This window comes from Clostridium amylolyticum (genome assembly GCF_900142075.1).
Taxonomy (GTDB): domain Bacteria; phylum Bacillota; class Clostridia; order Clostridiales; family Clostridiaceae; genus Clostridium_AA; species Clostridium_AA amylolyticum.
On record NZ_FQZO01000001.1, the window covers coordinates 865,072 to 922,742 of the forward strand.

The window sequence follows — 57,671 nt, forward strand, 5'->3', positions numbered from 1 at the left end:
TTATAGTAGATTCATTAAATCCTGCCATTACAGCCTCCACACAATGGTTTGAAAGAACTTTAGATGATTCAGCTAACAAGAGAATAGCTGTTTCTGAGGCTTTCTTAGCGCTGGATGGAGTATTAAACTTATATATTAATATTTCTAAAAATCTTGTAGTATACGAAAAGGTGATTTCTACTCACGTAAACAATGAACTTCCATTTATGGCTACAGAAAATATCCTAATGGAATGTGTAATGCGAGGAGGAGACAGACAAGATCTACACGAAAGAATAAGAGAACATTCTATGGCTGCGGCAAAACAGGTTAAAACTTTAGGACTACCTAATGACCTCATAGAAAGAATAATAAAAGATAACTCCTTTAATATGAATAAAGATGAGATTGAAAGTATTTTAAATCCAAATAATTTTATAGGACGCGCTCCTAATCAAGTAATAGACTTTATTGAAAACATAGTAAATCCAATAATAAATAGTAATAAAGACTTAATAGGTATTAATTCAGAAGTTTTAGTATAAGATGAAAACACCCAGTTAAAAGCTGGGTGTTTTTGTTTTCCACAATTTACCTGTGGATATCCATAAAATTTGTTAAACATTATGACTTTTACAATAAATAACATTTAACTAACATTATAAACATTAAGGAATTTAAATAATTATTCAAGTTATATGTATAGCAAAAATATTTACAAAATACTATAATTAGATTTATTTAAACATAAATGTTAATGTTAAGTGCTTTTTGTCAAAAATATTGATTTTAAAATCACTTAAATGTAGAATACTATGATTATAATATTTTTAAAAAGATAAAATTTGCATAAATCCATAACTGTAGTATAATAAAAGAGAAGGAGAGAGTGAAAATGATGAATTTCTCTATTTTTTAACGCATAAATAACGTCGCTAAATATACATTTAGCGACGTTAGAGCTAAAATTTCATTTACTCTTAGCAAATTTTAGTTTATTATATAGGCATACCACCCTATTAATAATTAAGGAGGTTTATGTTTAAAATGAAATATTCCATTAAGTCTATACAAATAAATACATTACCTGATGCCATGAATGAATTCCTTAATTATTTATCTACCATTAAAGGAAAATCGCCAAATACAGTGAGGGCTTATAAAATTGATCTTACTATGTTTTTTAGGTTTATAAAATTGTATAAAGGTGCCATAAAGGATGATATAGATTTTGAAAAAATTCCTATAGATGATATAGATAATGTATTCATTAGAAAGATTAAATTATCAGATTTATATGCTTTTATCGCTTTTTCAGAGGAATATAGAAACAATGGCAACTACGCCAAAGCCAGAAAAGTAGCTACTTTAAAGTCTTTTTTTAAGTACCTACACGGCAAGGCAAAGATTATAGATGAAAACCCCGCTGCAGAGCTGGAATCTCCTAAAATAGATAAAAGAAACCCCGTGTACCTCACCCTGGATGAAAGTAAAAAGCTTTTACTTTCCATGGATGCCTCAGACAAAAATTATTATAGAGATCATTGTATTTTAACTTTATTTTTAAACTGCGGCATGCGATTGTCCGAGCTGTGCAGCATAGACATAAATAAAATTAAAGGCGATACCCTAAGCATCATAGGTAAAGGAAATAAAGAAAGAACCATATACCTAAACTCAGCCTGTCTTAGGGCTATAGATGAATATTTAAGAGTAAGAGATGCATCAAAGGTACCCGATAATGAAAAAAACGCTTTATTTATAAGCTCTAAAAACAGAAGAATAAATAAACGTTCCGTGGAAAGATTAGTGAAAAAACACATTTACATAGCCGGCTTAGATGAAAGCAAATATACCCCTCACAAATTAAGACATACCGCCGCAACTCTAATGTACAAGCATGGTAACGTAGATATAAGAAGCCTGCAAATGATCCTAGGCCACGAAAATATATCCACCACACAAATATACACTCACGTAGACGATGAACGGCTAAGAGAAGCAGTGAACTCCAATCCACTCAGTGGATTGGAGTAATTGAGAATTTAAAATTTAGAATTGAGAATGAAGGAAGAAACTCACAGAGTTTCAAAGAATATTATATCATTATAAAAAGAAGCTCCCTAGGGAGCTTCTTTTTATGTATTAGTTTTAAATTTTTCTGACTCTTTTTCAGGAAAATTATCCTTCATTCTACATTTTAAATTCTAAATTTTAAATTATTTTTGTGCATTCTAAATTCTACATTTTAAATTAAACTCTACATTCTCAATTCTCAATTTTCTTTAGTCTGTATAGTCCTGGGAATTCTTCTACGAAGTATTCTTCTAGATTTTCTTCATCTTCTAAAAGATCACTTAGGCCATCAATGTCCTCTATGAGCTCCCAAGGTGTTTCTTCTTCATCTTCTTCATAAGTATTGTTTAACTCATCATCGAGAATTTCTATATCTTCTAATTCATCCACGTCTTTTAAATCTTGGAATATGTTATGATCCTTTTTATTCATACTATCCCTCCTATAATAACGGCATCTGCCTGTAGAACTTTTTATATTATATCAGAGATAAAATAAAAAATCAACAAAATGAGAACATAAGTTTGATTCTGGAAAAATAGTATGCTATAATGAAAATAATAGTGAGGTGAAGCATATATGACTGATGTCAAACCAGATAAACAGAAAGAAGTTTATGAATTTTTAAAGCAATATACTGAATCTAAGGGATATCCTCCCTCTGTAAGAGAAATATGTGAAGCAGTAGAGCTAAGATCCACTTCTACAGTTCACGGACACTTAAAACGTTTAGAGAAAAAAGGATTAATTAAAAGAGATCCTACAAAACCTAGAGCACTGGAAATAGCAGAGTTTTCTTCTATAAGAAAAGAGCTTATAGATATACCTATTGTAGGTAATGTTACAGCAGGTATGCCTATTCTTGCTACTGAAAATATTGAGGACTTCTTTTCCCTTCCAATGAATTATATAAAGCATGATAGAGATTTATTTATCTTAAGGGTTAAAGGCCAAAGCATGATAGACGCAGGAATATTAGATGGTGACTATGCTATCATCGAAAAAGATGCCACTGCAGAAAATGGAGAAATAGTTGTAGCTTTAATTGAAGATGAAGCTACTATTAAAACCTTCTATAAAGAAAATGATCACATTAGACTTCAACCAGAAAATAAAACCATGGATCCCATTATAGTTAAAGAGTGCACTATACTTGGAAAACTTGTAGGGGTATACAGAAGTTATTAAAATCCAAGGGATTTTAATAACTTGAGAATTTAGAATTTAAAACGAAGGTAGAAACTCGCAGAGTTTCTTCGAATTTGATAATAAAAAGAAGCTTCTAAAAGAAGCTTCTTTTTATATATTAATTTAAATTTTTCTGATTCTTTTCATCAGAAAAATATCCTTCATTCTACATTCTAAATTCTAAATTTTAAATTAAATTAACAATTTAGAATTATAAATTATTAATTGCCTTTATCAGCCCTATCTTAACGTGTTCAAAGGTTAGTCCACCTTGGAGGTATGCAATGTAGGGTTCTCTAATGGGGGCATCACAGGATAGTTCTATGGAGGCACCTTGTACAAAGGCTCCTGCTGCCATGATTACTTGATCTTTGTAGCCTGGCATGTCCCAAGGTTCACATTCCACAAAGGAATCGATAGGTGATCCTTTTTGGATGCCTTTGCAAAAATTAATGAGCTTTTCTTTATCATTAAATTTAATAGCTTGTATAATATCGCTTCTCTTATCATTATAAGCAGGAAGTACTTCAAAGCCTAAAAGTTCCATAACTCTTGAGCAAAGTATGGCTCCTTTCACTGCTTCCATGGTTATATGAGGAGCTAAGAATAATCCTTGATATAATTGTCTCATAACACCAAAAGTTGAACCGCACTCCCCTCCTATTCCAGGAACGGTTAACCTATAGGCGGCATTATCTACATATTGTTTTTTACCAGCGATATACCCTCCTGTAGGAGCTATGCCTCCCCCTATATTCTTTATTAAGGATCCAGCTACTAAATCAACGCCTACATCTGTAGGTTCTAGGGTATCTACAAATTCACCATAGCAGTTATCAACAAAAGTAATAACCTCAGGGCTTATACTTTTAACTAGCTCATTTATTTCTTTAATATCAGAAATTTGTAGTGCTTTTCTCCAGCCATATCCAGTAGATCTTTGTATATGCACAAGCTTTATGCTTTTATCTTCTTCTAATGCCTTCCTAACTTTTTCAAAATCAACTTCACCCTTGGAAGTAAGGTCTATCTGCTTATATTTTACTCCAAAGTTTTTTAATGAACCAATATCTTCACCATCTGTAATTCCTATGACATTATCTAAGGTATCATAAGGCTTGCCACAAACTGCTAGCATAGTATCCCCTGGTCTTAAATTACCGAATAAAGCAGCTGTTATAGCATGAGTACCATTTACAAAATGAGGTCTAACTAAAGCGCTTTCAGTATTAAAAATACGAGCATAAACCGCATCTAAAGTGTCTCTTCCTATATCACCATATCCATACCCTGAAGAATTGGTAAAATGTGATTCACTAATCCTCTCCTGTTGAAATGCATTTATTACTTTCAATTGATTAAACTCTTTTATACTATCTAATTCCTGGCATTGCATTTTAATATCTTCTAAAGCTTTGTCAAATAAATTAAATATATTATCATTAAGTTTATATTCTTTCATTAATAAATCTTTTGTTATGTCTAACATAGTTTCCCTCCACAAAGACAAAAATTTAGGCAAATCCACTTAGATTTGCCTAATAATTTAATTGTTGTCATTCATATCTTCATTTGCATTATTATTAAATAAAATTGGCTTTACAGGTGTTATAGTTGATATGGCATGTTTATATATTAACATCTGTTTCCCATCACAGTCTAAAACTACTGTAAAACTGTCAAATCCTTTTACATTACCTCTTAGTTGAAATCCATTAGTTAAATATATAGTAACAGGTATTCTATTCTTTCTTGCACCATTCAAAAAAATATCTTGTAAATTATTAGCAGTCTTGTTCATAAATAAACCTCCATATCAAAATATAATTTTTTAAATATATTATAACCCTAGTGGTTATCAATGTCACTTAAAATCTTATTTACTATTGCTTCTTCATTAGCATAAGCATCCTTGTGGATAAAGTTTGCTCTAGGGTCTTTTCTAAACCAAGTTAGCTGCCTTTTGGCATAGTTACGACTACCCTTTTTAATCATCTCCACCGCTTGTGGCAAAGTTATATCCTTAGTTAAGTATTGCAGCACTTCTTTATAACCTATGCCCTTCATAGATTGCATATTTTTATCACATCCATAATCCATAAGCCATTTAACTTCATCCACCAAGCCATTTTCTATCATTATATCCACTCTTTCATTAATTCTATCATATAACTTATCTCTTTGCATATTAAGTACATAATAAAATATATCATATTCAGAAGTATAAATATCCTCTTCCTTAAAAGAACTAAAAGGCTTACCTGATAATTTATATACTTCCAAAGCTCTAATTACTCTTTTTAAATTATTGGGATGAATATTATTATAGCTCTCTAAATCAATATCTTTAAGCATAGAATGAATGTAATTATTCCCCTGCTCTTTTGCCAATCCTTCTAAATAAATTCTATAATCTGCGTCCTTGGCGCTTTCTGTAAAGGTAAGATTACAAATTAATGAATCTATATATAGACCAGTGCCTCCTACTAAAACAGGTATCTTATCCTTTGAATGCATCTCTTTTATTATACCTTGAGCCCTTACCTTATAATCTGAAACACTAAATTCCTCTTTAGGATCTACTATATCTATTAAATGATGCTTTATTAAATTACGTTCTTCCTTGGAAGCTTTAGCAGAACCTATATCCATGTATTTATATATCTGCATTGAATCTGCCGATATTATTTCAGTATTAAGCTTACTTGCTAATAAAAGTGAAGCATCTGTTTTCCCTACTGCGGTTGGCCCGGTAATAATTACAAGTTTTTTCTTCATTGTTTTAACTCCAGTTTACATAATATTTATGATGTTATTGAATTCTTTTAAATAATTTTTCAAGTTCATATAATGTTAGTTTAATTATGGTAGGTCTTCCATGAGGACAGTTAAAGGGTTCATCACAATATCTCAAATCCTCCAATAGGGATTTCATCTCCTCCATGGTTAACTCCTCATTAGCTTTAACCGCAGAACGGCACGCCATCCTGGCAATGGTATCATATTTATATTCTTCTGTTTTACCAGATCCTAAGTTTTTTAAATTATCCAGGATGCTTAAAAATAAATTCCTAGTCTTAGATTTACCTATAACATAAGGTACTTCTTTGATAACTATAGTATTATCTCCAAATTCCTCCACATTAAATCCTGCTGTCTTAAATATTTCTAAGTTTTCCATAAAATAAGAGTAGTCATCTATATTAAGTTCTATTACTTCCGGAATTAGTAATGGTTGTATAACCACCTTGTGATTTTTAATTTCCCTAGTATATTTCTCAAACATTATCTTTTCATGAGCTGCATGTTGATCTACAAGATAAAGGTTTTTGCTTTGTTCACCAATGATATAAGTTTTATCAAATTGACCGATGATTTTAATATCTGGAAACTTTGCCGCTTCCTTAGTATTATCATGCTGCTTATCAATTATATACTCCAAAGCTTTATTTGTGTCCTTGGAAAGATCTACAGGTATATCTACTATACTCTTTTCTCTAATATTATGAGCTATATCATAAACACTATCATCCTTTTGTAAAGGATAATCTAACGGATTAGTCGCCTCTCTTATAGTATGGTTTTGAAGATTGTTAAAATTAAAGGTTAACTCTTCAGTGGTGTCTGTTTGCTCATAACCTGCTTCTTCCGGCAACATAAAGCTTTCTTTTACAGATTCTTTTATTGCAGCATGTACGCTATCAAATATGAATTTAAAAATAAATCTTTCATCTTTAAATTTTATTTCAGATTTTGAAGGATGAATATTTACATCTATAAGTTCTGGATATATATCAATATATATTACGAAGAATGGGAACTTATTTATGGTAGCAAAGGATTTAAAGGCATTTTCCACCGCTGCAGTAACTAGCCTGCTTTTAATGAATCTTTTATTAACAAATATAGATTGATTATTTCTAGAACCTCTGCTTATTTCAGAATTTCCTATATATCCATATACGGATAATTCATCTCCATACCTTTGAAATTTTATAAGATTATCACAGGTATTTTTTCCATAGACTTTTCTTATTACATCGATTATATTACCATTTCCATAGCTATTAAACTGAAGTTTCTCGTTATTAGTAAAAGAAAAAGCAATATCAGCATGAGATAAAGCAATTCGATTTATTATATCTCCTATTAATGCTGTTTCTCTAGCCATGGATTTTAAAAACTTTTTTCTTGCAGGAACATTGTAAAATAAATCTCTAACCTCTATCAAGGTCCCTTCATTCATAGCTTCTTCTTTAAAGCCATTATTAATGCCTCCATGAAAAGAAATCTCCTTGCCGCTTAACATATATCCTTCTGCTTAGAAGCTAAGCTTATTTTAGACACAGATGCTATACTTGGCAAAGCTTCCCCTCTAAACCCCATGGTTAATATTTTAAAAAGATCCTCTATATTACTTATTTTGCTGGTAGCATGGGGTAAAAATGCTTTTTCTATATCCTCTGGGTGTATACCTATTCCATCATCAATTACCCTTATAAGGCTTTGTCCCCCATTTTCTATTTCTATATCTATATGTTTTGCACCAGCATCAATACTATTTTCAATAAGTTCCTTTACTACAGAAGCTGGTCTTTCCACCACTTCACCTGCAGCTATTTTATTAGATATTTCACTATCTAATAAATTAATCCTATCCATATACATCACCACCTAAAGTAAAGATTTGGAATCTTTATTAAGTTTATATAATATATTAATAGCTTCCATAGGAGTAAGGTTAATTATGTCTATATTAGATATATCTTTTATAAAGCTATCTTTTTCCATATCCATTAATCCTAATTGTACACCTTCATTATGTACAGCTTTCTTAGAAGCCTTAGCTCTATTATTCTCCACTTTGCCATTATTAATCTCCCTGGTACTATTACCATTTATATCTTCTTTAGATGAAGCTTCTAAGTTAGCTAATATTTCCTTTGCTCTTATTATAACCTCTTCAGGAAGTCCAGCCAGTTTAGCAACTTCTATTCCATAAGACTGATCTGCCCCTCCCCTAATAATTTTTCTTAAAAACACTATGTTATTGTTAACTTCTTTAACAGCAACAGAAAAGTTTTTAATTCCCTCCATCTTATCTTCTAACTTAGTTAATTCATGATAATGCGTTGCAAATAATGTTTTACACTTTAAATCACTTTTTGAGCATATATATTCTATTACTGACCAGGCTATGCTAAGTCCATCGTAGGTACTGGTTCCCCTACCCACTTCGTCTAATAAAACCAAACTGTTTTGTGTAGCATATCTTAGTATATTAGATACTTCAGACATTTCTACCATAAAGGTACTTTTACCCCCTGCCAAATCATCGGAGGCTCCAATCCTGGTAAATATTTTATCATTAATGCATAAATTAGCTTTTTTAGCAGGTACAAAGCTACCTATTTGCGCCATAATGGATATTAAAGCTACCTGCCTCATGTAAGTAGATTTTCCCGCCATATTTGGTCCTGTAACCAGTAAAAGCTGATAATCTTTAGAGTTTAATAAGCAGTTATTGCTTATGAAGGTACCTTTGGGTATTACTTTTTCCACTACAGGGTGCCTGCCTTCATTGATTTCAATTATGTTCTCCTCATTTATAGAAGGCTTTGTGTACTTATTTTCCCTGGCTACTAAAGCCAAAGATAAAATACAATCTATTTCTGCAATGAGCTTAGAAGATTTTTTTATCTTAAATATCTCTTTTTCTATGGAATCCCTTATTTTAACAAAAGCTTCGTACTCCAATTGTACTAATTTTTCTTCAGCTCCTAGAATTTTGTTCTCCATTTCTTTAAGCTCTTCGGTTATAAATCTTTCTGCGTTGGCTAAGGTCTGCTTTCTAGTATATCTTCCTTCAGGTATTAACGCATAATTAGCCCTACTTATCTCTATATAATAACCAAACACCTTATTAAATCCAACTTTTAAGGACCTAATTCCAGTAATTTCTCGCTCTTTAATTTCTAAATTTGCAATCCACTCTTTACCATTAATTTTTGCTGCTCTTAGCTCATCTATTTCAGCATCATAACCAGTTTTAATTAAATTGCCCTCTTTCAAAGTTACTGAAGGCTCTTCCTGTATAGCATTTCCTATTAAAGTAGAAATGTGATTTAAATCCTCTAAACCATTATTAATATTTTTAAATAATGGAGAGGATAAATTAGATAATACCTCTTTAATATAAGGAATATTTACAATAGAATTTTTAAGGGATAAAAGCTCCCTAGCATTTACATTCTTTGCAGCAATTTTACCAGAGATCCTTTCTATATCATAAACTTTCTTTAATGTGCTCTGTAATTCCTCAGACAGCTTCAGATTATCTTTTAATTCTTCCACTGCATTAAGCCTAAGATCTATATGCTGCTTACTAAGAAGAGGCTGTTCTACCCATTTCCTCATGGTTCTGCTGCCCATAGAGGTAACTGTCTTATCTAATACCCATAATAAAGAACCCTTCTTACTCTTTTCTCTTATAGTTTCTGTAATCTCAAGATTTCTTCTAGAGTTAATATCCATAGCCATATATTGTTCTGTACTATATACTTGAGCATTATTTACATTGGACAATGAAGTTTTTTGAGTATCCAATATATAGTTAAGTATAGCCGTTATAGAGTAAAGCATGGTGGTATTTTCAAATTCTTTGGTAGATAATTGTTTAAGAACAATTTCAGAAGCCTTTTCAGTAAAGAAATCATGATGTTTTTTTGTTATGTAAATAGTAGATAAATTTGCAATTTCCTCGTATATCTTTGATGATATATTTTCATTTAATATGATTTCCGTAGGCATTACCTTATAAATCTCATCTATTATCTTTTGATAATCCATTATAAATTCTGTAGTATATAACTCTCCTGTAGATATATCTACATAACTAATGGAGGCTAAATCCTTATCTTTATCCGTATAAATGCTCATTATAAAGTTATTTTTATCCTCATGAAGAAAATTTCCTTCATTAAAGGTACCTGGAGTAACCACCTTTATTACATCTCTTTTAACAATGCCCTTAGCTAAAGCTGGATCTTCAACCTGTTCACATATTGCAACCTTATACCCTTTGCTTATAAGCCTTACTAAGTAAGAATTAGCAGCATGATAGGGTATTCCACACATAGGGGCTCTATCTTCCAGACCACAGTCTCTTCCTGTTAATACAAGCTCTAGCTCTCTGGAAGCAACTTCTGCATCTTCAAAGAACATTTCATAAAAATCTCCAAGTCTAAAGAACAATATGCAATCTTTATAATTTTCTTTAATCTCAAAATATTGCTGCATCATAGGTGTTAAAGCCATTATCGCACCCCCTTATAATAAATTTAAAAAGCTCTTATTTAAAGAGCTTTTTAACTACTTTATTTCTTCACCATTAAGAGAAAAGGATTGAGCTTTGGTTATCTTCACATTTACAAGACTTCCAATGCTTTCTTTATCCCCTGCAAAGTTTACAAGCTTTCCTGTTCTTGTTCTTCCCATAAGCCTTGTACTGTCGTTTTTACTTTCTCCTTCTACTAGTACTTCTACCACTTTACCCTCATACTCTTTATTCTTCTTTGCAGAAGCTTCATTTATTACTTCAATAAGCCTATTAAACCTTTCATGCTTAACAGAATCATCTATTTGATCTTCCATCTTATCTGCAGGAGTATATTTTCTTCGAGAATATATAAAGGTATATGCTGAATCAAATTCAACTTCCTTTACTAAGCTTAAAGTTTCTTCAAAGTCCTCTTCAGTTTCTCCTGGGAAACCTACAATTATATCAGTAGAAATAGCCACATCAGGAATTTCTTTTTTAATTTTTCTAATTAAATTAAGATAATCTTCTCTGGTATATTTTCTATTCATTATTTTAAGGATTCTTGAAGATCCGCTTTGTACTGGTAAATGAATCTGCTCACAAATTTTAGTCCCTTCTTTTATGGCTTTTATTACATCTTCAGATAAGTCTTTAGGATGTGAAGTCATAAATCTTAGTCTTTCAAGGCCAGGTATCTTATCTATCCTCTTTAATAAATCAGCAAAAGTAATTTCAGGGTCTAAGCCTTTTCCGTAAGAATTAACATTCTGACCTAATAAAGTAATTTCTTTATACCCTTCATTTACAAGCTCAATTATTTCATTTTCTATATCTTCAGGCTTTCTACTGCGTTCTCTTCCTCTTACATATGGGACTACGCAATATGTACAAAAGTTATTACAGCCATACATTATAGTAACATAAGCTTTAGCATCGCTTTTTCGCTCTATAGGCATACCTTCTATAATTTCAGTTTCTTTATCCATTATTTCTTTAACTACAACATTTTCTTGCTTAACTCTATTTAAATACTCTGGGAACTTATATGCATTATGAGTCCCAAAAACTATGTCCACATAAGGGAATCTTCTAACAATATCTTCAGCCATACCTTTTTGCTGCATCATACAACCACATACCGCTATTACTAAGTCAGGATTTTTTTCTTTTAGCTTTCTTAGTGTTCCTAAGTTTCCAAACACTTTTAATTCTGCATTTTCCCTAACACAGCAAGTATTAAATATTATTATGGATGCTTCTTCTCTATTAAGAGTATCAGTATATCCAATATTTTTCAACATTCCTGCAAGCTTCTCAGAATCTTCTTCATTCATTTGACAACCCCAGGTTTCAATATAGTATTTTGGCATTTGTTCTTGAATCATTCATATACCCCTTTTTTTATATATTATCTATCTTTATAATTATATATAATTTAATAAATTTTTTAAAGTTATTTTTAAAACTTAATATTTCTGATACTATGTATATAAAAAGTAGTAAATAAAGTAAAAACATTATTCAAATATTGTTAATTTACTTATTATTCTGAAAATGGTTTCATGTTATTATATACTTAGAGGGACAGACATAATAAATATAAAAAAAATAATACAATGGGGGTAAACATATGAATTTTAATTATTCTGAAAGAATGCAAGGCATAAAGGCTTCCGAAATTAGAGAGCTTTTAAAACTTACAGAGCAACCTGATATTATTTCTTTTGCTGGTGGACTACCTGCTCCAGAATTGTTTCCATTAGATCATATAAAAGAAATTGCCTACAATGTTATACAGGACCAAGGTAAATCAGCATTGCAGTATAGTGCTACAGAAGGCTATCCTTTATTAAGGGAAATCATCTGTGAGCAGCGAATTAAAGGTAATTTAGATAACCCCTCTCCTAAGAACATATTAATAACCAGTGGATCTCAACAAGCACTTGAATTCTCAGGAAAATTATTTATAAACAAGGGCGACGTAATAATATGTGAAAGTCCAAGCTATTTAGGAGCTATAAATGCTTTTAAAGCATATCAGCCTACCTTTGTAGAGGTTCCTATGGACGAAGATGGTATAGTAATAGAAAAGCTAGAAGAGGTTTTAATAAAATATCCTAATGCTAAGTTTATATACACCATTCCTGACTATCAAAACCCTACAGGTATAACCTTATCTGTAGAAAGAAGAAAAAAGATGGTGGAATTAGCTGAAAAATATAACATACCTATCATTGAAGATAGTCCTTATGGAGAGCTTGCCTTAGAAGGCAGTGTTAACCCTTCCATAAAAAGCTTTGACAAAAATGGATATGTAATTCAGCTAGGTACCTTTTCAAAAACTTTCTGTCCAGGCTTTAGAATTGGATGGATTTATGCTCACGAAGATGTATTACAAAAATATATTATGATTAAACAAGGTGCCGACCTGCAGTGTAGTACCATAGATCAAAGAATAGTTGCACATTACATGGAAAAACATAGCTTAGATGATCATATAAATAAAATTATTGAAGTGTACAAAAAGAGAAGAAACACCATGATAGATAGCATGATTAAGTATTTTCCAAAGGAAATTAAGTTTACCCATTCTAAGGGTGGTTTATTTACTTGGGTAGAACTTAAAGAAAATATGAACTCTGCAGATATTTTACGCGAAGCATTAGAAGAAAAGGTTGCTTTCGTTCCTGGCGCATCCTTCTTCCCTAATGGTGGTAAACATAATTATTTTAGACTTAATTATTCAAACATGCCAGAGGATAAAATAATTATAGGTATAGAAAGATTAGGTAATGTATTAAAAAAATATTATTAATTTAAACAAAAACTAATAATTGGGGCAAATAAAATCACTCCTTATATGAAAAATTATATATAAGGAGTGATGATTATTATGTATGATAAAAAGAAAGAACAAACAAATAATACTTTAGTTTCAAAATCATCCATAATCATGGATAGACCATATTATGGTTATGATAAAAGTAATGGTATAATAAATGTTAAAACTTCAGGAGTTCCAACAGAAAATCTATTTTTTTAATTATATGAGGGGGATATTATTCATGAATTTATCAAAAAGAATAGAAAGTATGCAATTTTCACCTATTAGAAAATTAAATCAATATGCTGACGAGGCTAGAAGTAAAGGGCTTAAAGTAATTGGATTAAACATAGGCCAGCCAGATATTGAAACTCCTTCTGTATTCTTTGAATCCATTAAGAACTTTGATTCAAAGGTATTAGCTTATACCGATTCAAAGGGTATTCCTAGCCTTTTAGACAGCTTTATAAAGTACTACAATAACCTAGGATTCAATTTAAACAAAGACGAAATTCTAATAACCAACGGTGGTAGTGAAGCCTTGTTATTTGCCATGCTCACCATATGTGATCCCGGTGAGGAAATAATTATACCAGAACCTTTTTATACTAACTATAACAGCTTCAGTGATATTGCCTCTGTAAATGTTGTTCCTTTTAAAACTTTTGCAGAAGATGGTTTCAGACTTCCATCTAAAAGTGAAATAGAAAGTAAGATTAGCCCTAAAACTCGTGGAATTTTAATATCAAACCCTGGTAACCCTACTGGTGTAGTATATACTAGAGAAGAAATTAAAATGCTAGTGGAAATTGCTATGGAAAATGACTTATATCTTATTTCCGATGAAGTATATAGAGAGTTTGTTTATGATGATCTTACAGCTGTTTCTGCCTTAGAATTTACTGAAGCAGAGGATAGAATAATAATTATAGATAGTATTTCTAAGAGATATAGTGCTTGCGGGGCAAGGATAGGTGCCATGATTTCAAAAAATAAAACCTTGATGCATACTGCATTAAAACTAAGTCAATCCAGATTATGCTCTCCTACCATTGAGCAAGTTGCTGCAGCTGGCCTTATTAATACACCAAAAGATTATTTTTATGAAGTTAATAGAGAATATGCAAATAGAAGAGATATTCTATTTGATTGCTTAAAAACTCTTCCTGATATTATATGTCAAAAACCTACAGGAGCTTTCTATCTCATTGCAAAATTGCCCATAAAAGATTCAGATCATTTTGCAACTTGGCTTTTAAGGGAGTTTTCTATAGATAATAAGACCGTAATGATAGCACCTGCCTCAGGCTTTTATGCTACAGAAGGTTTAGGTGAGGATGAAGTTAGATTATCTTATTGTGTAAATCAGCAAGACTTAAAAGATGCAGCAAATATACTGATTAAAGGTCTTTTAGAATATAAAAAAATATATGTATAAAAAAATAGAGGTTTTACCTCTATTTTTTTGGCATATATTCATAACTAAATATATTACTATAAGTTCTAAAGCCTGCATTGCTATATAATTTAATAGCATCTATATTATCAGGATTTACCCTTAAATAAATATTATTAAATCCAATAATCTTTCCCTGTGAAAGAATGTAACTCAAAAATAAATTTCCATAACCTTTATGCCTATATTCTTGAATAATTCCAAAGTTAACTAATAAAGCAGAATCTTCATAATCATGCTTTATTAATTGTCCATATCCAATATACTTACCATCCACTAATATAAAGTATCCTGCACCTTCTATATAATAACTTTGAAACTCATCATCTATTATATCTTTTAAGCTTAATGGAATTCTCTTATCACTTTTAAAAATTTCATTCTGCAGTTTCCATCTTTTTCTTTCATCTATATTTTCTTGAAATATTCTATATTGTATATTTGAATTATCTTCAGTGTCCTCCATTAAATCTTCTGCTAATCTTTTCATTTCTATGGAGTGATTTTTTCTAATAAAGCCTAATTTTTCTAAGGCCATTTTATTTTCATGGTTTAAACGGCATTCATAATAAACCGTATGGTTACCATGTAAAAAATATAATATATGTTTTAGTTCAATACTCTCCTTAATATCCTCTAGATATAAGGATAATATCTTAAATAGTCTTTCATTGGTTCTTTCTATCCATATAAAGCCTATATATTCCTTATCATCCTTAAACAAAAATACTTTTTTCTTAAGCTTTAGTATGGTAAAAAAATCCAACTTTTTAAACTCACTGTAAAAATCTTCGTTTAACTCATTAAACTCCTTGGCTTTAAGAAGAAAATTATGAAGTTTTTCTTTATTATTTTTATTTACTTGTTCTATTACGACCATACATACCTCTTATAGTAAATTAATATACTGCTGAAACTCTATTAAAAAAGTTTCATATCTTTTCTTATATTTGTATATCTTTTTTATTTTTTTCATAAACCTTATTTCTGACCAGTTATTAGTTTTAACATATCTTTTTTTTCCTAACTTCCAAAATCTATGAGGAAATGCTATAGCAGCTAAAATTAACTTTAATTCTAACTTAGTTAATTTTTTTTCAGAGCTATATGCTTCTATTATACACCTTGCTTTTTCAAAATCCCATTTATAATTATGACTAAACATAAGTCTTTGTATTAATTTAGCTAAATCTATTATCTGAATATCTATAATAATGCTATCTAAATCGATTAAATAATAAACATCATCTTTTTTTATTATATTTTGATAATAAAAGCTATCATGACACAACCCTTTTTCTAAGGTGATAATTTTATTATAATCACAAGATCTAATTAAATCTAAGGCAAACTTTCCATAATTATATTGGTCTAAAATTTCCTGCTGGTATAATCTATCAAATTCTGATGTTAATATCTTATTTTTAATAATATACTGATATTTCTTTAGATCTCCTAATTTTTTCTCGTAGGTACTTATCCATCTATTAGAGTAATCTTTTATAAGCAGGCTTTTTGTATTTATTTTATTTGAATATATATGGAAGTCTGCAAGAAGCTTAACGCAGCTTTCAACTTCATCAAAAGTATTTAAATTGCTTTCTATACCATCAATCCAAGTGGTAACATAAAATATATAGCCAGCTTCTTTTACATATAACTTTTTATTTCTTGTTAAAATATACTTAGCAATCTTATCAAACCCTACCTTAAATAATTCCTCGGTAAGTATAAAGCCATTTTTTACTTTATATTCACCATGTTTCATACGTTTTAAACAAAATATACCTTCTTTTGCCGTTATCTTATAAGCACTTCGTTTTTTGTGAACACTTAATATACTTATTTCATAATTTTTTAACACTTTACCTAGGATTACTCTTTCAGTATCAATAATATTTTCGTCATAAATACATGTAAAGGAAATCACATAAATCCTCCTGATTACATTGCTTATAATATTTATATTTTTATTATTACTTAATATTACAAAAAAGAGAAGGTTTTAAAAAACCTCCCCTTAAAACTATTATAAATCTTTCATGCTTAGTGATATTCTCTTTTTCTCACTATCAACTTCAACGATATTTGCTTTTATAACCTCTCCTATATTTAAAACTTCGCTAGGATGATTAATCTTTTTATTACTGATTTTTGATATATGCATTAGAGCATCTACTCCTGGCTCTAGCTCTACAAATGCTCCAAAATCAGTAAATCTAACTATTTTACCCATAGTTATATTTCCAACCGGATATTTTTCCTCTATATTTAACCATGGATCTTCACTTAAAGCCTTAATACTAAGTGAAACTTTTTTATTTTCCTTATCCACATCTATTACTTTTACAGTTACTTCATCATTAGTTTTAAACATATTTTTTATCTTGGCTTTACCCCAGCTAAGTTCTGATATGTGTATTAAGCCTTCAATACCATCTAAATCCACAAAAGCACCATAATCTAATATGTTCTTAACCTTACCTGTAACTACGTCACCTGGGTTTAATCTTTCTAAAGCTGCTTGTTCTTCAATATTTTTTTGTTCTTGAAGTAATTCCCTTCTAGAACCTACTAGCTTTGTTTTATGTCTTTCTTCTTTGAACTCAATAATTTTAATTTGGAAGTTTTGTCCTACATACTTATCTAGATCATTAACCCTATATATTTCAACGTGAGATGCAGGAATAAATACCGGTACTTCCTTGTATCTAGATATTAATCCGCCTTTTATAGCTTCTTGTACATATACCTCTAAAGGCTCTCCATTATTATACTTTTCTTTTACTTCACCTAAAGACTTTTCTTTTACTATTTCAATGTTAGACAAAAGAACATAACCTTCTGAATTATTGATATTTAAAACTTTAGCTTCAATGGTATCTCCTAATGCATACATATCTCTAAAATCTTTGCTTTTTTCAGTAAATATTTCATTCTTAGGTATAAACCCATCGCTTTTATAGCCTGGTAAAGCTATATATAATCCTTCATTATTAATTGAGATTATCTTACCTTGAAGCTCTTTTCCTATAAATATCTTAGTTGAATTATTATTCATATAGTCTAATTGTTCATTATTATCCATTGCAGACATCTCCTTTTAATTTACTTATAACTTCATTTATAACATTATCTGGTGTAGAAGCTCCAGCTGTTATTCCTATATTCATATTGCTTATATCTATATCTTTATGAAAGAATTTGTTTAATTCTAAATGATTTTCAATATGAAAGGTTTTATGGCATTTGTTTTTACATATTTCATAAAGTTTATTTGTATTTGAAGAGGTTTTATCTCCCACTACAATCATTATATCTACTTGTCCTGCCAGCTCAGCTGCACTTTTTTGTCTTTCTTCAGTGGCGGAACATATGGTGTTGAATACAACAAATTCCTTACACTCCTCAGCGATGCTATTAATTGCTCTCTTAAAATTTTCCTGTCTTTCAGTGGTTTGACATACCACACATACTTTTCTAGCCAGCTTTGTCTTTACTTCCCCTTGATTTAAAATTATAGCAGAATTATTGCACCATCCATTAATGCCTATCACTTCAGGATGATTTTCATCTCCAATTATTACTATTTGATATCCATCTTCATAATACTTTTGCACTATATTATGGATATGTTTAACATAAGGACAAGAGGCATCTACTATATCTAAATGCCTTTCTTTTAAGAGGTCTATGGTAGCTTTTGAAACTCCATGAGAACGTATCACTATCACATCGTCTTTTTGAAGCATATTAATGTCTTCCATAGTAATAGAATGAATATCCTTACCCTCTAACTCAGATACTACATCTTTATTATGTATTAATGGACCTAAGGTATATATCTTTTTTGATTTTTCTTTTTGGCAGTTCAAAGCTTCATCCACCGCTCTTTTTACACCAAAACAAAAACCAGCTTTCTTGGCTAAAATGATATTAGGCATTATTTAAACTCCTTTATTGAAATTTATGTAGCTCTTTATCTATATGCATACATATAGCGTCTACTGCCTCACTTATAGTCATATAGGATGTATCAATCTCCACAGCGTCTATAGCTTTAATAAGAGGTGCTGTGCTCCTGTTAGTATCGGCATAATCCCTAGCTTTTATATCTTGTAATATGCTCTGGTAGTTAACTTCTATGCCTTTTGCCATAAGTTCTTTATGTCTACGTGATGCTCTTTCTTCTGAAGAGGCGGTTACAAAGAATTTGAAGGGTGCATCTTTTAGAACTACAGTACCTATATCCCTTCCATCCATGATAACATCGTATTTATGAGATATGGCTTGTTGCTGCATCACTAATTTTTCCCTTACCTCTGGTATAGAAGCAAAGCTTGAAACCTTTGCAGCTATATTAGGCATAGAAAGATAATCGTTAATGTCTTCACCGTTTAAGATTAACCTTTCTCCCTGAAAATACATCTCCATGCTATCAATTAAATTACAAATTTCTTGAACATCCTCTGGCTTTAAATCTTTTTCTAAGGCTTTTAAAGTTACAGCTCTATACATAGAACCAGTATTAATATACATAAGATTATATCTGTCCCCAACTAATTTGGCTATGGTGCTTTTCCCTGCACCAGCTGGTCCATCAATAGCCACAGTTAACTTCACTGTCTTCACCATCCCCTTGTTTGTAAAGTGATTCTTAGCTTCAGATGGAATTTTCTTAAAAGGAATGCTTACCCCAACTGAAGCTTAGAAGAACTTATCCAGGAGCTTAGCGCTCATTATCCTGCCACTTGAAGAAGTGGGAGATTAGGAGCGCTTAGCTATCGGATAAATCTCGTCTTAATTTTGATGCTTTTTCAAGATAAATATGTTTTAATTCATTTATTTCACCATTATATAATATCATAATTCTAATACATAATGGTAAGTATAATTCACTAATTACCCTCATTTCATTAAAATGCATAATAGCTTGTTTATTTAAACTAAATTCTTCTCTTATAAACTTACCAGGGTAGGCAGCAGTAATATCATCAGTGCAAGAAAATACTATTGATACGATGTTATCTTTATCTAAATTATTCTTATTACATATCTCATGAAAAAGTTTAATGCTAGCTTTCTTAATATCTTCTTCATGGTTTATGCCTATAGTAATTGCCCCTCTAATAGCCTCCATTAAATCTCACCTACTTTTTCCCCGGCAAGATAACCTGTGGAAAGGGCTATCTGAACGTTATATCCACCTGTAAAAGCATCCACATCTATAATTTCTCCACAAAAGGAAAGATTATTAACAAGCTTTGACTTCATGGTAGATGAATCTATTTCTTTCGTGCTTACACCACCTGCTGTAACTATAGCTTCCTCAATAGGCCTTAAGCCTCTAACATTTAAATTTAAATTTTGTAATATATAAAGAAGATTTTTCCTTTCTTCCTTAGTAATAGTATTCACTTTCTTATTTGCATCTATATTAGATAAATAAATTATAGTGTCTATTAATTTTTGAGGCAAAAGATCATCTAGGGAATTTTTAAAATCTTTATTTATGTATTTCTTAAAGTCTTTTTGTATCCTCATATCTAATTCCTGCTCATTTAAAGCTGGTTTTAGATTTATGGATAATATATATTTACCCTTTCCGCTAATATACCTGCTAGCACTTAATATAACCGGACCAGATATTCCAAAATGAGTAAATAACATTTCACCAAAATCCTTGAATACCAGTTTATTATCTCTATATAGCTTTACTTCAATGTTCTTTAAGGATAACCCTTGCAGTTTCTTTACCCATTCATCACTTATTTCTATAGGTACTAAAGAAGGTTTCGGTTCTATAATGGTATGACCTAAATCCTTAGCAAATTTATATCCATCTCCAGTAGAGCCTGTGGAAGGATAGGATTTACCCCCTGTAGCCATAATAAAGTAATCTCCTTTGATATTCTCCCCGCTGGAAAGCATTACTCCTGTGATTTTATTTTCTTTTTTAATTAATTTATCTACCTTACTTTTTAATAATATTTCCACTCCGGAAGATATAAGCTTTTTTTGAAGTGCATTGGTTATATCAGAGGATTTATCTGATTTTGGAAATACTCTATCCCCTCTTTCAATTTTAAGTTCTACTCCTAGAGAGTTAAACATATTTATTACGTCTTCATTAGTAAATGTATATAAGGCACTATATAAAAAACTGGGATTCCCTGGTATGTACTCGAATAACTCGCTAATGTCCTTTGCATTAGTGACATTGCAACGCCCTTTACCAGTGATAAATAACTTTTTACCTAATCTTTCATTGCCTTCCACTAGAATAACGCTATGATTTTCAGAAGCTTTTATAGCCGCCATCATTCCAGCAGGTCCTCCACCTATTACTATAACCTTTGCCAAGTTTTCATCTCCTTAAAATTATTGATTTTACCACATTAATATTATCTCTTTCCTTTATTTAATGTCAAATAAAAAAGGAAGCTTTTAGCTCCCTTTTCATTTATACTAATTTTAATAATTACCTTGAGCATACATGGCTTGTGCCACTTTAACAAAGCCTGCAATATTAGCACCTGCTACTAGGTTATAACCATAACCATAAGTTTTAGCTGTGTTAGCGGCAGTAGCATGAATATTAATCATAATCTGATGTAATTTCGCATCTACTTCTTCTTCTGACCAAGATAATCTCATACTATTTTGAGCCATTTCTAAAGCTGATACAGCAACTCCACCTGCATTAGCAGCCTTAGCTGGTCCAACTATTACATTATGTTGTTGTAAGTATTGAACTGCTTCATTAGTACAAGGCATATTAGCAGCTTCACATACATACTTAATATTGTTTTCTACTATCATCTTCGCATGTTCTAAATGTATATCATTTTGAGTAGCACAAGGCATTATAATGTCAACTTTAACTCCCCATGGTTTTTGTCCTGGATAGAATTCTACGCCATATTTATCAGCGTAATCTTGAACCTTATCTCTTCCTGAGTTTCTCATTTCTACTAAATAATCTATCTTTTCACCAGTTATACCATTTGGATCATAAATATATCCATCTGGGCCGGATAAGGTTACCACTTTACCGCCTAATTCAGCAATTTTTCTGCAAGCACCCCAAGCAACATTACCGAAACCTGAAACTGCAACGGTTTTTCCTTCAAAGCTATCATTTTCATGCTTCAATATCTCTTGACAGAAATATGCCACACCAAAACCTGTAGCTTCTGGTCTTATTAAGCTACCGCCATAAGTAATGCCTTTTCCAGTAAGAACTCCATTTTCAAAAGCTCCTCTGATTCTTCTATAATGGCCATATAAATAACCTATTTCTCTTGCTCCTACTCCTATATCCCCTGCAGGAACGTCCACATCTGGTCCTATATGTCTATAAAGCTCAGTCATAAAGCTTTGACAGAATCTCATCATTTCTCCATCGGATCTTCCTCTTGGGTCAAAGTCAGAACCACCTTTTCCTCCGCCTATAGGTAAACCTGTTAATGAGTTCTTTAATATCTGCTCAAAACCTAAAAACTTTATTATACCTATATAAACTGATGGATGGAATCTTAAACCGCCCTTGTAAGGTCCTATAGAACCATTAAATTGAACCCTAAAGCCTCTGTTAACCTTTACATTGCCTTCATCATCAGTCCAAGGCACTTTAAACATAATTTGTCTCTCAGGTTCGCAAAATCTTTCTAAGATGTTGCTTTTAATGTATTCTGGATGTTTGTCTAATACTGGTTCTAAGGATAATAGAACTTCTTCTACCGCTTGAATAAACTCTGGTTCATTGGCATTTCTTTTCTTTACATTTTCTAGTACACTTTGAATATAGTCCTTGGATGCTAATACTGAATTACTCATTGAATAACCCCCTAAATGAATGATATGATTCATTTTTTTATTAGTTTTGCACTAATTATTTCTTTCTTGAATATATATATTCGATATAAATCTAATTATTCCTTCTTAATTTTCTAAAATATTTTACTATTTTGAATATAAAAAAGAGATAAATTTTTCAATTTATCTCTTATCTTTCCTCTAGAGGTTTATAGGAGTATATTTGATATTCTTCCCAAATATCTTCTAGGCTGTTAAAGGTGGATGCTATTTTGTCTTTTTCCATCAATCCCACCGCAATTATCAAAGCATTAATTACGCTTAATGGTGCCACTAAGGAATCTACAAAAGATGCCATATTGCTTTGAGCAATAAGAGTGTGATCAGCCTTTCCAGCTAAGGGTGAAAGTAAACTATCGGTGATAGCTACTACAGAAGCATTTCTCTTATGGGCAAATTCCAATGCTTGTATGGTCTTTACAGCATATCTTGGAAAACCTATACCTATGACTAAATCCCCTTCACCCACGCTTATCATCTGCTCAAAAATATCACTGATACCGTATCCCACTACCTTTACATTATCTAATATAACATTCAAATAAAATCCTAAGAAATCTGCTAAGGCAGTAGAGCTTCTAAGTCCAATGATATATATACGCTTAGCTTTAAGTATTTCATTAACCACTTCTTCAAAGGTCTTTTGGTTTATCTTTTCAAGAGTGGCTCTTATATTCTCCATGTCAGCTTTAAGAACGCCTTTTAATGCATTTTCTTCACTAATATAATCATTGGATAGTTCTAATCTCTGCACTGTGGTTAGTTTATTTTTTATAAGTTCCTGCAGTGCTTTTTGAAGTTTAGGATAGCCGCTAAAACCAAGCTCATTGGCAAACCTAACCACTGTAGATTCGCTAACGCCTACACTAATACCAAGTTTTGCAGCTGTCATAAAAGCCGCTTTATCATAATGTTTTAGTATATATTCAGCAATTAATTTCTGTCCTTTACTTAATCGTGGGAATTTTAATTGTATGGTTCGCATTAAATCTTCATTGTTTTCCATTATATCTTTCTTTACCCCCAACAAAATGAAATATTTATTTCATTTTAACATTTACTGAAACGTATATCAATATATCTTTCATTTTATTGTTAAAAGATTCCTATTATTTTTTCTCTATTATAATAAGTCTAGGGGATACTTCCGATCTATTAATATATTTATGCAGCAGTACACCATAAGTATCCTTTGGCAAATTTTCTACAAACTTCATTATGAAATTTTCTTCTTTAAGACCTTCATCATGTCCTACATAAAGGGCAATAGAAATTATTCCACCTGGATTTAAAAGCTGTAATGATTTTTGTAGGCTTTCTAAAGAGGAGTGGGCTAAGGTGGTTATATTTTTATCTCCCCCTGGCCAATATCCCAAGTTATACATAACGCAATCTAATCCACCTGAAACATATTTATCTATATTAGCATGAGAATCACAAACCAAGTTAACATTAGAGCTATTATAGGTCTCTTTATACCTATCTATAGCCTGAGCTTGAATATCCATAGAAATAACCCTTTCAAAGGTACTGCTTAAAAAGATGGTATCATATCCATTTCCTAAGGTTGCATCCACCGCTAAGCCTTTATTTAAACAAAAATCTTTAATTATATAATGAGTTAATTTACTTATGTCTCCAACGTAGTTAAACATCTTAAGCTCCTTTACAGTTTAAATAGATAGTCTAATTCCTTTTCATTTAAGTATCTCCACTCACCTTTAAGAAGGTTGCCCAGCTTTATTTCTCCTAAGGATATCCTTTGTAATTCTATCACCTTGTGATTAAACTTTTCGCACATCCTTCTCACTTGTCTATTTTTACCTTCATGAATTTTTATTTCAACTAGAGATTCATTTTTATAGACTTTTAAAATTCTTATCTTTGAAGGAGCTGTTATATAATCTCCTATATCCACTCCTATTTGAAAGTTCTTCATTTCCTCTTCAGTAAATATTCCTTTCACCTTAGCTATGTAAGTTTTAACTATTTCCCTGCTAGGATGCATTATACTATTATAAATTTCTCCATCATTGGTTAAAAGCAATAATCCTGAGGTGTTATAGTCTAATCTTCCTATGGGAAATATCCTTTCCTTTACATCAATTAAATCTATAACCTTTTTCCTTTCCTTCTCATCCTTTACAGTGCTTATATATCCTTCTGGTTTATTTAACATTATATATACTTTCTGTTCTTCAGGCCTTACCACTTTATTATTTACTTTTACTATATCTATTTCAGTATTAATTTTAGCTCCTAAGGTATCCACTATTTCATTATTTACAGTTACTTTTCCTTCTTCTATTAAGGTTTCACTTTTTCGTCTAGAAGCTACTCCACACTGGGCTAAATACTTCTGTAGTCTCATTATCATAGCAATCACTCTTTCCTGTAGGTATATATTTTAGTGTAGCTTATATATAAAAAAAATCAACTAGTTTACATAATTTATATTTTGTTTATTTGCCTAATGTTTTTTATTATAATATACTTTTTGTAGTTAATAATTTAAAAATACAATTTAGGAGGCAAAACCTTGGATAAACTTTTATTTGGCATTTCCGGATTACCTAATGGAGATGGTTCTATAAAATATAATTATGCGTCAGGAATAGATTTTTTAAAACAAATAAATCTAGATGCTATGGAACTCCCTTTTGTAAGGAGTATTAATATTACAGAAAAAAATAAGGATGCTGTATTAAAATCAAAAAACTCAAATGATTTTTATTTATCTGCTCATGGCTCCTACTTTATAAATTTAAATGCAAAAGAAGCTGATAAAGTAGATAAGTCCCTAGAGAGAATAGAAAAAGGAGCACTAGCCCTAAGAAATGTAGAAGGAAGAAGCTTAATCTTTCATCCAGGCTACTATCTAGGTGACACTCATGAAAAAACATATTCTACTATTAAATCTAACTTAGAGAGATTAACTGATTATGGGGTTACTTACAGATTAGAGACTACAGGAAAGCCAACGCAGTTTGGAAGTTTAGAAGAAATAGTATCCTTATCAAAAGAGGTTAGTTTCTGTGAACCTTGTATAGATTTTTCACATATTCATGCAAGAAACAACGGTTCTTTAAAAGAGTACGATGATTTCGTTAGGATTTTAGAATACATAGGAGAACACCTAGGAGAAGCAGCCTTAAAGGACATGCATATCCATGTTTCAGGGATAAATTATGGCCCTAAAGGAGAAAAAAATCACCTTCCCTTTATGGAAAGCGACTTTAGATATGACGCTTTTATAAAAGCATTGATTTCTTATGATGTTAAGGGCTGCATCATCTGCGAAAGTCCTATTCTTGAAAAAGATGCCCTGCTTCTAAAGGAACTATATAAAAGCATGTAATTTTTTCCAGAGATTATATAACTTTTTATTAATCTCCATAATTCCTCCATAATTAAATTCTATAATAAAACCATAGCAAATAAAAGTTAAGAAAGGAGTTTTATTATGTATAGAGGAGGCTTTAATCCTGGAGGAATGATGGGAAGAGGGGGCAGAGTATTTAATTCAGCTCCTTGTCAAGGATTTAGTGGGAATTATCTAATATCTACAGGTATTACCTTAATAATAATCTTAGTATTGCTTTATGTGGGATACAGCATTTTTAAACATTACAGAGATAACTCTAATCCTGCTATAAAAATACTTAATGAGAAATTAGTTAATGGTGAAATCACTGAAGAAGAATATGCAAAGAAAAAATCACTTTTACTTAAAAAATAGCTAGGGGAATTATTTCCCTAGCTTTTTTACAATAATAAAATATAATTAAAGTAAATAGCATTTTTAGAATGGTGTGATATAAATTTATGAATAGTAATTATAAGATTTTAGTGGTGGATGATGAAAAAAATATAGTGGATGTGGTTAAGGCTTATCTAGAAAAAGATGGCTTTTTTGTAATTACTGCTTCAGAGGGAGATGAAGCTTTAAAGCTTTTCCATAGTGAAAATCCTCATCTTGTGGTCTTGGATCTTATGATACCTAAAATTTCTGGTGAAGAGGTCTGTAAGAGAATACGCAGTGTCTCTACAGTGCCTATTATAATGCTTACTGCTAAAATAGATGAGGAAAATAGAATTAACGGCATTTCTATAGGTGCCGACGATTATATACTTAAACCTTTTAGTGCCAGGGAATTAGTGGTAAGGGTTAGAGCTATTTTAAGAAGAGCTTATAATGATTTTACTCCCCTAGCGGATGTGTTGTATTTTAATCAAGGGAGATTATTTATAGATGTAAAAAAGATGATAGTGAAAAAAGATGATGTGATTATAAATTTAACTTCTAATGAGTTTAAAGTATTATTATCTTTAGTAAAAAATCCTGGAGATGTATTTTCACGAGAAAAGTTAATAGAATCTTCCTTTGGCATGGACTACGATGGTTTTGATAGAACTATAGATACTTACATAAAGAATTTGCGACAAAAGCTTGAGGACAATCCAAAAGATCCAAATTATATAGTGACTATATATGGAATGGGATATAAATTTATCCCCTAACTTTATTTTTTATATGAATTATTAATAAACCAAAGTATTTAATTTAAGTAGGTGTTAATTTGAAAATTTCCTTAAAAAGAAAACTTATCTTTTCCTTTATAGTGGTAATTTTATCTTCTACCATTATCTCCGGTATTATATCTAATTACTTTATAAATAAGAAATTCAATGACTACCTTATTAGTGAGCAAGATACTAAAATTCAAAATATTATTTCCATATTACAGGATTCTATTAAAGTTAATAACGATATCAGATACTTTAACAAGGATGAGATCACAAGATATGCTGAAAATCAAGAATTGTATATAGAAATCAAAGATTTAGCTAAAAACACCATCTACTCCTCTGGGAATTCTCATTTTACTAGGAGAGATAATATGCGCAGGATGATGAACTCTATGGGAAAAAATTCTCCTATGATGGATGCTAAAAAATATATAGAAAAGGAATACCCATTAAAATATAATAATTCTGTCATTGGTTATGCCACCATAGGATATTATTCTACTTCTTATTTCAGTTTGGCTTCCATCAATTTTTTATCCACTTTAAACAACTCTTTGATAATTTCAACCCTTATAGCTTTGCTTTTAGGTCTAGTGGTAAGTATTATTATTTCCAAGGAACTTTCTAAGCCCTTGGTTAATATTACTGCTGCCACCAATAAGATGAGGCAGGGAAATCTAGAAATTCGCTTAGAGGAAAAAGGTAATACCAGAGAGATCTCTGACTTATCTAAATCTGTTAACTATTTAGCAGATACCCTGAAAAACCAAGAGATGCTAAGGAAGAGACTTACCTCTGATATGGCTCACGAATTAAGGACTCCCCTCACCACCTTAAAAACCCATGTGGAAGCTTTTATGGATGGAGTATGGGAAGTAAATAGTGATAGGCTGCAGATATTCTACGAAGAAATTGAAAGATTAAATTCCATGGTGGATGATTTATATAAATTATCTAAGTTGGAAGAATTAAACGTTAATTTAAACCTATCTAAGCTTGATATATCACAAGAATTAAGAAAAATAGTAGAAACTTATACTCCTATTTATGAGAAAGACGGCCACTTGCTTTTAGCTGATATAGAGGATAATATAGACATCCTGGTGGACAAAGATAAGTTTAAACAGATAATTTATAACCTTTTATCTAATGCTTTAAAGTATCTTAATTCTCATGGAAAAGTAGAGTTATCTTTACATAGAGAAGACGAGAACCTTTCAATCATCATTAAAGATAATGGCATAGGTATATCCAAGGAAGATCTTCCCTTTATATTTGAACGATTTTTTAGAAGTGATGTATCTAGAAATAAAAGCACCGGAGGTTCCGGCATTGGACTAACCATTACAAAATCCTTTGTAGAAGCCCATGGAGGAAAAATTTCCGTTTCTAGCCTTTTAGGAGAAGGCACCTGTTTTAAAATTATTTTACCTATTAGAAATTAGGATATTTAATTTAATAATAAAGTGTATTGACATAATGTAAATTAAGTGATAGCATTATACAAAATAGTATATTAATTCAAATTAACTATGATAGGAAGAGTAAGTTCATATATTCCTTTTCAGCGAATTAGGGATGGTGGAAGCCTAATGGTAAGTATGTACTGAATGACCTCCTGGAGTTGTTTACCTGAAATTATATTAGGGTAAAACGGAGTTCCACCGTTAAAAGGAAATAAGCGAATCTATGATTTTGGATTAAGCAGGATGGTACCGTGGGATACTACTCTCACTCCTACAATGGAGTGAGATTTTTTTATATCTTTATGCCTTCTTAAAACAAAATTTTTAGATTAATTTGGGTGGTACCGCGGAAATCTTTCGTCCCTGAACTGTTTTATGTTCAGGGACTTTTTTATGGCCATAAAATTTCAATTTAAACCTTTCTTTGTATACCGGGTATGAAGAAAAAAAGCAATAATATAAAGGAGATGAATACATGGAACGTGTATTAGTAAAAGATTTAAGTAACACAATAGATGAAAAGGTTAAGCTGCAAGGATGGATTCAAAGAATAAGGAAACTAGGGAAAATAGCCTTTATTATTCTAAGAGATAGATCAGGCAGTGTTCAATGTGTAGTAAATACTAAAGAAATAGAAATAAAAGGCTTAAAGCTTGAAACCGTGGTAGAGGTCATAGGTAATGTGGCTAAAAGTGATAAAGTAGAGCTTCAGGTTACAAGTTTAAATATTATAAATGAAGTGAAGATAGACCTTCCTATAGAAATAAATAAAACAGAGTTAGAGGCCAACTTAGACACTATTTTAAATAATAGAGCCTTGAGCTTAAGACATGAAAAGACCAATGCTGTATTTAAAATTCAAGCCTGCCTTGCCCAAAGCTTTGGTGAATTCCTACAAGGAGAAGGCTTCACACAAGTGTTCACTCCAAAGATAGTGGCTGAAGGGGCTGAAGGTGGTACAGAATTATTTGAACTTAAGTACTTTGAACAAAAAGCCTATTTAGCTCAAAGCCCTCAATTTTATAAGCAGATGATGGTAGGTGCTGGTTACGAAAGAATATTTGAAATAGGACACGTATATAGAGCCGAGGAGCATAATACCAATAGACATTTAAATGAATATGTAAGCTTAGATTTAGAAATGGCTTTTATTGAAGATGAAAGAGATGTAATGGATTTGGAAACAAGGCTCTTAAAATATATGCTGGAAAGGCTGAAAATACGTTGCGAAAAAGAATTAAATCTTTTAGAAGCTGAACTTCCAGTAATAGATAAAGCGATAGTTTCTATTCCACTGCCTGAGGCAATTAAGATACTACAAGAAAAATACGGCAAAAAGGACTTAACTAATGATATTGACCCTGAAGGTGAAAGATTAATTTCAGTATATGTAAAAGAAAAATATAATAGCGATTTTCTCTTCTTAACTCATTATCCAGTAAAAAAAAGGCCAATGTACACTATGCCTGCTGAAAATAGGTTAACTCATAGTTTTGACCTTATTTTTAGAGGACTAGAAATCACCACTGGAGGCCAGAGAATCCATAATTATGAGATGCTTAAAAGCAATATGGAATTAAAGGGATTAAATCCTGATTCCTTTAAGGATTATTTAGAGACCTTTAAATATGGTATGCCTCCTCATGGAGGATTGGCCATAGGATTAGAGAGATTAACAGCTCAGCTTTTAGGCTTCAAAAATATCCGGGAAGCTACGTTGTTTCCAAGAGATAGGGATAGGTTAACCCCATAGGAATAAAAAAATATGAGCATTCACAGATGTATGTAAACAGATCTATGAATGCTCTCCACTATACTCTCACACCAATGTATAGATATTATTTTTTCTTTCAAGTATATTAAAAGCTATCATTTCTCTTCTAATGGTACAAAAATCATCATGGAAATCTGCAATGATTATGTTAACTTCTCTTTCGGGGTACATCTTTCCTGGCTGAAATGCCTTTGCTATTTCTTCTAATACAATTTTTCTTTTCTTTTGCTGCACAGGAATGGATTTAAGCTTGCCATATTCAAAAAAAGCATTTATCACGCTGTTTCTATACTGTTCTTCCCTCTCCTTTTGCTTATATTTTTCTGGCTCTTCTATATTAATTAAATCTCTTAAGGTTAATGAAAGCATATTATAATTTAAATGGTACACCACGTAATATTGTTCCTTAACAGAATAAACTAAATCTACTTCCTCCAGTTTCTTTAAATGAAAGGATATGGTAGAAGGCGCTAAATTTAATCTTTCTGATAATAATTCCACATACATAGGACTTTCCATTAAATTATTTATTATCAATAGCCTTGACTTATCTGCAAGACACTTAAATATTTTTATACAATCTTTTTTCACGCTAAGCCTCCTTGTAAAATTTATCATAGTATTCTATAAATAAATTCTTAATCTTCTCTGCTGCTTCTAGCTTTATTTGCTCTTTATAATATTCCTCCATCATATTAAATTCTTTATCCTTAGCCATTTTCTCTTTCCAAGGTGCTGGTATCTTATTAAAAAAAGCAAGATATGCTTTTGAAAGCTTATTAAGCTCTGCTTCTTCAGATTCGATATTTCTACATGAGTTATTATAGCTTATATTAAACATTTTGTAGAATATATCCCCCACATTTACCTTTATACTTTCTAATATGGACTCATCTATTGAACCTTCTTCTCTTAATCTAACAGAATTCTCTTTCCACAGATTTATTATTTCTGTAATTTCATTTAAATACGCCTCTTTTAATTGTTCACATAAAGTCATTTTCAAAGCCTCCTAAATTCTCATTATCCTTTTTAATAGTATTATAAAATTACAATAATATTTTTGAATCCTTCATCAGTACTTTATTATCGATTTCAATTTTCATTGGTGAAAATATAAAATCCATATGAAGCTTAGATGAATTTTTTCCTCCGAACATATCATTCATTCCTACCGCTACATGAGCAGTTCCTTTACACTTTTCATCCATTACTGTAGAACCAATGACTTCTTTAATATTGTCATTTAAGCCAATACCAAACTCCGCCAGTATATCGCTATCTCCTGGGAATTTCTTTATAAATTCCAACAATTCCTTTGATGAACAGTTTATCAGATTACCTGCTTTAAACTCTAATAGTACATTAATTAATTTTTCTCCTTCCAATGTAACCTGTGGAATTAATATTTCTCCCTCTGCACTATGTTCTATAGGAGCGATAAATACCTCTCCACAAGGAATATCTCCATTACCATCATCTTTGTGCCACTTTCTATTCTTTAAACTAAATGTAAGAATTCTATTGTCTCCACTGTAGATAGTAACTTTATTCTTACCATTTAACTTCTTTATAAGGTTTCTGCATTCTTCCTTTAGCTTTTTGAAATCAACGCTTAATGCATTGTACATAGATTTCTTATAAACTTCGTAGTCTATCCCCTCTTCTAAAGCATTTTCTTCCGTTGGTATTCTAACTTGAATAAATAACTCTTTTCCTTCAGCAATTGCTGTAAAAAGCTTTCTCATGTATGCACCATACAAAGGAAGTTTTTCTTTGGGAAAATTTTTATGGGGAGCTGGGCCGTACATAAATATATCAATTACACTATCCGCTAATTTAAATACCTCAAAATATTTATCTGGAAAATCTAAGTATTCTTGTGACACCTCTTCAAAATATGTTTTAATAAATTCTCTAGATTGCTGCCATCTAATAGGTACCGCTCCAGCCTTAGCAATCTCTAATGCGAACTTATCCAGTATATTTAAATCACTATTTTCTCCCCAAAAATTTAGTAGGACTATAGACCCTTTTTTAATTTCAAAGCCACTGACCATGTTTGGAATAACCTCTGTAAAATTCATTTTACCCCTCCTAAAATATACCCTATAAATTATTTATTGTTTTAAATAACACAAAATTAAATATATAAATTCATTTCTATATTTATCTAATCAAATTATAACAATAGTAACATTAATAGTCAATCTATTTCTATATATATAAAAACACTTTTATTTTACAATTCTTAATTAGTCAAAGTTTTATTACCTTTAATATCTTGAAAAATAGCATTAAAATATCCTAGTAAGGCAAGAAGATGCTTTACTAGGATTAATTTATTTCTTATACTAATTTAAATTATATATAAACTATTTAATTATTTTGATTTTTCGCTCCCCACTCGCATAACTCTTCCAAAACGGGTAATAAAGTCACCGCTTTGTCTGTAAGACTATACTCAACTTTAGGGGGAATTTGAGGATACTCTTTCCGCTTCACAAGACCATCCGCTTCCAATTCTTTTAGTTGTGAACTCAATACTTTAAAAGTAATATTTCCTATTTGTTTTTTCAGTTCATTAAAGCGAACCGTTTGATTTTCTGCTAAAAGGTAAATAATAACCATTTTCCACTTACCACCAATAACTGACATTGTATAACCAAAAGGTGTATCTTGAATATTTTTGACTTTACCTTTATATTCAGCCATCCCCATACTTACACTATCCTTTCGAATAGTACCTATCAAAAAAGTGCGTACTATTTTTTTATTTGAGCTTAGTATATACTAAGCTTAATTTAAAGTAAAGGAGTGATAATAATGTCTAATGCTAAAATCTACAGTCACGGTCTTCCATGGGATGGAGAACACGGTATCTCCCAGGGCTACTGTATTGACGGCATCATATACATTTCGGGTCAATTCTCCCATGATATGCAGGGCACTTTTGTTGGGGAGGGCGATATCGAGGCACAGACCAAGCAGACACTGGAGAATCTGGATCGCGTGCTGGCGGGATTTGGTGCTACAAGGTTGAACCTTGCTGAGGTAGAGATCTTTCTGACAAACCCACAAGAGCATTTTGAAAAGTGCATCAGCATCTTCAAGGAGTATATGGGCGACCATAGACCAGCCGGTACCCTAGTAGGTGTGTCTGGTATGGCGTTCCCTGACCAGCTCATTGAAATTCGTGCAATTGCACACATCTCCTAACTCGCTTACAGTACCCAAGGAGGTGCTCATCAGCCATCTAAAAAACACGATTACTATTAGCGCAAAGTAAAATAGTCTTCGTCAAGTATGAATAACATTATAAAATAGTCCCCATCTGATTGCTAGATGGGACTATTTTATAATAAGTTATACTATCTTTAAAGGATACGTTTTCGTAGGCTGATCTTCTATATTTAATGTGTGTTTAAGGAATTTATCCTTTATGTTAACTACTTACTTTAATCATTTTGCTATCATAAGCTTGCCAATAAACCTTTTACTTTCAATTTCTATTGTTTCGTATTCATAATTATGAATATAGTGCCGACTATCAAGTAAAACTTGTTGGCCTTCAGGTACTTTAGATATATAGTTTTTTAAATATTGTTGCCATTTATCTTCCTTAAAGCCTGTACCATTACCATTTGAAATAAAGAATAGCATTGGAACTTGTGGTATTCCCATATCATCAACTTTTTTTGCATTTTCTTGAATAGAATCTAGCTCATTGAGCATTGTTTTCGTAGCTGTTCTTCTATAGAATATTGTTCTATACACTTCTTTTTCATGTGCAGTTAGCGAACCGCTTTGAATAGCCGCTGAGCTATTGCAAATAGATGGAATAAATCTTGTTAACCCAATCTTAGCTGCAAATGCAGATAGGGCTATGATTGCTTTGTTTGGCATGGGATAGCTTTCATATGCCTCTGGAACTGCAGGGTCCAGCCCTACAATGCCCTTAACTTCATCTGGATATTTCTTTGCCCAATAGAGTGATTCTATTCCAGACATAGAATGAGGAAACAGTACATAGGGAGCTTTCTCCCCTGCTAAATTTATAGCTTGTCTTGTTTCTTCTAGAATAGTGTCTACATCTCTCTGAGCATCAACAACTTCACTAAAACCATATCCTAATTTTTCTACAACTACAATACGATAATCATCACTTAATCGAGAGTATAAACTCTTAAAATCCAGGGTTGGAGTGCTAGTTCCCCCTCCTGACATAAATACTAAAGTAGCTTTTCCCCTTCCTTCAGCATAAACATGCATACGGTGCCCATTGACTACAACTATTTTACCTAAAGGTTGAAATAATTTAGACTCTTGGTTCAACTTAATTTTATGATTAATAAAGCTAATTAAAAGAATTATTAATATTACACCTAAAAATATAACTACACCTTTGGACAACCTTCTTATAAACTTTATCATTATTTATTCCTTTCTATCTTCTATTAGTAAATCTTCAACGTCATTAATTTTAAGCCATATGAATAGAATATATCAATTTTTATTTTCTAAGGAATTAATCAATTCTTTTATATTTCTGTTTCCTTTTTCAGGTAGATCATATCGTGTATTAGAATCATTTCAAAAAATTAAAAAGTAAAAAATAAGCCCCTGCAACGGTAATAATAATAAGGATAGATAATAATCAATATTTATTTTTCACAATATCCCCCTCCCTTAGACAAATAATTTACCATTTTTATAAACATTATACCATGTATTGCCGTTAATAAAATTAATATATAAACTAATAGGATATTCACTTATACAAAATAATTTTACCCATTGACCTTCTACTGTGTCTATCATATAATAACAGTAGACAAGGAGGTGAGTTCTTGAATATTTTAATATCCACTCTTTCACAAACTCCCATATATGAGCAAATACAAAATCAAATAAAGGAATTAGTTTTAAGCGGAAAGTTAAAACCAGAAGAACAGCTGCCTTCTATTAGACTCATGGCAAAGGATTTAAAGGTAGGAATAATAACAGTAAAAAGGGCCTATCAGGAGTTAGAAAATGAGGGTATAATAGTAAATTTACAAGGTAAAGGATGTTTTGTGGCAAATATCGATAAAAAGAAAATAAAAGAAGTTCATATTGATATGCTTAAAGAAAGGTTTTTAGATATTAAAGAATTTACAGATTCTACTGGTATTAGTAAGGATGAAGTATTAGTAGTTTTAAATGAGATTTATGGAGGTACAGATTATGACAAATAAAGCTTTAGAAATTACAAATTTATCTTCTAACATTGGCAGCTTCTCCTTAAGAGATATTAATTTATCTATAGAAAAAGGAACTATCATGGGGCTTATAGGGAAAAATGGTGCTGGAAAAACCACTCTTATAAAGACCATATTAGAAAAATATGAAAGAAAAAATGGGCAAGTATTCTTTGATGGAATTTCAATGTATGGTAATGAAGAAATAGTTAAAGCTAAAATCGGGGTTGTCTATGATACTTTGATTTACTCTTTAGCTTATAAGCCCAATAAGATAGTAAGTATGCTATCTCCCTTTTACAAAGACTTTGACTTCAAAAAATATGATTATCTTATGGGTAGATTTGATTTAGATTCTAATAAAAAACTCATGGATTATTCAAAGGGAATGCAGATGAAATTTGGTTTAGTACTGGCTCTATGCCATAATCCTGATTTATTAATATTAGATGAACCCACCGCTGGACTTGACCCAGTAGCTAGAGCTGAACTTATGGATATTTTATTAGAATATATGCAAAATGAAGAAAAATCCATATTATTTTCCACTCATATTACCAGTGATCTAGAGAAGATAGCAGATTATATAACCTTCATGGATAATGGTAAAATTCTCATGTGTGCTGAAAAGGACAGCCTAATAGATAGCCATGTAATTGTACATATTGATAAAGAAACCATGACGGATAAAATAAAGTCTCAGCTTATGGGATTAAAAGAAACCTCTTTTGGTTATGAAGGATTAAGCTATACAAAGTATAATCTAGAAACTCTGCCAGGAATAAAAACCACAAGGCCTACCATTGAAGATATAATGCTTTATATGAGAGGAAAAAGATCATGAATAAAATAATAAATTATCAAAAGCTTTTAGGTGCCTCTTTTACTTTAGGAGAAACTTATGATGATTCTAAGCATCCCATTATAAAATACGTACTAGTGCTTTTTATTATTTCTCTTATAATTTCTCCAGGAGGACAAGCCGGACAGTTTATATTTATTATATTAGGGTATTGCTTAATCACTATTTACTATATAGTTAATTCTAGTAGAAAATTATATGAAATCCCACCAGTTTCAAGATTTTATATCCTTTTAAATATATATTTATTTACTCTAATAACTATATTCTCCTTTTCTTTTATACTGCTTATAGGTTATTTAACAACTTACTTTTCCTTTGACAGTATAAAGCTACTTAATAATTTTATCAGCTACTTCAAAGGTATAATATTATCACTATTTTTATTCTTAATAATATCTAGTGTTTATATTCCTACCTTTTTCATAAAGTCCTTAGGCATTAGAAGATTATTAATACTTTTTCAAACTATACTATTAAAAATATTACTCTTAATAGCTAATAACAAGTTTGCTAGTTATAATGTTCACCCATTTTTAAAGAGAATTGGTGATCTTTCAAGTTATTCCAGGATACTAATGATAATAATGCTTACGTTCATAATAATCACTCCTATTTCCATATTTATTTCCTATAAGTTATACAGAAAGAAGGAGATATTATGTTAAAAAAAGTCTTTGGCTATCAGAGGTTATTACTGAATTCAATTTTGTTTAATAGCAGTAAAATTAAAAACCAGCATAAGTTAATGATTTATTATTTCATATTTATTATTATGGCTTTCATGAATTATGTTTTATTTTTTGGAAAAGCAGCCAGTTTAAATACATTCTTTTATATAGCCCTACCAGTTACTACTGTATGCCTTATAAATAATATAATTAATAATGGGGAGAGGTTCTTTGAAAGCGTTCCTGTAAGCAGAAAATTTATTGTGTTTAACATGTTTTTGTTTTCTATAGTACTTACAGCAATATTATACCTACTCCTTAATATCTTTGGCATCGCGTTTGTATGGCTTCTGGTTGGGATAATGTATATGTTTTTTCCCTCCCATATAGATAAAACTCCCCCTGAAATTACAAATCAAATAATAAATACAACAAAATCTAATATTCTTATGCTTATAGTAGTTATATTGATATTATTTGTAGGTACCTCCATAGCTTTTATAAAAAGATGGAAAACTAGGGCAGGCTATTTTACACTATTTTCAGCTCTAGGCTATGGGTTATTATTTATATTAAAAATAAATATGCCCATATCTCCTACTACGCAGAAGATAGAGTTTTTTGAAAGCTTCTCCATTATGCCTTCAGCAAACACTATTCTACTAATCCTGGCTTTAGTGGCAGCTTTAGTATGGTATATTTCCATAGCTTTTGCATATAAAATCTACTGTAGAAAGAATTTTATATCAAATTATTAAAACCAAAATATTAAAGAGACTTATGCAACATAAGTCTCTTTATATATTATAGAAAGGTTATATATTTATTTCATGATCTTTGAATATTTCTTATAATAAAAGTATCCTAGCACCGCCCATATAATGGTTAATACCATAGATGGAGCACTTAGAATTGCAGGAGAACCGGGTATGAGCAATAACGCTATAAACAGAAGGCTCATAAAGGCCCCTACTGCTGAAGCATATCTGTCCAATCCTCTTGAATTCTTGAACCCTATGTAACATACATAAAAATATGCTACTGCCGCTAGTAAAGAAGACATATTCACTATATAAATAATAACTTCTCTACCAAACCAAGGTGCTATTAGACTAACTAATGCTACAAATTTCACACCATTTTCAAAGACCCCATTGTGGTTTTCTTTCTTATACTTTTCAGGAATAAGTCTGTAAGCAGATAAAGAACCAATGAGTTTACTGCTGCCTAGCATAAACCCGTTTATACCACCAGCTACTGCTCCTGCCAAAGATATTATAAGTAGAATGAAACCTAAATATCCCATATGGTCTAGCACTGCTGTACCTAAGGCCCATTCTTCTAACAAAGCTTTCTCTGGAGTATATACAAGACCTGTAGTGATATTTAATAAATTGTAAAAAATTACTCCAGCTAATATGGCTAATAAAGCCATCCTGGTAGCCTTGGGCGCTTCAAAGTTCAAATCTGTAGATACTTGAGGTATCACATCAAAGCCCACGAACAAGAAAGGAACTATGGCAAAGATCCTTGCCACTTCTGCAATATGAAATCTATAGTTTAAGATATAGGTATTCATTATCAAGCTATGATCTGTCTTCATGAACATGTAAGCAAATACTATTATGGCATTTACCACCATAAGTAAGATCATGATATTCTGCACCCTAGCACTGAGCTGAAGCCCTTTAATATTGATATAGGCAAATAACAAAATTATTAAACTAGCAATGAGAATCTCTGATAAATATACCGGATAACCAGCTACATTATATAGATATATAAAATCAATCCTTGATCCAAATAACTTTTTAAGTACCAATACAAAGGCTGTAGCATTTAGGGGAACCATGCTTATATAGCATAAAGTCAAGGACCATCCTACTATAAAACCATTGGTCTTACCCATATTATTATAGGTATAGGAGAACTCTCCTCCATCCTCTCTATGTTTCTCCATCATGATGTGGTAACCTTTTTGAATAAAAACAATAGCAAGACCACCAAGTATAAACCCGATGGCCGTGCTAATGATACCACTTTCATAAAGAAACTTTGAACCTGGCAGAGTAAAGGAACCCCAACCTATAATAGACCCTAGTGCTAAAGCTAATATGTCTATTTTGTTCAATCTTTTTCTCATAAAATCAACCTTTACTTAAAGTTATATTCTGTAACTATCTTTTCTCTTCCTGTTACTTGATCTTGATAATATTCATAACAGCTAATTCCTAAATAAGAACCAGATATGTTGATTACATTGTCATACCCCATGTTTTGAAGTGCCATTACTGCATTATAGCTTCTTTGGCTGGAACGACAGTGTAAGTATACAGGTCTATCCTTTGGAATTTCATCCAATCTTCCTCTAAACTGGCTTAATGGAATATTAACTGCATTTTTAAGATGTCCAGCTGCAAATTCATGCTCTTCTCTTACATCTATGATAAATGCATCGCTTTCCACTAATTCTCTTACCTTAGTTACTGGAACTTGTTTAAACTTACCATATAATAGGTTAAGTGCTACTAAGGCTGCATGATTTACTATATCTTTAGCTGTTCCAAATAAAGGAGCATAGCATAACTCTAATTCTTTAAGATCTTCTAAAGTACCGCCCATGGTAATCATGGTAGCAATAACATCTATTCTCTTATCTACGTTTCCTTTTCCTATAGCCTGGGCTCCCAGTATTCTACCTGTAGGGTATTCATATATTAGCTTGAAGTGCATTGGATTGCTCTCTGGCATTAATCCTACTTTATCTCCTGGAATGATATATACAAAGTCATAGGATATTCCTGCAGCTTTAGCAGTCTTTTCATTTAAACCAGTGGATGCTGCATTTAGATCAAATATTTGTACCACTGAAGATCCTATTACTCCATTATTGTTATGGTGAATTCCATACATGTTATCTGCTGCTGCTCTTGCTTGTCTTTGAGCAGGACCTGCTAAAGCTAATCTAGAAGGTTTTTGAGTTAATCTGTTATAAACCTCAATAGCATCTCCTACAGCATAGATGTCTTTATCGTTAGTCAAATAATTATGGTCTACCTTGATGGCTCCAGTTACACCAATTTCAAGGCCGCAATCTTTAGCAAGACCAGTTTCGGGGCTAACACCTATAGCCATTACTACAGCTTTAGCAGCTACTTTTTTACCGGACTGTAATTCTATGGAGTCTTCATTTATTTTCTTTACCCCATCGCTTAATATAAGGTTAACACCTTGGTCCATCATTTCCTTGTGTAGTATTTGAGCCATATCATAGTCAAAAGGATTCATTATTTGATCTAATGCTTCTACAAGGCTTACATTTTTACCTGCTAAACGTAGGTTTTCTGCTACCTCTACTCCTATGAATCCACCGCCAACTACAGCTATGTCCTCAATTTTATTCTCATCAATGTAGCTTTTTAGTTTTTTAATATCCACTACGTTTCTAACTGTAAATACGTTAGATCCTGTTATTCCTTCAATGCTTCTTGGAAGAATTGGGTTAGCACCTGGAGATAAAACGAGTTTATCATAGGACTCTTCAGATTCTTCTCCAGTAAGTACATTTTTAACTACAATTTTTTTCTCTTCTCTTTTTATCTTTACAACTTCACTGTTAACTCTAGCTTCAATTTTATACTGTTTTTTAAACTGCTCAGGACACATTAAAACTAAATCATCACCATTTTCCACCATACCGCTTAAATGAAAAGGTAAAGCACAGTTAGAGAAAGATACGTGAGGACCTTTCTCAAACATGATTATTTCTGCATCTTCATCTATTCTTCTAGCCCTTGCTGCCACTGAAGCTCCTCCAGCTACACCACCAATAATTAAAATTCTTTTACTCATAATAATACTCCTCCCTAATAATAAAATCTAGCAGTCAAAAAGACTGCTAAATTTTATATTTTTATTTTCTTATATTAATATTTATTATTTAAACCACTTTTTCGCAAAGGTATTCCCTACACTACCACCTATAACCATTACTACTAGGAATATCCAACCTGAAAGGGAAAGGTTTGCTATTGGTGTATATAATGCTCCAACGTTACATCCATTTGCAAATCTAGTACCAAATCCCATGGTAATTCCACCTAGAGCAAATAGTAATACTTCTCTTACTGTAATGTGCATTTCTGACATAACAGTTTGCTTGAACTTACCCGCTGTTAATAGGTAGATAGTTGTTCCCACTAATATACCAAAGTTTTGTACTGATACAGCATGGGAAAAGAATGGTGTAGCGAAAGCTTTTGCTGGCATTTTTGTGAAAGCAGCTAAAGAATCTGGTGTCATACCGAATAACATAAGGAATTTACCAAACCAAAGTCCATAAGGAGTGGAAGCTCCCCATCCTTCTTTAGTAACCCCCATTAATATGGCATATAGTATAGCGATAATTACAGCACCTTGTGCTAAAGTCCAAGGCTTAGCAAATATTCTATCATAGTTTGTTTCACTACAGAATTTGTAGTCTTTGCTATCAAAATTATCTCTTTCATCTTGAACCTTTTCCATACCATGACCAGTATATGTTTTATTTTCTTTACGTTTCTTTTCATAAGTGTATGCTAAATAAACTACAATCCCACAAAATACAGCTGTTAATACTAATGCGCCTAGATAACCTTCAACGCCATCCCATTTGAATAAGTCTGGTAGGAATACACCACCTGAAGTTTTTGTACCCACAGCTGTGGTAAACCAAGAGTTTTTAACCCATCCTGCAGTATTTTGAATTGGGAAACCTAAGAATACGCCTAAGCTGAAGAATATAAGTGTAATACCTGCTCTAGGCAGAGCTGTTATAAGGTCAGTAAGCACCCCTGAAGCACAGCAAGAAGAAAATGACATACCAAAACCGAATAGCAAACCACCTACTATAAGTCCAAGATTGATTGGGTTTACCCATAGTCCGTATTTAGTTGGGTCTGCCTTAAATAAGAATCCTGTAGTCACTAATGCAGATATAAAGAATAGGAACATTAGTGTTCTCATTAGTTTTGTGGATCCGGTTTTAAAAGCACGGTTTACGCTACCTGCAAAGCCTGTATATGCTCTGGATAGTGTGTAACCAAAGCCACAACCCACCAATAGTCTAAAAAACAGTACGTCTGTTTGTAGTAATGTTTTTCCTAAAAATAATACTAGTACAATTCCGATAAAACCTAAGATTTGTTCTGTTTTTTTCATTGTTATCCCCCTTTATGATTTCACAAAATGTGATTTTTTTAACAATCTCTTGTCAATACTATTATAGTACAAGCTATACCCTTTTAGTACAAAGTAAATGCTATATACCATAACAGTTTCTTTTACCATAACGGAAAATATCCTAACTTGAATAAATGCCATAAGTTCTGTACAATATATAGTGGAATAAGATAGGTATATAACTATTTTTTAGGATGTGTGACTAAATGAATCTAGAGTATCTTCAATCCTTTTATATAACAGTAAAATATAATAGTATTTCAAAAGCCGCCCAAATTCTTCATCTCACCCAACCTGGCCTCAGCGGACAGCTTAAAAGTTTAGAAAACGAACTGGGAGTAAGTCTTTTAAATCGAAGCAATAAAGGGGTAGAGTTGACAGAAGAAGGTAAAGTGGTATTTAACTATGCAGACACCTTGCTTTCCATTCAAGGAAATATTAAAAGAGATTTGACAAATTTACATAAAGATAGACCAAAGCTTATGATTGGCACTTGTAAAAGTGTAGGAGAGTATGCTCTTCCCTGCAGCATTTTTACCTTTAAGCACAAACACGAAGAAGTAGACATACATATGGAGGTAATAAACTCCACTGAGGTTATACAAAGGCTGCAAGAACATACAATTAACATCGGAATAATACAGCATGACCCATTGATAGATGATATTTCTACAGAACACATTATTTCAGACGAGCTTCTTTTAGTGGGAAACAGCTTAACTTCACCTAAAAGTATTTCTACAGAGAATTTAAAAGACATTCCTTTAATTCTAAGGGAGCAGGGTTCTGGTACTCGATATGTTATCGAAAAATCTTTAAAGGAAAAAGAAATTGATATAGAAGATTTAAATGTAATCTATGATTTAAATTCTCCAGAAGCTATTAAATCTTCTATCCTATCAGGAAAAGGTTTTTCTTTTTTACCTAGGCTGGTAGTTCATCAGGAACTTAAAAACCAATCCCTTCAAATTGTTGAAGTGGATAATTTAAGGATTTCTTTTGGTTATTATGTTGCTTGGAGGAAAAAATATACCTTTACAGAACATGAGCAAAGATTTGTAGATTTTATTATTTCTAACAAAAGAGGTTTTTGCTAATAAAAAGTAATGTAGGGAGATATTGAATAAATATCTCCCTACATTACTTTTTTAAAATTTATAAAAATAATTTAGTAACAAGCTTAACTCCTATCCCTGCTCCTAAGAATACAAAAACTCCAAATATCCAGGCATGGAGGGAAAAGGAAGGTATGCCGCTGAAAAAGGCTCCGATGTTACATCCCACAGCAAGCCTAGTTCCATACCCCATCATAATTCCTCCAAGAAGCGCAGCTATAAACTGTTTTTTACTCTTTATTTTCTTAAATTTAAATTGAGAAGCTAATAATGTTGCAATTAAAGATCCTATAATTACAGCTATATTTAAAATGGTGTATTGGTTGATAAATACATTACCTTTTGTAATGATAGGCTCATAGTAAGATTGAAAATGACTAAAATACTCAAAGGTAAAAGGATCAAATCCAAACCATTGTAATATTCCCACACCCCATAATAAAAAGCCGCTAGTTATTTGCCAGCTTATGCCTAATAGTGCTAGCAAAACTACATTCATTATTCCTAATAAAATCCCACCTACCCAATAGGGCCAAGGTTTCTTAAGATATTTTATTATAGACTTCATTATAACTCTCCCCTATTTTTCTTTTGGCTTTTGAATATACACTTCCCATTCTCCCCCACTTGATTCTATAAGTCTTATGGGGTAGTTTTTGTCTGAGGCCCATTTTTCTATATCAATGGCCACACAGCTGTGATCACAATGAAGGATTAAAATTTCTCCTGCTTTCATAGTTTTTAACTCTTTCATAGCCTTCAGCAAAGGAATAGGACATACCTCGCTTAAACAATCTAATTCTCTTACAGACATAGTAATACCTCCATTATAATTTCTTTAAGCTTTTGTTTTCATACCACAATGCTATTTTGTACAAAATAGCTAACACTATAAGTTGTATTACCACAACTGTCTTTAAATCCAAGTATTCCACGAAATAAATGGTCTTTGCATTTTTAATAAAATGCTCGTACCAAAAAGAATAGTCTTTTGCTCCTAATAAGGTTCCAATGATAAAACCAACCAGAACTACCCAATGCAAGGCATGTCCCTCTCCAATTCTCATTAGTACTCCCGAGGCACATCCTCCGGCCAAAACCATACCAATGCCAAATATGAAGGCTCCTATCATCACATGAACTCCCACAGAACTTACAGCCCCTGGGATTTTATCATAATTAAAACCTTTTATATGCACATAACGGGACTGAATTATAGCAAATCCTACAGTACTAACCATCATAGCTAATATCATCCCCCTTAGCAGCCTGGTGTTACCAGTGATAAAAGGATTTCTAAAAGCCGCTGAAAAACAAAATCTTGAATATCTTAAAATAATACCGATTATAACCCCTACTCCCAAGCATACAGCATAATTATAATGCTTCTTCCAAAGTACTAAAGTTAGCATCAATGAAATTATAATCAATATAACCCCATAATGCACCTGACTCTTTTCCTTTTCCGCTTGTCCATGTCGCTGCTTTATCAATAAATCCATATCATTAGATTCCATATTATCATCCCTCTAAAAAATAATATTTATGCTTTTATTATTATACAATATAAAATCATATCTTCAATACTAAAATAACTGGGCCTGTCCCATATAAACCATTTTTAATTACTGCATTTCTTAAGTCTAAAGCCGTATCATACCACTCATCACTTCTACATGTTGCTTTATCACTAAGAACATTATCAAAAATTAAAGGACAACGTTTCATCATCATATCATCACCTCTTCTTGTTTATTCTTTTTCTAGGCTCCATATTAAAGCTTTTAAATCTAAACTTACAATAAGTTACAAGAAAGAATTCTGGTATTGCTAACGCCATTCCATATTGTACAAAAGCACAAAGTAAAAGCATAAACATAAGTCCTGGTATTATTTTACGCATATCATAACTTCCCGAAAAACTTCTTGCAAAAGTCCCTGAAAGCATAACTAATCCGAATACAAATGGTGAACTTACATATAATTTTGATTGCTTAAAATTAAACATACCTTCCCTACCACGGCGAAATTTACCTTGTTTAACTCTATATATAGCTCTAATAGTGGAAATAATCAAGAATATGAATCCTCCAAGCAATAAAATCATACCAGACCTAACCATATAAGAAGGCGCTCTTTTATCCTCACAAGCTAAGAAGAAAACTTGATAAAATCCAACGGATATAAAATAGATAATTATATTTAACAATACAACCTGCAACTTTTGAAATTTAATATAATTTTTTTCTTTCAAAAAAAATATTGTTATTAAAAGATGTATTAAAAAGAAATAGAAATTTCCTTTTAAAATAGTCGGCCATATTGGGGTCGTAATATTAATATTATTTTTAATTCCATTTAAGAGAACAAGTGTTAAAATTCCGCTAAATACTAGAGATGGAATAAAAAATGCTGATATTCCATCCGGGCTTAAACGTCCACGAGCAACATCTTCCAATAAATAAAAATCTGCTTCTTTATATTTTTTTAACATAAATACCTCCCAGTAAAACCTCTTATAAAAGATTTTTTCCATGATAAATTTCAATGTTTTCCAGCCACTTATTTTAACCCTATTATATTATACCATATTTTACCTTTGCCAAAATAAGTGAACTAGCCTACTTATTTTTCGGCTAGTTCACTTTATCTTTTTTCTCACTTCTTAAGTTATTTCAGCAAATGATATTTGCTTATCATACATAGCATCTTTTTATATCACAGCAATTTTTCTATTTCTGATTCTCCTATAACTGTTATGCCATTCTGGACTAACAGTTCCGCAGCCACACCATTGCCATGTACTATTGTCCCAGTAAAGGTTCCATCATAAATTTTCCCATAACCGCAGGAAGGGCTGCGTTCCTTCAAGATGGCAAGTTTGCAATCATAGAACTTAGCTAGTTTTAACACTTCCTCAGCACCCTTTTGAAACTGTTCCGTTACATCTTCACCACTTTTAGTAATAACCTTATCCATTACCTTCTCTGCTGGATCCCGTGGAGTTTTTAGTCCTCCGTATACTTCTGGACATATAGGGATTAAATTATGTTTTTTTTGTAAAGCTTTGAGCTGCTCAGTAAACTTACTCTTTCCATCAAATCTACAATTTACACCCAAAAGACAGGCACTTACTAAAATATTCATATGACTTTCCTCCTCTTCAATTATGGAATCTATTGTTTAAACTAGGGCTAGTGCACTTTCAGCTAAATTTCCGTTGCAATGTTGGTTTCCTATATATTTACCTACTTCTTAATCATCATAGCTAACCAAAGGCGTTTTAATATTTCTTATGCCACCTCTAGGATTATCTACATCATTTTTATATCTAGGTATTAAGTGTATATGAAGATGCATTATAGTTTGCCCTGCGTGGTACCCCACGTTTGCTCCCACATTATAACCTTGTGGTTCATATTGGACATCAAGCATTTCCTTAACTTCATGTAGCAAGCTGTAAATAGCCTTTACCTCTTCCTCTGAAGCTTCAAAGAAGCTTTGAAAATGCCTTTTAGGAATGATTAATGAATGCCCTTCATTTACTGGAAATTTATCTAGTACAGCATAGGCTAATTTGTTTTCTGCAATAATTTCTGATTTATTATAATTACAAAATATACAATCCACTGTAAGACCTCCAATATGTTAATTTATGATAATATTTTACCATATGCAGATTAAATATTTCATGAGATAAGAAAAAAGGTAATTCATGAATTCTCTTGCATTTTATAAAATGGCAGCTGATGTATTGAAATCTACCGCAGGCGTACAGAGAAAAAGCCAGCTGGTGCCATGGATCACATTGCCTTGGTTAGTGAATACATGGAGTTATGAAATAATTTCAACTTTCTCTAAGCAACTGGATAATATCGTCATATTCTTTACCCCTGGCAGTAGGGGTTGCCTGAATCACAAATATTTGATTGTGTCCCGGCACCACAGTGATATTCTGCCCGCCGAATCCCCTGCACCCATAAAAATCATTTCCAAGCCACCACAGATATCCATAATCATGATTGCATTTTGACGCTAAAGTCGCTTCCTTAATATACTTCCCTGAAACAATTTGTCTGTCCTCAAATATACCCTTCTGAAGGAAAAGCTGCCCTAAGCTTAGCATTTCACGTGCTGTCAGATTGGATGTGCTCTCCTTCTGCCCACCATTTCCTTCCCCAGCATCCGCGCAGCTATATGTAATTCCACATCTGCTCCTCCACCATGGACCACTTTTTATATGAAGAGGTTTATACAGATTATCGTTGATAAACGAAAAAATATCACCACCAACCGCCCTCTCCAAAACAGCAGTGAGCAAAATTACATCGAACTCGCTGTAATTGAATCTCGTTCCAGGTACATGAGCCATATCCGTTTCTGCAATGTGTTCCACCCAGTTCGTGCTCTTACGAAGAGCAGCAAGTTGTGGACAATGATAATGTACACCACCTACCCAATAAATACCGGAGGTCATCGTCAAAAGATTCCTGATTGTAATCCCTCTGTGATAGGGATGGAGTCCTTGATTAAAGTCATCCAGATATCTGCATACCGGTTCATCCAGACTATTGATAAAACCTTTATCCAGACAGATTCCTGCTACAATGGAAAGAATGCTTTTTACCACAGAGCGTATCACGTTCCTGCTTTCCTTTGTAAAGCCATTGTAATATCGTTCTAGAATTATCCTGCCATCCTTCCACATCAGGACGCTGTTGACTAGTCTATATTGCTTTTCTTTGATATATTCATCTAATTGCCGTTCTTTTATCATGGTAGATACCTTCCTATCAGTGAGAAACTGTTTTCTTTCAGTTCCTTTGGTGTACCAGTCGTAATAATCTCTCCGCCTTCTCTTCCGCCGCCTTTTCCCATCTCGATTAGATAATCACAGTTTGCCAGCATATGTACATCATGCTCTGTAATGATTACAGAATTTCCGCACTCTACTAGCTTATTCAGAAGTATCAGCAATCTTTCAGTATCATATAGAGACAGACCAGTTGTCGGTTCATCGAGAATGTAAAGAGAACCTTTACTTTTCTTTCTCGAAGCTTTCTTCCCTCCTGAAAGTTCCTTTGCAAGCTTGATTCTTTGACTCTCTCCTCCTGAAATAGTCGGTATAGATTGTCCAAGAGTAATGTATCCCATACCAACTTCCTGTAAGATATTTAGGACATTACATATCTCTTCATCCTTATCCTTAAAAAACTTTGATGCTTCGTCCACGCTCATGTTCAGTACATCACAGATATTCTTACTATCCAGCAGAATAGCTCTTGCTTTATCTACATATCCCGTCCCTTCACAATCATCACATATCAGGTCAATAAAGCTTCCATATCCCACATAATGATGCAGAATGCCTTCTCCCTTGCATCTCGGACAGCCACCATCTGAATTCCTAGTAAACATAGAAACCGTACAACCCTTGGCCTTTGCTCCATCTGTTGCGGCAAAGAGGCTGCGTATTCTATCCATAATGCCTATATAGGTCGCTGGACATGAGGTTTTATTTCTTCCTATAGGTCTCTGGTCTATGATAAAGCAATCCTTAATATTCTCTGTTCCTGTAATAAGTGCATCGGATGCCTTGTCATCCTCATCATCTGCTCCCGCTATCACACAATTATTTTTCAGCAGTTCCTTAAGCCTGGGAACTAAAGTATCTGAGATCAAACTTGACTTCCCGCTTCCGGATACACCTGCAATACCAACCATTACGCCCAATGGAATGGTTACACTTAAGTTTTTCAAGTTATGCAGACTGGCATTCTCAATCCGCAACACGTTTTTATCCTGTATGCTTCTATATTCCTGCTTTATGGGAAATGCGGCTTCCTTCGTAAGATAGGGTGCGGTTCTTGAACCCTTGCACCTCTGGAAATCTTCATAACTTCCTTCAAAAATCTTTCTTCCACCATTTATCCCTGCACCCGGTCCCATATCAATAACATAATCAGCATTACGCATAAAACCTTCATCATGTTCTACTGCAACAACCGTATTTCCTTCTTCCACCAATCTCTTTAGAAGCTTAATCAGACTTTCCTTCTCCACTTCGTGAAGTCCTATGGTAGGCTCATCGAATACAAAAATAATGGAATCCATCGCTGCCATGATATAGGAAGCCAGAAAGACCCTTTGCAGTTCTCCTCCTGACAGAGTAGGAATCTTTCTAGAAAGAGAAAGGTGGCTTAACCCTACCTCAGAGAGCCCCTCTAAACGCTTCATAATTTTATCCACAAGCTGATTCCTTCCACCTCCATATGCTTTAAGGAAGTCATATATATCTCCAATATACATCTCTTCTATTTCCCTTATGGTCTTCCCACCAATTCTCGTATGAAGAGCAAAGGTTCCCAGCCCAACTCCCTGACATTTAGGACAAGTCTTCATACCGATATACGAAAGTTCTGTGATCCAGTTATTCCTTCCACGACCCTTATGATATTTATAGCTTTCCATTAGCCATGGAATAACTCCCATAAATCCAGTATATCCGGCAAATCCCCCACCATCTCCATACTTGAACAAACGAAGTTCCTCTTCACTTAATGACCTTAGGGTCCTTTTCCTGCTTACACCATAAATTTTATCTAATCTCATACACAAATGGATATAGTGAGTCTGGTTTCCTCCAAAAAGGTTTTCGATTGTTACATCCATATCCTGAAATATTGCTTCTTCATCAACAGTAAAAATAGCTCCTGCTCCCCGACATCTTGTACATATTCCTTTGAGTGAACCTTTCTGAAAGTTCGCAATTTCAAGAGGAGTACCATCATCATACTGATTTTCTATCACTCCATAATGAGCAAAAAGCGCAGCCAGCATGGCATCAAGATTGATTCTAGTGGCCACTGTGCTCCTTGGATTTGACTGTCTAATAATCCTCTGTTCCACTGCAACCGTAGGTGATAGCCCGTTAATACTGTCGAAAATCTCTTTCCTATCAATAATAAACTGCGATCCTGAAAAAGTCAGATATCTCTTCTTCCCCTCTTCATACAATGTGTCAAAAGCAAGGCTCGACTTTCCACTTCCAGATACACCGGTAATCACGGTAAGCTTATTCTTCGGTATACTTACATCTACACCACGCAGATTGTTAACCCTTGCATTCTTTATCTCAATAAAATCCTTCACCCGATTATTCCCCCTCCTTGAAGTGTTGTAGGCTTTACTCCTAAATCTGTAGCCACCTTTGAAACTGGTTTCTTAGTTCTCTCTATTCTTTTTACTGCTTCTAATTTAAATTCTTCACTATATTAATGATGTCCTTGAATAGACTTACCATCATATTTAGGAATTCTACCATTTAAATCTAATCCAGAAACCCTTTCTGAAATTATTTCTTTTGCATTAGGGTCTCTTACCTCCTTAGTAGCAACCTCATCTGTTTCATCCACACCTTTTGCTATATCACTTCTTTCATCTGAGCTCTTTAAGGTTCCCTTGATTAAGGTACTTGCTTCATTACTCTAGAGTCAGTATCTGTATTACTTATTCCATCCACTTCCCCTATATACGTTCCTTCAAAAATGTTTAAATTCTTAATATAATTATAATCTGAATATTGTTCATCATACAACCATTGCTATCTTCAAAACTTTTACGCTTACATTCCTAATATCAGGAAATAATAAAATAACCTTATTTTACAATTATAAAAGCCTCACTTTAACAACATCTGTTAAAATGAGGCTTTTCATTTATTAATAAATTAAATTTCCACTGCTAGTGCATAAGCACTTCTTACAGCATCAATTACTTTTGCTGGTTTAAAGGAATCTCCGATGCAGTAGATTTCTTGTGCAACATGATTTTTAAGAGCTTTATAATATAAGTCATTTTCTGATTTAAAGCCTAGAGCAAGTAATACAAAATCAGCATCTATGGCAACCTGCTTTGTTTCTGTTCCTGATGATTTTGCCAGTGGATTTTCTGTATTCTTAGGAAGTAATGGAGTCCAGCTAATATATGAATCTGGTAAGTGTTTGCTGGTCTTTTGTGCTGCAATAACCTTACCATCTACAAATTTTTCAACACGACAGCCATTATACAAATTTACCTTATCATTTAATCTTAGATAATTTAATAAATGCCCACGATTAGCTGTACATGCCCCATCCATAAAATTATCTGCCATTTCTAATACATCTACTTTTTTATTATTTTCATAGGCTAATTTATATGCGGTTTCAACTCCTACCACACCACCGCCTATAATTACTATCTTCTCTTTTCCATCTAAAATGGAAGAGTCTATCAGGGCATCTGTAGCCATGGCATAAGGAGTGTTTTTTAACCCTTCAAAGGGCGGAACAATGTCCCTGGCACCATTGGCAAACACCACTGCATCAAATTGATCTTTTATGCTCTCTATATTTACTCTTGTATTAAACTTCTTAATTAAGCCATATTCTTTTTCAGCCTTGTTAAGCTGAGAATTCAAATAAGAAACATAATTCTTAATATCAAATTTAACCATGGGAGCTCCACCAGATATAAGCTTGCCACCAATTTTATCCGTTGCTTCAAATAAAGTTACCTTATGCCCCTTCTTAGCGGCATTAATTGCAAAAACACATCCTGCTGGACCGGCACCTATAACGGCTATAGTTTTAGGTTTTTCTACCTTTAAATCCTTAGAATACTTGTCCTCAAATCCGCATCTTGGATTTACAGCACATTGAATATGTCCTCCTTCTACAAACTCATTTACGCAACCTTCTTGACAACCAATACAAGGACGGATATCTTCAATTTTATTATTATATAATTTATTTGGCCAATAAGCATCAGCAAGTAAGGGACGCCCTAGCATTACCATATCAGCCATGCCATCTCTAATTACCTCTTCTGCCAAATCTGGATATCCAAGCTTTCCCACTGCAACAATTACCACATCCTGACCTTTATTGGTTTTAATATTGTTTTTATTAAAATAATCTTTTGCAGCCTTGGATATTAATTTAAAGCAGCCAGCTGGCATTCCTGCAGGTGGATGTGGCAGCCACCAGTTATCATAACAGCCAAGATCCACATCAAAACAATCCACCCCTGCCTTCACTAAGGCTTCCATAAATTTTAATGTATCATCAATGGTTCTTCCATTGATAAATTTGCGCAAGGTAGGCATCTTTTCAATATCCTTGTAGGTTTCGTTTAAAGCAAGGGACAAATCTATCCTATACATAATTGGATAATGTGGACCTACCTTTTCTCTTATCCCCTTAACTAAATCCACTCCAAATCTATATGGGTCTGAATATTTTCCCATTTTACGGCGATTAAAGGCTGGATTAGTCATCTGTTCTAACAAATAACCTTCATGTCCATGTAGATATACCCCATCAATGCCCTGACATTTTGCATCTAAAGCCGCCTGTGCTCCATTTTTAATAATAGTGTTCAGTTTTCTATCGGATAGACGTACACATGGAATAGCTGGAATATAAAAATTCTTATTCCAAGATGCTGAAACTGGCAGTTTTTTATCATTTATAAGGCACATGGGTGCACCAACCCTGCCAAGGCCAGGTGTCAATTGTATAAATATTTTCGAGTCATAGGCATGAACACTTGTTGCTAAATCTCTCCATCCTACCAAGTTGGTTCTTGTTCTATCTATCCTTGGAAAATAAGATAACTTCCCTGGCTCAGTAACCGTTGGATCTACCCCATGAGAAATTGGAATTAATCCTGTGGTCAAAAGCCCAGTTCCACCTTTTGCACGTTCAGTAAAATATTCAATCATCTTATTATTAGGACGTCCACTTTCTTCACACATCTGTAAATTTCCCATGGGTGCCATAACCAATCTATTTTTAACCTTCACACTGTTTATGGTAATTGGAGAAAAAATATTATCAAAAGGATATAATTCCCCAGTGATTTCCCTTGCATCTTCTGGATGCTCTATAAACCAATCACCATAGCTGTCAACTAATTTTTGAACAAGACTATCTGTTTTTAAAGTACTCATATTTACCCCCAAAAATATATTTATTTTTCTTACTCTTTCTTAACATTAAAATGGAGCTCTCTCAAAGCCTCAATATCTTCACATATTACCGTCAATGGACAATGTTCACAGTCAACGATAACATTTTTCAATATATGATCAAAGGCATTGGTAATAGCATCTACTTCCATGCTCTTTTCCACAAGCTTATGAATGAAGGGATAATCACCCACCAAGAAAATCATCCATACATTATTTACACCCTCTATTTTCTTATAATGATTAATAAAGAGATTTCCTATAGTTTCAAAACTTATCCCCTTTTTAACTGCCTTTTTACTAACACGGACATTTTCCTTATTTTCTATGCTAGATGAAAGAATCATATATCCTTCTGGAACCACTTTGAACCTTTCATACTCTAGCCGCTTTATTCCAATATAAGCTTTATTAGGATCTTGAACCTGGTCTACATTCATAAATGTAATTCTTGAAAAATTAGTATTCTCTTTAATTTCCTTTAAATCCTTACCATATAGCAATATGCGATCATCATTTATTAATTCATAATTACTGGTTAAACAATTATAAACTGTACAGGGATTAATTCTATCTCCAAGTTCAAAAGCAACTTCTCGTTCCATTAAAAATTCATTATTCCTAAGACAGTTCCATGTTACATCATTATTAACTTTAAGTTCTCTACCTTCATAATCCTTTAGAATATCTAAGGTTTCCTTAATAACATTATCATAAACTTTCATATATCCCATCCACGTTTTTATATTTTTTCTTCCACTTCTTTTTTATCATGCATCTCTATTAAGCTGTTATATATTTTTTCTATTAGCTTACCATCACCATTGGTAATATAGGTTACAAAGGTTAATACAAACAATACTGCAAGGATAATCAAAATAATAATCAGTGCTTTCATTACACTCCTCCATCACTTTATAATAAGCTAAGACCTTTTTGTCTTGCATATTCTGCAGCTCCCAAGGCTCCCATAATCTGCGGGTCCACTGGAAGATCCATTACTTTTATTCTTAAAACCTTTTCTATAGCCTTTTTTAACCCCTTATTTTTAGCACAGCCACCTGTTAAGGTGATATTATCTTTGGCTCCAGCCTTTTTAGCCATAATAAAACATCTCTTAGCCACTGCTTGTTGAATTCCAGCTGCAATTTCCTCTTTTGGTTTTCCCTCCCCCACAAGTGTAATAACTTCTGACTCAGCAAACACTGTACATTGAGAAGTAATAGGAATTACATTTTGTGTGGATAATGATATTTCTGAAAACTCATCCAGGGTACATTCAAAAGCTCTTGCCATGGCTTCAAAAAATCTACCGGTTCCTGCTGCACATTTATCATTCATGGCAAAGGATAATACCGTTCCATCATCATCTATGGCAATTCCCTTAACGTCTTGTCCTCCTATATCGATAATGGCTTTTACACTAGGATCAGTTACATATACCCCCATGGCATGACAAGAAATTTCAGAGATATTTTCTTGTGCCTGTGGAACTTTATTCCTTCCATATCCTGTTCCTATTATATACTCTAAATCCTCAAGTTTATTTACTACCTCTGCTTTAGAAATAACTTCATTCATTGCTAATTCTGCACTTTCAGCACTATTAATTTTACTTCTAATAGTTGTACTTGCTACTATTTTTCCATCTTCATCTAGGATTACTGCCTTAGTATAAGTAGATCCTACGTCACATCCGCCAAAATATTTCATGATAACCTCCAATATTTTTATTTATTACCAAGCCAAAGTATCTTCATAGTCCACTAGAGTTGGGTCCAATGGCTTTTCTCTAAACACATTAATCATATATTTATTAAAAGCTTCTCTCATTTCTCTTCTAGATACAGTACGCGCGTCCATAAGATCATGAGGAATCCATATCATATGAATACCACGTTCCCGTGCTTGCTCTTCAAAAAGTCCATGTAGTCCGCCCACATTTTTACAAGATACGTGGTCAAACATTATTACAATATTGGCATTAAATTTTTCACACATCTTCCAGCACTCATCAAGAGAATTTGCATAGCCGCCATTGGTATGGGACCTCATCATCATCTTTTCATAGCTTTTAGCCATATCTATCATAGCCTGATCTTTATCCCCTATATGCATAAAGTGATGAGATAACATGCACTCCATGTCGACCATGGTTTTTACCCCCCAGCAATGCTGAGCCCAGTAGGTAAAATTGGTATAATAGTGTGCTGGACATGCCCATACAATAGCTCTATACTTTGGTTTATTAGCATCATTTTTTCTGTCTTGCTCATAACCTTTTTTCATCATCTTATCCACCTTAAGATCTGTTTTTAAGAAAAATGGATCTAAACAGCCGGTGCCCATAAATTCATATTCCCTTTGAAGTGCCAATGCTCCATTACAAACCTGAGGATAATCTGTACAGTTCACATCCCATTTATTTAACATACACTGAACTTCCTCATTGTACATTTGGCATCCTTTCCAAAATGAATCCCAGTCCCATTTAACGTTGTAATGGGTTTCAATAAACTCAATGCAAACTTGAAGATTTTTCACTGCATAGTCTTGAACCTGCTCCTCTTTAAATCTTTGAGGAGGAGTAATTTGAAAAATAGGAATATCTTTAAGATATCTGGTCATAAAGGCCACCTGTCCTAAAGAACCATCACAGGGCATAGAACTTGTGATATAGGTTTTACCTACTATGGGATAATCATCAGCTACAGCCACACCTGATTCCGTAGCAGGAAATGGACATAAATCCGGCGCTAAACCAAAATGCTCCACCACATCGATATAATATGGATTGGCTGATTGATCTATTTCACTAGGCATACCTACCGCAAGCATTGCAATATCCACCCACTTTAGGGTAGGAAATCCAGCCATAATAAATTTAGGTGTCATTTCATCAAACATAATGGTTTTTTCTCTAAGTTTAGCTGCTTTTTTACTGTTAGGACGGATATGTTTATCTCTCACAATCATGGTGGCCACGCAATCCACAGAGCTATGCACTAAAGAAAAAAATTGTTCATGGGCATATCTAAGTTCCTTTCCTCTTAAACCTAGGGTATGCTTATCTATCATATTAGAAGCTGTTAAAAAAGAAACCATCCACCTATATCTCTTAAGGGCTTTTATCATTAATATTGGATGTGCACCTAGACGCACTGTCATATAGCCATATAACTTAAGCCAACGTCCGTAATCATACATAGTATCCTTAAAACCTTTCCATTCACGCTTTCTAAAGGTTCTACTATCTTTGTTATAAAATCTTCCTAAACCTTTTACTTCTTTAATTTCACTTTCCATCTATTTCACCTCCCCACTTTCTTGCAATCTTTTAGCCTTAATCTTTTTAATCTCTAAACTTTCTACAAAAGCTTGTACTCTAGTTCTTAATTGGCCGCTTCCTATACTTCTATAAGGTCTATCTATGGATAAAACCTGAACTCCGTATTCTTCTGGCATAATATGACTTGCCAGGGTTCTTTCATAGGACCAATAAGTACAGAACTTCATTTGCTCATAGATGGCTCCATCTGCATGGAAATGCTCTACAAGTTCTTTTACATGATCTTTCCTATACTGCATCTTGTGTTCTGAACAATGCCTTGGACATTCCGTATCCCGTAAGTTTTTTCTAATAATTTGAGTTAATGCAGGTTCATCTCTGGTTAATTTAATTTCTGATCTTCCAGGTATGGAACCGTAACAAAATCTATCTGCCACTACTAAAGCTCCCGCTTCTTCAATTAATTCAATCATATCCGGATCATCAATTTCAGAACCCACCACCACTACTCTAGCCTTGTATTTATTTTTTGTATCTGGCTGCCTAGTCTTAAGCTCCTCTAGGGTTTCTCTCAAATATGGTAAAATATCTTTTTTAGGACATACATAGGTGCATAAAACTATTTTATGGAACTCACTTCCTGTGATAACAGGAATCTTTTCAGTTTTCATTTCCCCCATTTCAGTAATGATCCTGCATACCTCATTAAACTCCTCCACAGCTTGTCTTATAGCTTCATCTGAAATATCTACACCATAATTTTCATTTAA

At 32.6% G+C, this 57,671-nt stretch carries 58 protein-coding genes, 2 pseudogenes and 1 other annotated feature (2 of these 61 only partly in view); of the genes and pseudogenes, 17 read left to right on the forward strand and 43 right to left on the reverse strand.

All coding sequences use genetic code 11. The features are described 5' to 3' along the window. Together purB and BUA82_RS04235 are read left to right on the forward strand one after the other, a co-directional pair. Positions 1–524, forward strand: the 3' end of a protein-coding gene (gene purB / locus BUA82_RS04230; RefSeq protein WP_073004951.1) for an adenylosuccinate lyase. The gene continues 907 nt to the left of window position 1, outside the view; 524 of the gene's 1,431 nt are visible here — the last part of the coding sequence; its start codon lies beyond the left edge, outside the window; it ends in the stop codon at positions 522–524. Between the two features lie 502 nt (positions 525–1,026). Further along, a complete protein-coding gene (locus BUA82_RS04235; protein ID WP_073005156.1) occupies positions 1,027–2,016 on the forward strand; it encodes a tyrosine recombinase XerC in 990 nt (329 codons plus the stop codon). A gap of 231 nt (positions 2,017–2,247) precedes the next feature. Here BUA82_RS04235 and BUA82_RS04240 read toward each other — a convergent pair whose 3' ends face one another. After that, a complete protein-coding gene (locus tag BUA82_RS04240) occupies positions 2,248–2,487 on the reverse strand; it encodes a hypothetical protein (RefSeq protein WP_073004953.1) in 240 nt (79 codons plus the stop codon). A 147-nt stretch (positions 2,488–2,634) separates the two neighbouring features. Between BUA82_RS04240 and lexA the strand changes: the two genes are divergently transcribed. Continuing rightward, on the forward strand, positions 2,635–3,243 hold the full coding sequence (lexA, locus tag BUA82_RS04245) for a transcriptional repressor LexA (protein WP_073004955.1): 609 nt from the start codon (positions 2,635–2,637) through the stop codon (positions 3,241–3,243). 211 nt (positions 3,244–3,454) lie between these two features. Here the strand turns inward: lexA and BUA82_RS04250 are convergent, their stop codons facing one another. From BUA82_RS04250 to miaB, 6 genes and pseudogenes are all read right to left on the reverse strand, one after another. Continuing rightward, positions 3,455–4,732 carry a methionine gamma-lyase family protein gene (locus BUA82_RS04250; protein WP_073004957.1) on the reverse strand — a complete coding sequence of 426 codons (1,278 nt, stop codon included), beginning with the start codon at positions 4,730–4,732 and terminating at the stop codon, positions 3,455–3,457. A 57-nt stretch (positions 4,733–4,789) separates the two neighbouring features. Then, entirely contained in the window at positions 4,790–5,044 is a 255-nt protein-coding gene (gene hfq / locus BUA82_RS04255) for an RNA chaperone Hfq (protein ID WP_073004958.1), read from the reverse strand. A gap of 47 nt (positions 5,045–5,091) precedes the next feature. After that, complete coding sequence (miaA, locus tag BUA82_RS04260) at positions 5,092–6,021, reverse strand: tRNA (adenosine(37)-N6)-dimethylallyltransferase MiaA (protein WP_073004959.1); 930 nt, start codon at positions 6,019–6,021, stop codon at positions 5,092–5,094. 34 nt (positions 6,022–6,055) lie between these two features. Continuing rightward, positions 6,056–7,905: pseudogene (mutL, locus tag BUA82_RS04265) on the reverse strand (DNA mismatch repair endonuclease MutL). A 12-nt stretch (positions 7,906–7,917) separates the two neighbouring features. Next, the gene (mutS, locus tag BUA82_RS04270) at positions 7,918–10,560 is read right to left on the reverse strand and encodes a DNA mismatch repair protein MutS (protein ID WP_073004960.1); all 2,643 of its coding nucleotides are present in this window, start codon (positions 10,558–10,560) and stop codon (positions 7,918–7,920) included. Positions 10,561–10,614: 54 nt separating this feature from the next. Further along, a complete protein-coding gene (gene miaB, locus BUA82_RS04275) occupies positions 10,615–11,949 on the reverse strand; it encodes a tRNA (N6-isopentenyl adenosine(37)-C2)-methylthiotransferase MiaB (RefSeq protein ID WP_073004961.1) in 1,335 nt (444 codons plus the stop codon). Between the two features lie 245 nt (positions 11,950–12,194). Here miaB and BUA82_RS04280 point away from each other — a divergent pair, with 245 nt between their 5' ends. The 3 genes from BUA82_RS04280 (at position 12,195) to BUA82_RS04285 (ending at position 14,826) form a co-directional block, all read left to right on the forward strand. After that, positions 12,195–13,379: an aminotransferase-like domain-containing protein gene (locus tag BUA82_RS04280; protein WP_073004962.1), complete on the forward strand. Its 1,185-nt coding sequence runs from the start codon at positions 12,195–12,197 to the stop codon at positions 13,377–13,379. A 69-nt stretch (positions 13,380–13,448) separates the two neighbouring features. Then, on the forward strand, positions 13,449–13,607 hold the full coding sequence (locus tag BUA82_RS20600; protein ID WP_207650273.1) for a hypothetical protein: 159 nt from the start codon (positions 13,449–13,451) through the stop codon (positions 13,605–13,607). A gap of 22 nt (positions 13,608–13,629) precedes the next feature. Then, positions 13,630–14,826 (forward strand): pyridoxal phosphate-dependent aminotransferase, encoded by a 1,197-nt coding sequence (locus tag BUA82_RS04285; protein ID WP_073004963.1) that lies wholly within the window; start codon positions 13,630–13,632, stop codon positions 14,824–14,826. Positions 14,827–14,845: 19 nt separating this feature from the next. On the opposite strand, the gene BUA82_RS04290 is transcribed toward BUA82_RS04285, so the two are convergent. From BUA82_RS04290 to BUA82_RS04340, 11 genes are all read right to left on the reverse strand, one after another. Further along, on the reverse strand, positions 14,846–15,724 hold the full coding sequence (locus BUA82_RS04290; protein ID WP_073004964.1) for a GNAT family N-acetyltransferase: 879 nt from the start codon (positions 15,722–15,724) through the stop codon (positions 14,846–14,848). 9 nt (positions 15,725–15,733) lie between these two features. Further along, entirely contained in the window at positions 15,734–16,774 is a 1,041-nt protein-coding gene (locus BUA82_RS04295; RefSeq protein ID WP_178140681.1) for a CotS family spore coat protein, read from the reverse strand. A 99-nt stretch (positions 16,775–16,873) separates the two neighbouring features. Beyond that, positions 16,874–17,932 (reverse strand): 30S ribosomal protein S1, encoded by a 1,059-nt coding sequence (locus BUA82_RS04300; RefSeq protein WP_073004965.1) that lies wholly within the window; start codon positions 17,930–17,932, stop codon positions 16,874–16,876. After that, positions 17,925–18,791, reverse strand: a complete 867-nt coding sequence (gene ispH, locus BUA82_RS04305) for a 4-hydroxy-3-methylbut-2-enyl diphosphate reductase (protein ID WP_143148563.1) — start codon at positions 18,789–18,791, stop codon at positions 17,925–17,927. The genes BUA82_RS04300 and ispH overlap by 8 nt, the downstream gene beginning before the upstream one ends. 10 nt (positions 18,792–18,801) lie before the next feature. Then, entirely contained in the window at positions 18,802–19,479 is a 678-nt protein-coding gene (gene cmk / locus BUA82_RS04310; protein ID WP_178140682.1) for a (d)CMP kinase, read from the reverse strand. Between the two features lie 142 nt (positions 19,480–19,621). After that, positions 19,622–19,984, reverse strand: a complete 363-nt coding sequence (gene aroH, locus BUA82_RS04315) for a chorismate mutase (RefSeq protein ID WP_073004970.1) — start codon at positions 19,982–19,984, stop codon at positions 19,622–19,624. Further along, entirely contained in the window at positions 19,984–21,207 is a 1,224-nt protein-coding gene (locus BUA82_RS04320) for a BaiN/RdsA family NAD(P)/FAD-dependent oxidoreductase (protein ID WP_073004972.1), read from the reverse strand. The genes aroH and BUA82_RS04320 overlap by 1 nt, the downstream gene beginning before the upstream one ends. Positions 21,208–21,318: 111 nt before the next feature. Beyond that, on the reverse strand, positions 21,319–22,683 hold the full coding sequence (gene gdhA / locus BUA82_RS04325) for an NADP-specific glutamate dehydrogenase (RefSeq protein WP_073004974.1): 1,365 nt from the start codon (positions 22,681–22,683) through the stop codon (positions 21,319–21,321). Between the two features lie 169 nt (positions 22,684–22,852). Beyond that, the gene (locus BUA82_RS04330) at positions 22,853–23,728 is read right to left on the reverse strand and encodes a MurR/RpiR family transcriptional regulator (protein ID WP_073004976.1); all 876 of its coding nucleotides are present in this window, start codon (positions 23,726–23,728) and stop codon (positions 22,853–22,855) included. A 103-nt stretch (positions 23,729–23,831) separates the two neighbouring features. Further along, a complete protein-coding gene (gene mnmM, locus BUA82_RS04335) occupies positions 23,832–24,377 on the reverse strand; it encodes a tRNA 5-(aminomethyl)-2-thiouridylate-methyltransferase MnmM (protein ID WP_073004978.1) in 546 nt (181 codons plus the stop codon). An 11-nt stretch (positions 24,378–24,388) separates the two neighbouring features. Beyond that, entirely contained in the window at positions 24,389–25,099 is a 711-nt protein-coding gene (locus BUA82_RS04340) for a pseudouridine synthase (protein WP_073004981.1), read from the reverse strand. 162 nt (positions 25,100–25,261) lie between these two features. Between BUA82_RS04340 and BUA82_RS04345 the strand changes: the two genes are divergently transcribed. The 5 genes from BUA82_RS04345 (at position 25,262) to aspS (ending at position 30,471) form a co-directional block, all read left to right on the forward strand. Beyond that, on the forward strand, positions 25,262–26,080 hold the full coding sequence (locus BUA82_RS04345) for a TIM barrel protein (protein ID WP_073004983.1): 819 nt from the start codon (positions 25,262–25,264) through the stop codon (positions 26,078–26,080). A 105-nt stretch (positions 26,081–26,185) separates the two neighbouring features. Continuing rightward, on the forward strand, positions 26,186–26,461 hold the full coding sequence (locus BUA82_RS04350; protein ID WP_083599763.1) for an SHOCT domain-containing protein: 276 nt from the start codon (positions 26,186–26,188) through the stop codon (positions 26,459–26,461). 86 nt (positions 26,462–26,547) lie between these two features. Then, positions 26,548–27,243 carry a response regulator transcription factor gene (locus BUA82_RS04355; RefSeq protein ID WP_073004985.1) on the forward strand — a complete coding sequence of 232 codons (696 nt, stop codon included), beginning with the start codon at positions 26,548–26,550 and terminating at the stop codon, positions 27,241–27,243. A 59-nt stretch (positions 27,244–27,302) separates the two neighbouring features. Beyond that, positions 27,303–28,697 (forward strand): sensor histidine kinase, encoded by a 1,395-nt coding sequence (locus BUA82_RS04360; protein ID WP_073004987.1) that lies wholly within the window; start codon positions 27,303–27,305, stop codon positions 28,695–28,697. A 78-nt stretch (positions 28,698–28,775) separates the two neighbouring features. After that, positions 28,776–28,994, forward strand: a binding site (T-box leader). A 199-nt stretch (positions 28,995–29,193) separates the two neighbouring features. Then, on the forward strand, positions 29,194–30,471 hold the full coding sequence (gene aspS / locus BUA82_RS04365) for an aspartate--tRNA(Asn) ligase (RefSeq protein WP_073004989.1): 1,278 nt from the start codon (positions 29,194–29,196) through the stop codon (positions 30,469–30,471). A 66-nt stretch (positions 30,472–30,537) separates the two neighbouring features. Here the strand turns inward: aspS and BUA82_RS04370 are convergent, their stop codons facing one another. The 4 genes from BUA82_RS04370 to BUA82_RS04385 all read right to left on the reverse strand — a co-directional run bounded on the left by BUA82_RS04370 (position 30,538) and on the right by BUA82_RS04385 (position 33,213). Next, positions 30,538–31,083 carry a DUF2087 domain-containing protein gene (locus BUA82_RS04370; protein WP_242948914.1) on the reverse strand — a complete coding sequence of 182 codons (546 nt, stop codon included), beginning with the start codon at positions 31,081–31,083 and terminating at the stop codon, positions 30,538–30,540. A 1-nt stretch (position 31,084) separates the two neighbouring features. Beyond that, positions 31,085–31,492, reverse strand: a complete 408-nt coding sequence (locus tag BUA82_RS04375; RefSeq protein ID WP_073004993.1) for a hypothetical protein — start codon at positions 31,490–31,492, stop codon at positions 31,085–31,087. Between the two features lie 49 nt (positions 31,493–31,541). Next, positions 31,542–32,579 carry an aminopeptidase gene (locus BUA82_RS04380; protein ID WP_073004995.1) on the reverse strand — a complete coding sequence of 346 codons (1,038 nt, stop codon included), beginning with the start codon at positions 32,577–32,579 and terminating at the stop codon, positions 31,542–31,544. A gap of 292 nt (positions 32,580–32,871) precedes the next feature. Further along, the gene (locus tag BUA82_RS04385) at positions 32,872–33,213 is read right to left on the reverse strand and encodes a winged helix-turn-helix transcriptional regulator (protein WP_073004998.1); all 342 of its coding nucleotides are present in this window, start codon (positions 33,211–33,213) and stop codon (positions 32,872–32,874) included. A 105-nt stretch (positions 33,214–33,318) separates the two neighbouring features. On the opposite strand from BUA82_RS04385, the gene BUA82_RS04390 reads away from it, so the two are divergent. Continuing rightward, positions 33,319–33,711, forward strand: coding sequence for a RidA family protein (locus tag BUA82_RS04390; RefSeq protein ID WP_073005000.1), 393 nt, complete (start codon positions 33,319–33,321; stop codon positions 33,709–33,711). 243 nt (positions 33,712–33,954) lie between these two features. Here BUA82_RS04390 and BUA82_RS04395 read toward each other — a convergent pair whose 3' ends face one another. Next, a complete protein-coding gene (locus BUA82_RS04395) occupies positions 33,955–34,926 on the reverse strand; it encodes an alpha/beta fold hydrolase (RefSeq protein ID WP_073005002.1) in 972 nt (323 codons plus the stop codon). Positions 34,927–35,342: 416 nt separating this feature from the next. Between BUA82_RS04395 and BUA82_RS04400 the strand changes: the two genes are divergently transcribed. From BUA82_RS04400 to BUA82_RS04415, 4 genes are read left to right on the forward strand one after another with little or no spacing between them, the layout of a single operon-like run. Further along, the gene (locus BUA82_RS04400; protein ID WP_073005004.1) at positions 35,343–35,729 is read left to right on the forward strand and encodes a GntR family transcriptional regulator; all 387 of its coding nucleotides are present in this window, start codon (positions 35,343–35,345) and stop codon (positions 35,727–35,729) included. Beyond that, complete coding sequence (locus BUA82_RS04405) at positions 35,719–36,576, forward strand: ABC transporter ATP-binding protein (protein WP_073005006.1); 858 nt, start codon at positions 35,719–35,721, stop codon at positions 36,574–36,576. The genes BUA82_RS04400 and BUA82_RS04405 overlap by 11 nt, the downstream gene beginning before the upstream one ends. After that, complete coding sequence (locus tag BUA82_RS04410; protein ID WP_073005008.1) at positions 36,573–37,262, forward strand: hypothetical protein; 690 nt, start codon at positions 36,573–36,575, stop codon at positions 37,260–37,262. Before BUA82_RS04405 ends, BUA82_RS04410 begins: the two co-directional genes overlap by 4 nt. Continuing rightward, positions 37,256–38,023, forward strand: a complete 768-nt coding sequence (locus BUA82_RS04415; protein WP_073005010.1) for a hypothetical protein — start codon at positions 37,256–37,258, stop codon at positions 38,021–38,023. The genes BUA82_RS04410 and BUA82_RS04415 overlap by 7 nt, the downstream gene beginning before the upstream one ends. 65 nt (positions 38,024–38,088) lie before the next feature. Here BUA82_RS04415 and BUA82_RS04420 read toward each other — a convergent pair whose 3' ends face one another. The 3 genes from BUA82_RS04420 to BUA82_RS04430 all read right to left on the reverse strand — a co-directional run bounded on the left by BUA82_RS04420 (position 38,089) and on the right by BUA82_RS04430 (position 42,464). Continuing rightward, on the reverse strand, positions 38,089–39,408 hold the full coding sequence (locus tag BUA82_RS04420; protein WP_073005012.1) for an APC family permease: 1,320 nt from the start codon (positions 39,406–39,408) through the stop codon (positions 38,089–38,091). Positions 39,409–39,419: 11 nt separating this feature from the next. Then, a complete protein-coding gene (locus BUA82_RS04425; protein ID WP_073005014.1) occupies positions 39,420–41,117 on the reverse strand; it encodes an FAD-dependent oxidoreductase in 1,698 nt (565 codons plus the stop codon). Between the two features lie 84 nt (positions 41,118–41,201). Next, positions 41,202–42,464, reverse strand: coding sequence for a YeeE/YedE family protein (locus tag BUA82_RS04430; protein ID WP_073005016.1), 1,263 nt, complete (start codon positions 42,462–42,464; stop codon positions 41,202–41,204). A gap of 227 nt (positions 42,465–42,691) precedes the next feature. Between BUA82_RS04430 and BUA82_RS04435 the strand changes: the two genes are divergently transcribed. Then, a complete protein-coding gene (locus BUA82_RS04435) occupies positions 42,692–43,582 on the forward strand; it encodes a LysR family transcriptional regulator (RefSeq protein WP_073005018.1) in 891 nt (296 codons plus the stop codon). A gap of 58 nt (positions 43,583–43,640) precedes the next feature. On the opposite strand, the gene BUA82_RS04440 is transcribed toward BUA82_RS04435, so the two are convergent. The 17 genes and pseudogenes from BUA82_RS04440 to BUA82_RS04510 form a co-directional block, all read right to left on the reverse strand. After that, positions 43,641–44,168: a YeeE/YedE thiosulfate transporter family protein gene (locus BUA82_RS04440; RefSeq protein ID WP_073005021.1), complete on the reverse strand. Its 528-nt coding sequence runs from the start codon at positions 44,166–44,168 to the stop codon at positions 43,641–43,643. 12 nt (positions 44,169–44,180) lie between these two features. Next, on the reverse strand, positions 44,181–44,414 hold the full coding sequence (locus BUA82_RS04445) for a sulfurtransferase TusA family protein (protein ID WP_073005023.1): 234 nt from the start codon (positions 44,412–44,414) through the stop codon (positions 44,181–44,183). A 13-nt stretch (positions 44,415–44,427) separates the two neighbouring features. Beyond that, positions 44,428–45,117 carry a YeeE/YedE thiosulfate transporter family protein gene (locus tag BUA82_RS04450; protein WP_073005025.1) on the reverse strand — a complete coding sequence of 230 codons (690 nt, stop codon included), beginning with the start codon at positions 45,115–45,117 and terminating at the stop codon, positions 44,428–44,430. 55 nt (positions 45,118–45,172) lie between these two features. Then, positions 45,173–45,334: a hypothetical protein gene (locus BUA82_RS04455; RefSeq protein ID WP_178140683.1), complete on the reverse strand. Its 162-nt coding sequence runs from the start codon at positions 45,332–45,334 to the stop codon at positions 45,173–45,175. A gap of 4 nt (positions 45,335–45,338) precedes the next feature. After that, on the reverse strand, positions 45,339–46,094 hold the full coding sequence (locus tag BUA82_RS04460) for a hypothetical protein (RefSeq protein WP_073005027.1): 756 nt from the start codon (positions 46,092–46,094) through the stop codon (positions 45,339–45,341). Between the two features lie 224 nt (positions 46,095–46,318). Beyond that, the gene (locus BUA82_RS04465) at positions 46,319–46,747 is read right to left on the reverse strand and encodes a 2-thiouracil desulfurase family protein (RefSeq protein WP_073005029.1); all 429 of its coding nucleotides are present in this window, start codon (positions 46,745–46,747) and stop codon (positions 46,319–46,321) included. 108 nt (positions 46,748–46,855) lie between these two features. Next, positions 46,856–47,230 (reverse strand): HIT family protein, encoded by a 375-nt coding sequence (locus tag BUA82_RS04470; protein WP_073005031.1) that lies wholly within the window; start codon positions 47,228–47,230, stop codon positions 46,856–46,858. Between the two features lie 217 nt (positions 47,231–47,447). Further along, entirely contained in the window at positions 47,448–48,377 is a 930-nt protein-coding gene (locus BUA82_RS04475) for a serine hydrolase domain-containing protein (protein WP_073005033.1), read from the reverse strand. Beyond that, entirely contained in the window at positions 48,374–50,752 is a 2,379-nt protein-coding gene (locus BUA82_RS04480; RefSeq protein WP_073005035.1) for an excinuclease ABC subunit UvrA, read from the reverse strand. The genes BUA82_RS04475 and BUA82_RS04480 overlap by 4 nt, the downstream gene beginning before the upstream one ends. Next, positions 50,749–50,862, reverse strand: a pseudogene (locus BUA82_RS21210) (hypothetical protein); the annotation flags it as partial. The pseudogene BUA82_RS21210 and the gene BUA82_RS04480, both read right to left, overlap by 4 nt. Before the next feature lie 12 nt (positions 50,863–50,874). Then, positions 50,875–51,015 carry a hypothetical protein gene (locus BUA82_RS20605; RefSeq protein WP_178140684.1) on the reverse strand — a complete coding sequence of 47 codons (141 nt, stop codon included), beginning with the start codon at positions 51,013–51,015 and terminating at the stop codon, positions 50,875–50,877. A gap of 314 nt (positions 51,016–51,329) precedes the next feature. After that, positions 51,330–53,594, reverse strand: coding sequence for an oxidoreductase (locus tag BUA82_RS04490; protein ID WP_073005037.1), 2,265 nt, complete (start codon positions 53,592–53,594; stop codon positions 51,330–51,332). Between the two features lie 29 nt (positions 53,595–53,623). Then, positions 53,624–54,337: a hypothetical protein gene (locus tag BUA82_RS04495; protein ID WP_073005040.1), complete on the reverse strand. Its 714-nt coding sequence runs from the start codon at positions 54,335–54,337 to the stop codon at positions 53,624–53,626. 17 nt (positions 54,338–54,354) lie between these two features. Next, entirely contained in the window at positions 54,355–54,510 is a 156-nt protein-coding gene (locus tag BUA82_RS20610; protein WP_178140685.1) for a hypothetical protein, read from the reverse strand. 17 nt (positions 54,511–54,527) lie between these two features. Beyond that, positions 54,528–55,325 carry an acyl-CoA dehydratase activase gene (locus BUA82_RS04500; RefSeq protein ID WP_073005042.1) on the reverse strand — a complete coding sequence of 266 codons (798 nt, stop codon included), beginning with the start codon at positions 55,323–55,325 and terminating at the stop codon, positions 54,528–54,530. A 24-nt stretch (positions 55,326–55,349) separates the two neighbouring features. Further along, positions 55,350–56,918: a 2-hydroxyacyl-CoA dehydratase family protein gene (locus BUA82_RS04505; RefSeq protein WP_073005044.1), complete on the reverse strand. Its 1,569-nt coding sequence runs from the start codon at positions 56,916–56,918 to the stop codon at positions 55,350–55,352. Further along, positions 56,919–57,671, reverse strand: partial view of a 2-hydroxyacyl-CoA dehydratase family protein gene (locus BUA82_RS04510; RefSeq protein ID WP_073005046.1) — the 3' portion only. Its footprint extends 465 nt past the window's final position; the window shows 753 of its 1,218 coding nt (coding positions 466–1,218); its start codon lies beyond the right edge, outside the window; it ends in the stop codon at positions 56,919–56,921.

Excerpts from the sequence above, each read along its gene's own strand:
- BUA82_RS04235 (WP_073005156.1), top strand. The coding sequence starts at position 1,027 with ATGAAATATTCCATTAAGTCTATACAAATAAATACATTACCTGATGCC.
- BUA82_RS04240 (WP_073004953.1), bottom strand. The coding sequence starts at position 2,487 with ATGAATAAAAAGGATCATAACATATTCCAAGATTTAAAAGACGTGGAT.
- lexA (WP_073004955.1), top strand. The coding sequence starts at position 2,635 with ATGACTGATGTCAAACCAGATAAACAGAAAGAAGTTTATGAATTTTTA.
- BUA82_RS04250 (WP_073004957.1), bottom strand. The coding sequence starts at position 4,732 with ATGTTAGACATAACAAAAGATTTATTAATGAAAGAATATAAACTTAAT.
- hfq (WP_073004958.1), bottom strand. The coding sequence starts at position 5,044 with ATGAACAAGACTGCTAATAATTTACAAGATATTTTTTTGAATGGTGCA.
- miaA (WP_073004959.1), bottom strand. The coding sequence starts at position 6,021 with ATGAAGAAAAAACTTGTAATTATTACCGGGCCAACCGCAGTAGGGAAA.
- mutS (WP_073004960.1), bottom strand. The coding sequence starts at position 10,560 with ATGGCTTTAACACCTATGATGCAGCAATATTTTGAGATTAAAGAAAAT.
- miaB (WP_073004961.1), bottom strand. The coding sequence starts at position 11,949 with ATGATTCAAGAACAAATGCCAAAATACTATATTGAAACCTGGGGTTGT.
- BUA82_RS04280 (WP_073004962.1), top strand. The coding sequence starts at position 12,195 with ATGAATTTTAATTATTCTGAAAGAATGCAAGGCATAAAGGCTTCCGAA.
- BUA82_RS20600 (WP_207650273.1), top strand. The coding sequence starts at position 13,449 with ATGATTATTATGTATGATAAAAAGAAAGAACAAACAAATAATACTTTA.
- BUA82_RS04285 (WP_073004963.1), top strand. The coding sequence starts at position 13,630 with ATGAATTTATCAAAAAGAATAGAAAGTATGCAATTTTCACCTATTAGA.
- BUA82_RS04290 (WP_073004964.1), bottom strand. The coding sequence starts at position 15,724 with ATGGTCGTAATAGAACAAGTAAATAAAAATAATAAAGAAAAACTTCAT.
- BUA82_RS04300 (WP_073004965.1), bottom strand. The coding sequence starts at position 17,932 with ATGGATAATAATGAACAATTAGACTATATGAATAATAATTCAACTAAG.
- cmk (WP_178140682.1), bottom strand. The coding sequence starts at position 19,479 with ATGGTGAAGACAGTGAAGTTAACTGTGGCTATTGATGGACCAGCTGGT.
- aroH (WP_073004970.1), bottom strand. The coding sequence starts at position 19,984 with ATGGAGGCTATTAGAGGGGCAATTACTATAGGCATAAACCATGAAGAA.
- gdhA (WP_073004974.1), bottom strand. The coding sequence starts at position 22,683 with ATGAGTAATTCAGTATTAGCATCCAAGGACTATATTCAAAGTGTACTA.
- BUA82_RS04330 (WP_073004976.1), bottom strand. The coding sequence starts at position 23,728 with ATGGAAAACAATGAAGATTTAATGCGAACCATACAATTAAAATTCCCA.
- mnmM (WP_073004978.1), bottom strand. The coding sequence starts at position 24,377 with ATGTTTAACTACGTTGGAGACATAAGTAAATTAACTCATTATATAATT.
- BUA82_RS04340 (WP_073004981.1), bottom strand. The coding sequence starts at position 25,099 with ATGATAATGAGACTACAGAAGTATTTAGCCCAGTGTGGAGTAGCTTCT.
- BUA82_RS04350 (WP_083599763.1), top strand. The coding sequence starts at position 26,186 with ATGTATAGAGGAGGCTTTAATCCTGGAGGAATGATGGGAAGAGGGGGC.
- BUA82_RS04355 (WP_073004985.1), top strand. The coding sequence starts at position 26,548 with ATGAATAGTAATTATAAGATTTTAGTGGTGGATGATGAAAAAAATATA.
- aspS (WP_073004989.1), top strand. The coding sequence starts at position 29,194 with ATGGAACGTGTATTAGTAAAAGATTTAAGTAACACAATAGATGAAAAG.
- BUA82_RS04375 (WP_073004993.1), bottom strand. The coding sequence starts at position 31,492 with ATGACTTTATGTGAACAATTAAAAGAGGCGTATTTAAATGAAATTACA.
- BUA82_RS04380 (WP_073004995.1), bottom strand. The coding sequence starts at position 32,579 with ATGAATTTTACAGAGGTTATTCCAAACATGGTCAGTGGCTTTGAAATT.
- BUA82_RS04385 (WP_073004998.1), bottom strand. The coding sequence starts at position 33,213 with ATGGGGATGGCTGAATATAAAGGTAAAGTCAAAAATATTCAAGATACA.
- BUA82_RS04390 (WP_073005000.1), top strand. The coding sequence starts at position 33,319 with ATGTCTAATGCTAAAATCTACAGTCACGGTCTTCCATGGGATGGAGAA.
- BUA82_RS04395 (WP_073005002.1), bottom strand. The coding sequence starts at position 34,926 with ATGATAAAGTTTATAAGAAGGTTGTCCAAAGGTGTAGTTATATTTTTA.
- BUA82_RS04405 (WP_073005006.1), top strand. The coding sequence starts at position 35,719 with ATGACAAATAAAGCTTTAGAAATTACAAATTTATCTTCTAACATTGGC.
- BUA82_RS04410 (WP_073005008.1), top strand. The coding sequence starts at position 36,573 with ATGAATAAAATAATAAATTATCAAAAGCTTTTAGGTGCCTCTTTTACT.
- BUA82_RS04415 (WP_073005010.1), top strand. The coding sequence starts at position 37,256 with ATGTTAAAAAAAGTCTTTGGCTATCAGAGGTTATTACTGAATTCAATT.
- BUA82_RS04420 (WP_073005012.1), bottom strand. The coding sequence starts at position 39,408 with ATGAGAAAAAGATTGAACAAAATAGACATATTAGCTTTAGCACTAGGG.
- BUA82_RS04425 (WP_073005014.1), bottom strand. The coding sequence starts at position 41,117 with ATGAGTAAAAGAATTTTAATTATTGGTGGTGTAGCTGGAGGAGCTTCA.
- BUA82_RS04430 (WP_073005016.1), bottom strand. The coding sequence starts at position 42,464 with ATGAAAAAAACAGAACAAATCTTAGGTTTTATCGGAATTGTACTAGTA.
- BUA82_RS04435 (WP_073005018.1), top strand. The coding sequence starts at position 42,692 with ATGAATCTAGAGTATCTTCAATCCTTTTATATAACAGTAAAATATAAT.
- BUA82_RS04440 (WP_073005021.1), bottom strand. The coding sequence starts at position 44,168 with ATGAAGTCTATAATAAAATATCTTAAGAAACCTTGGCCCTATTGGGTA.
- BUA82_RS04445 (WP_073005023.1), bottom strand. The coding sequence starts at position 44,414 with ATGTCTGTAAGAGAATTAGATTGTTTAAGCGAGGTATGTCCTATTCCT.
- BUA82_RS04450 (WP_073005025.1), bottom strand. The coding sequence starts at position 45,117 with ATGGAATCTAATGATATGGATTTATTGATAAAGCAGCGACATGGACAA.
- BUA82_RS04455 (WP_178140683.1), bottom strand. The coding sequence starts at position 45,334 with ATGATGATGAAACGTTGTCCTTTAATTTTTGATAATGTTCTTAGTGAT.
- BUA82_RS04460 (WP_073005027.1), bottom strand. The coding sequence starts at position 46,094 with ATGTTAAAAAAATATAAAGAAGCAGATTTTTATTTATTGGAAGATGTT.
- BUA82_RS04465 (WP_073005029.1), bottom strand. The coding sequence starts at position 46,747 with ATGAATATTTTAGTAAGTGCCTGTCTTTTGGGTGTAAATTGTAGATTT.
- BUA82_RS04475 (WP_073005033.1), bottom strand. The coding sequence starts at position 48,377 with ATGATAAAAGAACGGCAATTAGATGAATATATCAAAGAAAAGCAATAT.
- BUA82_RS04490 (WP_073005037.1), bottom strand. The coding sequence starts at position 53,594 with ATGAGTACTTTAAAAACAGATAGTCTTGTTCAAAAATTAGTTGACAGC.
- BUA82_RS04495 (WP_073005040.1), bottom strand. The coding sequence starts at position 54,337 with ATGAAAGTTTATGATAATGTTATTAAGGAAACCTTAGATATTCTAAAG.
- BUA82_RS20610 (WP_178140685.1), bottom strand. The coding sequence starts at position 54,510 with ATGAAAGCACTGATTATTATTTTGATTATCCTTGCAGTATTGTTTGTA.
- BUA82_RS04500 (WP_073005042.1), bottom strand. The coding sequence starts at position 55,325 with ATGAAATATTTTGGCGGATGTGACGTAGGATCTACTTATACTAAGGCA.
- BUA82_RS04505 (WP_073005044.1), bottom strand. The coding sequence starts at position 56,918 with ATGGAAAGTGAAATTAAAGAAGTAAAAGGTTTAGGAAGATTTTATAAC.